The organism is Allotabrizicola aquatica (SeqCode) (assembly GCF_965194375.1).
In the GTDB taxonomy this organism is placed as follows: domain Bacteria; phylum Pseudomonadota; class Alphaproteobacteria; order Rhodobacterales; family Rhodobacteraceae; genus Tabrizicola_A; species Tabrizicola_A aquatica.
In genome coordinates, this window is record NZ_CBDAEL010000004.1 from 165,214 (window position 1) to 222,296 (window position 57,083).

Annotated in this window: 51 protein-coding genes (2 of these 51 only partly in view); 19 read left to right on the forward strand and 32 right to left on the reverse strand. The window is 61.4% G+C overall.

Going from position 1 to position 57,083, the window contains the following annotated elements; genetic code table 11:
* Positions 1-692, forward strand: the 3' portion of a protein-coding gene (locus AC72UB_RS07855; RefSeq protein ID WP_505189271.1) for a site-specific tyrosine recombinase XerD. The gene continues 238 nt to the left of window position 1, outside the view; only the last 692 of its 930 coding nucleotides appear in the window; its start codon lies beyond the left edge, outside the window; the stop codon is at positions 690-692.
* Between the two features lie 13 nt (positions 693-705).
* Positions 706-2,001, forward strand: coding sequence for an HlyC/CorC family transporter (locus AC72UB_RS07860; RefSeq protein WP_505189272.1), 1,296 nt, complete (start codon positions 706-708; stop codon positions 1,999-2,001).
* Between the two features lie 15 nt (positions 2,002-2,016).
* Here AC72UB_RS07860 and AC72UB_RS07865 read toward each other — a convergent pair whose 3' ends face one another.
* Together AC72UB_RS07865 and AC72UB_RS07870 are read right to left on the reverse strand one after the other, a co-directional pair.
* Positions 2,017-3,363 carry a CAP domain-containing protein gene (locus AC72UB_RS07865; protein WP_505189273.1) on the reverse strand — a complete coding sequence of 449 codons (1,347 nt, stop codon included), beginning with the start codon at positions 3,361-3,363 and terminating at the stop codon, positions 2,017-2,019.
* A gap of 120 nt (positions 3,364-3,483) precedes the next feature.
* Positions 3,484-5,037, reverse strand: a complete 1,554-nt coding sequence (locus AC72UB_RS07870; RefSeq protein WP_505189274.1) for a helicase HerA-like domain-containing protein — start codon at positions 5,035-5,037, stop codon at positions 3,484-3,486.
* 501 nt (positions 5,038-5,538) lie between these two features.
* Between AC72UB_RS07870 and AC72UB_RS07875 the strand changes: the two genes are divergently transcribed.
* The gene (locus AC72UB_RS07875) at positions 5,539-6,153 is read left to right on the forward strand and encodes an invasion associated locus B family protein (RefSeq protein ID WP_505189275.1); all 615 of its coding nucleotides are present in this window, start codon (positions 5,539-5,541) and stop codon (positions 6,151-6,153) included.
* A 91-nt stretch (positions 6,154-6,244) separates the two neighbouring features.
* On the opposite strand, the gene AC72UB_RS07880 is transcribed toward AC72UB_RS07875, so the two are convergent.
* From AC72UB_RS07880 to AC72UB_RS07895, 4 genes are read right to left on the reverse strand one after another with little or no spacing between them, the layout of a single operon-like run.
* Positions 6,245-7,444, reverse strand: coding sequence for a beta-ketoacyl-[acyl-carrier-protein] synthase family protein (locus AC72UB_RS07880; protein WP_505189276.1), 1,200 nt, complete (start codon positions 7,442-7,444; stop codon positions 6,245-6,247).
* Positions 7,441-7,719: an acyl carrier protein gene (locus tag AC72UB_RS07885; RefSeq protein WP_505189277.1), complete on the reverse strand. Its 279-nt coding sequence runs from the start codon at positions 7,717-7,719 to the stop codon at positions 7,441-7,443. Before AC72UB_RS07885 ends, AC72UB_RS07880 begins: the two co-directional genes overlap by 4 nt.
* Before the next feature lie 16 nt (positions 7,720-7,735).
* A complete protein-coding gene (gene lpxD / locus AC72UB_RS07890) occupies positions 7,736-8,842 on the reverse strand; it encodes a UDP-3-O-(3-hydroxymyristoyl)glucosamine N-acyltransferase (RefSeq protein WP_505189278.1) in 1,107 nt (368 codons plus the stop codon).
* Between the two features lie 30 nt (positions 8,843-8,872).
* On the reverse strand, positions 8,873-10,468 hold the full coding sequence (locus tag AC72UB_RS07895) for a L,D-transpeptidase family protein (RefSeq protein WP_505189279.1): 1,596 nt from the start codon (positions 10,466-10,468) through the stop codon (positions 8,873-8,875).
* Positions 10,469-10,881: 413 nt separating this feature from the next.
* On the opposite strand from AC72UB_RS07895, the gene mepK reads away from it, so the two are divergent.
* Positions 10,882-11,451: a peptidoglycan L,D-endopeptidase MepK gene (gene mepK, locus AC72UB_RS07900; protein WP_463288484.1), complete on the forward strand. Its 570-nt coding sequence runs from the start codon at positions 10,882-10,884 to the stop codon at positions 11,449-11,451.
* A 70-nt stretch (positions 11,452-11,521) separates the two neighbouring features.
* Here the strand turns inward: mepK and AC72UB_RS07905 are convergent, their stop codons facing one another.
* Complete coding sequence (locus AC72UB_RS07905; protein ID WP_463288485.1) at positions 11,522-12,289, reverse strand: RlmE family RNA methyltransferase; 768 nt, start codon at positions 12,287-12,289, stop codon at positions 11,522-11,524.
* On the reverse strand, positions 12,286-13,422 hold the full coding sequence (locus AC72UB_RS07910) for a Ppx/GppA phosphatase family protein (protein ID WP_463288486.1): 1,137 nt from the start codon (positions 13,420-13,422) through the stop codon (positions 12,286-12,288). The genes AC72UB_RS07905 and AC72UB_RS07910 overlap by 4 nt, the downstream gene beginning before the upstream one ends.
* Positions 13,423-13,719: 297 nt before the next feature.
* Here AC72UB_RS07910 and AC72UB_RS07915 point away from each other — a divergent pair, with 297 nt between their 5' ends.
* Genes AC72UB_RS07915 through AC72UB_RS07925 form a run of 3 tightly spaced genes read left to right on the forward strand, consistent with a single transcriptional unit; the run spans position 13,720 to position 15,980 of the window.
* Positions 13,720-14,022, forward strand: coding sequence for a virulence factor (locus tag AC72UB_RS07915; RefSeq protein WP_505189280.1), 303 nt, complete (start codon positions 13,720-13,722; stop codon positions 14,020-14,022).
* Positions 14,023-14,056: 34 nt separating this feature from the next.
* A complete protein-coding gene (locus AC72UB_RS07920) occupies positions 14,057-14,977 on the forward strand; it encodes a methylenetetrahydrofolate reductase (RefSeq protein WP_505189281.1) in 921 nt (306 codons plus the stop codon).
* Positions 14,978-14,999: 22 nt separating this feature from the next.
* A complete protein-coding gene (locus tag AC72UB_RS07925) occupies positions 15,000-15,980 on the forward strand; it encodes a methyltetrahydrofolate cobalamin methyltransferase (RefSeq protein ID WP_463288489.1) in 981 nt (326 codons plus the stop codon).
* Positions 15,981-16,051: 71 nt separating this feature from the next.
* Here the strand turns inward: AC72UB_RS07925 and AC72UB_RS07930 are convergent, their stop codons facing one another.
* From AC72UB_RS07930 to AC72UB_RS07970, 9 genes are all read right to left on the reverse strand, one after another.
* Positions 16,052-16,255, reverse strand: a complete 204-nt coding sequence (locus AC72UB_RS07930) for a hypothetical protein (protein ID WP_505189282.1) — start codon at positions 16,253-16,255, stop codon at positions 16,052-16,054.
* Between the two features lie 6 nt (positions 16,256-16,261).
* The gene (gene scpB, locus AC72UB_RS07935) at positions 16,262-16,906 is read right to left on the reverse strand and encodes an SMC-Scp complex subunit ScpB (protein ID WP_463288491.1); all 645 of its coding nucleotides are present in this window, start codon (positions 16,904-16,906) and stop codon (positions 16,262-16,264) included.
* Positions 16,903-17,703 carry a segregation and condensation protein A gene (locus AC72UB_RS07940; RefSeq protein ID WP_505189283.1) on the reverse strand — a complete coding sequence of 267 codons (801 nt, stop codon included), beginning with the start codon at positions 17,701-17,703 and terminating at the stop codon, positions 16,903-16,905. The genes scpB and AC72UB_RS07940 overlap by 4 nt, the downstream gene beginning before the upstream one ends.
* Positions 17,696-18,712, reverse strand: a complete 1,017-nt coding sequence (locus AC72UB_RS07945) for a glycoside hydrolase family 3 N-terminal domain-containing protein (protein WP_505189284.1) — start codon at positions 18,710-18,712, stop codon at positions 17,696-17,698. Before AC72UB_RS07945 ends, AC72UB_RS07940 begins: the two co-directional genes overlap by 8 nt.
* A complete protein-coding gene (locus AC72UB_RS07950; RefSeq protein WP_505189285.1) occupies positions 18,709-19,590 on the reverse strand; it encodes an SPOR domain-containing protein in 882 nt (293 codons plus the stop codon). Before AC72UB_RS07950 ends, AC72UB_RS07945 begins: the two co-directional genes overlap by 4 nt.
* 74 nt (positions 19,591-19,664) lie before the next feature.
* Positions 19,665-21,410 carry an arginine--tRNA ligase gene (gene argS, locus AC72UB_RS07955; protein ID WP_505189286.1) on the reverse strand — a complete coding sequence of 582 codons (1,746 nt, stop codon included), beginning with the start codon at positions 21,408-21,410 and terminating at the stop codon, positions 19,665-19,667.
* 57 nt (positions 21,411-21,467) lie between these two features.
* The gene (coaD, locus tag AC72UB_RS07960; protein ID WP_463288496.1) at positions 21,468-21,965 is read right to left on the reverse strand and encodes a pantetheine-phosphate adenylyltransferase; all 498 of its coding nucleotides are present in this window, start codon (positions 21,963-21,965) and stop codon (positions 21,468-21,470) included.
* A gap of 80 nt (positions 21,966-22,045) precedes the next feature.
* Positions 22,046-22,480: a CBS domain-containing protein gene (locus AC72UB_RS07965; RefSeq protein WP_463288497.1), complete on the reverse strand. Its 435-nt coding sequence runs from the start codon at positions 22,478-22,480 to the stop codon at positions 22,046-22,048.
* 107 nt (positions 22,481-22,587) lie between these two features.
* Positions 22,588-23,472 (reverse strand): LysR family transcriptional regulator, encoded by an 885-nt coding sequence (locus AC72UB_RS07970; RefSeq protein ID WP_505189287.1) that lies wholly within the window; start codon positions 23,470-23,472, stop codon positions 22,588-22,590.
* A 101-nt stretch (positions 23,473-23,573) separates the two neighbouring features.
* Here AC72UB_RS07970 and AC72UB_RS07975 point away from each other — a divergent pair, with 101 nt between their 5' ends.
* From AC72UB_RS07975 to AC72UB_RS07990, 4 genes are all read left to right on the forward strand, one after another.
* The gene (locus tag AC72UB_RS07975; RefSeq protein WP_505189288.1) at positions 23,574-25,073 is read left to right on the forward strand and encodes a CoA-acylating methylmalonate-semialdehyde dehydrogenase; all 1,500 of its coding nucleotides are present in this window, start codon (positions 23,574-23,576) and stop codon (positions 25,071-25,073) included.
* Between the two features lie 167 nt (positions 25,074-25,240).
* Positions 25,241-25,669 carry a hypothetical protein gene (locus tag AC72UB_RS07980; protein WP_505189289.1) on the forward strand — a complete coding sequence of 143 codons (429 nt, stop codon included), beginning with the start codon at positions 25,241-25,243 and terminating at the stop codon, positions 25,667-25,669.
* Entirely contained in the window at positions 25,666-26,310 is a 645-nt protein-coding gene (locus AC72UB_RS07985) for a Crp/Fnr family transcriptional regulator (RefSeq protein WP_505189290.1), read from the forward strand. Before AC72UB_RS07980 ends, AC72UB_RS07985 begins: the two co-directional genes overlap by 4 nt.
* A 118-nt stretch (positions 26,311-26,428) precedes the next feature.
* The gene (locus AC72UB_RS07990; RefSeq protein ID WP_505189291.1) at positions 26,429-26,638 is read left to right on the forward strand and encodes a YgaP family membrane protein; all 210 of its coding nucleotides are present in this window, start codon (positions 26,429-26,431) and stop codon (positions 26,636-26,638) included.
* 38 nt (positions 26,639-26,676) lie between these two features.
* Here the strand turns inward: AC72UB_RS07990 and uvrA are convergent, their stop codons facing one another.
* Complete coding sequence (uvrA, locus tag AC72UB_RS07995; RefSeq protein ID WP_505189292.1) at positions 26,677-29,535, reverse strand: excinuclease ABC subunit UvrA; 2,859 nt, start codon at positions 29,533-29,535, stop codon at positions 26,677-26,679.
* A gap of 170 nt (positions 29,536-29,705) precedes the next feature.
* Between uvrA and AC72UB_RS08000 the strand changes: the two genes are divergently transcribed.
* The gene (locus AC72UB_RS08000) at positions 29,706-30,062 is read left to right on the forward strand and encodes a rhodanese-like domain-containing protein (RefSeq protein WP_463288504.1); all 357 of its coding nucleotides are present in this window, start codon (positions 29,706-29,708) and stop codon (positions 30,060-30,062) included.
* Here AC72UB_RS08000 and AC72UB_RS08005 read toward each other — a convergent pair.
* From AC72UB_RS08005 to AC72UB_RS08030, 6 genes are all read right to left on the reverse strand, one after another.
* A complete protein-coding gene (locus AC72UB_RS08005; RefSeq protein ID WP_505189293.1) occupies positions 30,053-31,207 on the reverse strand; it encodes an MFS transporter in 1,155 nt (384 codons plus the stop codon). The two genes, AC72UB_RS08000 and AC72UB_RS08005, sit on opposite strands and share 10 nt — an antisense overlap.
* 75 nt (positions 31,208-31,282) lie before the next feature.
* On the reverse strand, positions 31,283-32,680 hold the full coding sequence (gene lpdA, locus AC72UB_RS08010) for a dihydrolipoyl dehydrogenase (RefSeq protein ID WP_505189294.1): 1,398 nt from the start codon (positions 32,678-32,680) through the stop codon (positions 31,283-31,285).
* Between the two features lie 74 nt (positions 32,681-32,754).
* On the reverse strand, positions 32,755-33,342 hold the full coding sequence (locus AC72UB_RS08015; protein WP_505189295.1) for a DUF924 family protein: 588 nt from the start codon (positions 33,340-33,342) through the stop codon (positions 32,755-32,757).
* A 54-nt stretch (positions 33,343-33,396) separates the two neighbouring features.
* Positions 33,397-34,635, reverse strand: coding sequence for an MFS transporter (locus AC72UB_RS08020; protein WP_505189296.1), 1,239 nt, complete (start codon positions 34,633-34,635; stop codon positions 33,397-33,399).
* A 175-nt stretch (positions 34,636-34,810) separates the two neighbouring features.
* On the reverse strand, positions 34,811-35,842 hold the full coding sequence (queA, locus tag AC72UB_RS08025) for a tRNA preQ1(34) S-adenosylmethionine ribosyltransferase-isomerase QueA (protein WP_505189297.1): 1,032 nt from the start codon (positions 35,840-35,842) through the stop codon (positions 34,811-34,813).
* 2 nt (positions 35,843-35,844) lie between these two features.
* The gene (locus tag AC72UB_RS08030) at positions 35,845-39,222 is read right to left on the reverse strand and encodes an AsmA-like C-terminal region-containing protein (RefSeq protein WP_505189298.1); all 3,378 of its coding nucleotides are present in this window, start codon (positions 39,220-39,222) and stop codon (positions 35,845-35,847) included.
* Between the two features lie 285 nt (positions 39,223-39,507).
* Between AC72UB_RS08030 and AC72UB_RS08035 the strand changes: the two genes are divergently transcribed.
* From AC72UB_RS08035 to AC72UB_RS08050, 4 genes are all read left to right on the forward strand, one after another.
* On the forward strand, positions 39,508-39,969 hold the full coding sequence (locus AC72UB_RS08035) for a peroxiredoxin (RefSeq protein WP_463288511.1): 462 nt from the start codon (positions 39,508-39,510) through the stop codon (positions 39,967-39,969).
* 15 nt (positions 39,970-39,984) lie between these two features.
* Positions 39,985-40,806, forward strand: coding sequence for a ferritin-like domain-containing protein (locus tag AC72UB_RS08040; protein ID WP_505189299.1), 822 nt, complete (start codon positions 39,985-39,987; stop codon positions 40,804-40,806).
* A 159-nt stretch (positions 40,807-40,965) separates the two neighbouring features.
* Positions 40,966-42,297 carry a DUF5930 domain-containing protein gene (locus AC72UB_RS08045; RefSeq protein ID WP_505189300.1) on the forward strand — a complete coding sequence of 444 codons (1,332 nt, stop codon included), beginning with the start codon at positions 40,966-40,968 and terminating at the stop codon, positions 42,295-42,297.
* Positions 42,287-42,808, forward strand: a complete 522-nt coding sequence (locus AC72UB_RS08050; RefSeq protein WP_463288514.1) for a bactofilin family protein — start codon at positions 42,287-42,289, stop codon at positions 42,806-42,808. The genes AC72UB_RS08045 and AC72UB_RS08050 overlap by 11 nt, the downstream gene beginning before the upstream one ends.
* A 53-nt stretch (positions 42,809-42,861) precedes the next feature.
* On the opposite strand, the gene AC72UB_RS08055 is transcribed toward AC72UB_RS08050, so the two are convergent.
* From AC72UB_RS08055 to AC72UB_RS08075, 5 genes are all read right to left on the reverse strand, one after another.
* The gene (locus tag AC72UB_RS08055) at positions 42,862-43,644 is read right to left on the reverse strand and encodes a DUF2189 domain-containing protein (RefSeq protein WP_505189301.1); all 783 of its coding nucleotides are present in this window, start codon (positions 43,642-43,644) and stop codon (positions 42,862-42,864) included.
* Between the two features lie 145 nt (positions 43,645-43,789).
* A complete protein-coding gene (prfB, locus tag AC72UB_RS08060) occupies positions 43,790-44,917 on the reverse strand; it encodes a peptide chain release factor 2 (RefSeq protein WP_463288516.1) in 1,128 nt (375 codons plus the stop codon).
* 80 nt (positions 44,918-44,997) lie between these two features.
* A complete protein-coding gene (locus AC72UB_RS08065) occupies positions 44,998-47,553 on the reverse strand; it encodes a penicillin-binding protein 1A (RefSeq protein ID WP_505189359.1) in 2,556 nt (851 codons plus the stop codon).
* 104 nt (positions 47,554-47,657) lie between these two features.
* Positions 47,658-48,878, reverse strand: a complete 1,221-nt coding sequence (locus AC72UB_RS08070; protein WP_505189302.1) for an N-acetylmuramoyl-L-alanine amidase — start codon at positions 48,876-48,878, stop codon at positions 47,658-47,660.
* 37 nt (positions 48,879-48,915) lie between these two features.
* Positions 48,916-50,055 carry a pyridoxal phosphate-dependent aminotransferase gene (locus AC72UB_RS08075; protein ID WP_505189303.1) on the reverse strand — a complete coding sequence of 380 codons (1,140 nt, stop codon included), beginning with the start codon at positions 50,053-50,055 and terminating at the stop codon, positions 48,916-48,918.
* An 84-nt stretch (positions 50,056-50,139) separates the two neighbouring features.
* Here AC72UB_RS08075 and AC72UB_RS08080 point away from each other — a divergent pair, with 84 nt between their 5' ends.
* Positions 50,140-50,880 carry a DsbA family protein gene (locus AC72UB_RS08080; RefSeq protein ID WP_463288520.1) on the forward strand — a complete coding sequence of 247 codons (741 nt, stop codon included), beginning with the start codon at positions 50,140-50,142 and terminating at the stop codon, positions 50,878-50,880.
* 12 nt (positions 50,881-50,892) lie between these two features.
* Here the strand turns inward: AC72UB_RS08080 and mfd are convergent, their stop codons facing one another.
* The gene (mfd, locus tag AC72UB_RS08085) at positions 50,893-54,339 is read right to left on the reverse strand and encodes a transcription-repair coupling factor (protein ID WP_505189304.1); all 3,447 of its coding nucleotides are present in this window, start codon (positions 54,337-54,339) and stop codon (positions 50,893-50,895) included.
* A gap of 3 nt (positions 54,340-54,342) precedes the next feature.
* Entirely contained in the window at positions 54,343-54,867 is a 525-nt protein-coding gene (locus AC72UB_RS08090) for a component of SufBCD complex (protein ID WP_505189305.1), read from the reverse strand.
* Positions 54,868-54,995: 128 nt separating this feature from the next.
* Here AC72UB_RS08090 and hemB point away from each other — a divergent pair, with 128 nt between their 5' ends.
* Positions 54,996-55,994, forward strand: coding sequence for a porphobilinogen synthase (gene hemB, locus AC72UB_RS08095; RefSeq protein WP_505189360.1), 999 nt, complete (start codon positions 54,996-54,998; stop codon positions 55,992-55,994).
* A gap of 115 nt (positions 55,995-56,109) precedes the next feature.
* Positions 56,110-56,676 (forward strand): lipid-binding SYLF domain-containing protein, encoded by a 567-nt coding sequence (locus AC72UB_RS08100; protein ID WP_505189306.1) that lies wholly within the window; start codon positions 56,110-56,112, stop codon positions 56,674-56,676.
* Positions 56,677-56,782: 106 nt separating this feature from the next.
* On the opposite strand, the gene AC72UB_RS08105 is transcribed toward AC72UB_RS08100, so the two are convergent.
* Positions 56,783-57,083, reverse strand: the 3' portion of a protein-coding gene (locus AC72UB_RS08105) for an NAD(P)-dependent oxidoreductase (protein ID WP_505189307.1). The gene runs 563 nt beyond the window's last position; 301 of the gene's 864 nt are visible here — the last part of the coding sequence; its start codon lies off the right edge, out of view; its stop codon occupies positions 56,783-56,785.

The window sequence follows — 57,083 nt, forward strand, 5'->3', positions numbered from 1 at the left end:
TTTTTCGCTTTGCGCATGACGAAGGCTGGCGCACCGACAACCCCGCCTTGCGCATCTCTGGCCCCGGCGCGTCGCAGCGCCTGCCCAAAACCCTTAGCCATGACGAGGTCGAGCGGCTTTTGGACGCGTCTCGCACCAAAGGCCGCACCTTGGGCGAGCGGCTGCGGAATGCGGCTTTGGTGGAACTGCTTTATGCCACAGGCATGCGGGTGTCCGAGCTTGTCGGGCTGCCAGTTTCCGCCGCACGCGGCGACCCAAAGATGATTTTGGTGCGCGGCAAAGGGGATAAGGAACGCTTGGTGCCGCTTTCCACCCCGGCCCGCGCGGCGCTTGGCGAGTGGTTGGCATGGCGCGATGCCGAAGATGTCCGGCTGCACGCGCTTGGCCACCGCCCCAGCAAAGCCCTGTTCCCCGGTGGGGGGGCAGATGGGCATTTGACGCGCCAGCATTTCTATCTGGTGATCAAGGACATCGCGGTTCTGGCGGGTGTTGATCCCACACGCGTTACCCCCCACACCCTGCGCCATGCCTTTGCCACGCATCTCTTGGCTGGTGGGGCCGATCTGCGGGTGATCCAGACACTCTTGGGCCACGCAGATGTTGCAACAACCGAAATTTACACGCATGTGCTAGATGATCAGTTGAAATCGCTGGTGCTGACCCATCATCCTTTGGCCAAACCCAAACCTTGAAGTGACCTGACCCATGCCCGAGACAAGTTTTCTGGACACTACCTTTTGGCTGACCGCCCTTGCCATCCTGTGCCTTTTGGTGATGTCGGCCTTCTTTTCGGGGTCTGAGACGGCGCTTACGGCATCGTCACGCGGCAAGCTTAAGCAATTGGCAGATAAGGGATCCTCAGGGGCAGCGGCCGCGATGAAGGTCACCGATGACAGCGAACGGATGATCGGCGCGCTGTTGCTGGGCAATAACATCGTGAACATCCTGTCGGCCTCGCTCGCGACAGCGCTGTTAACCAAAGCCTTTGGCGACAGCGGCGTTGCGGTCGCCTCGGCTGTCATGACCGTGCTGATCTTGATCTTTGGCGAAGTCATGCCGAAGACGCTGGCCATCACATTCCCCGAAGCGGTCGCACAGCGCGTGGCCCCGGTGATCCGTGTCTTGATTGTGCTGTTTTCCCCTATCGTTACTTTGGTTCGCGCTTTGGTGCGGCTTTTGCTGCGGCTGGTCGGCGTCAGGGCCGACCCTGACAGCAAAATTCTAGCGCTGCGCGAGGAAATCGTCGGGGCGATTTCGCTGGGCCATTCCGAAGGCGCGATGGAGAAAGAGGACCGTGACCGGCTTTTGGGCGCGCTCGATCTGGGCGAACGGACAGTTGACGAGATCATGAAGCACCGGCGCCAGATCGAACTGATCGATGCCGATCTGCCCCCCGATGCGCTGATCTCAGAGGTTCTGGCATCGGCCCATTCGCGCCTGCCGCTTTATCGGGGCGATGAGGAAAACATCTTGGGTGTGATCCATGCCAAAGACCTTCTGCGCGAGGTGGACCGTCTGCGCCGCGCGGGAGAAGGGCTAGACAAGCTGGATATCGTCAAGGTCGCGATGAAGCCCTACTTCATTCCCGACACCACCACGCTCGACGAACAAATGCGCGAGTTCCTAAAACGGCGCACGCATTTCGCGATTGTGGTGGATGAATACGGCGCGATTCAGGGGCTGATCACGCTTGAGGATATTCTTGAGGAAATCGTCGGCGAGATCACTGACGAATTTGACGTGGTGGCGCGCGATTCGGGGCTCAGCCGCGATGAAACCGGCGCTTGGCTGGTGGAAGGGGCGATGACCATCCGCGACCTGAACCGGGCGATTGAATGGAACCTGCCGGATGATGAGGCCAATACCGTTGCGGGCCTTGTCATTCATGAGGCGCAGATGATCCCGCTGGAAGGCCAAGCCTTCAGCTTCCACGGCTTCCGCTTTCAAGTGCTGCAGCGCCGTGAAAACCGGATCACCAAGCTGCGCATTCGGCCCCTATAGCGATGCCAAGGCCGGTTAGATCAAGATGATCTGATCGGCCAAACTGCTCAGGCTGCTGACCCCATCCAACCGGACCGAATGGCCTTGGCCGAGGTCAATCACCACATCCCCCGCGATGATGCGGGCGTGGTTGGCGACCACAGCATCGGCGTCTGTGGCTGCGCCGCCCCAAAGTTGGCGGTTGATCCGCAGCGTATCGACGGCGGTAAAGTCGGCGATGACATCATCGCCCGCGCTGAAACTGAACACGAAACTATCGGTCCCACTGCCGCCCGACAAATGATCATTGCCCGCGTCACCATAGATCGTGTCGTTCCCAGATCCGCCATAAAGCCGATCATTGCCAGTGCCGCCGCGCAAAACATCATTGCCGGTGCCACCGGACAGAAAATCGTTCCCATTGCCGCCGCTCAGCACATCGTGACCGGTATTCCCGATCAGCCGGTCATTGCCAGAGCCGCCCGAAAGCAGGTTGCGCGCGCCATTGCCCTCAAGCGTATTTGCTGACGTATTGCCCGTCGCATCAATCGCTGCCGAACCGATCAGCCGCGCGTTGTGGATACCCAAGACCAGCGTCACATCAGCCGAGGCATGGAAGGTGTTGGCGTTAAGCACATCAAGCTTGGCGTTGACCTCCTCGACCAGAATTTTCACTGAAAAGCTGCGCGTGCCAAGGGTGCCGCTGACGGTGACAAAACCACCCTCAACCGCCTCAAGCGCATATCCGCCCGCACTGGCGCTGGTGGTGCGGGCGCCAGCAGTGGAAAACACCGCGCCCCCTTGGCCTTCGCCGATCGAATAGAACAGGTTTGCGTCAAGATCGTTGTACACCACGCCAGTGACATAATAGACATCCGGCTGCGTCGAGAAGTTCTGCGTCACCATCGAAGCATTGTAGGTCACGCCATTATACCGAAACGCCCCGGCCTCTTGGGCGATGCCGATGTCGCGGTAACTGTCGTGCAGAATGTTCACCCGATGACCGGGCGATAGGAACAGGTCTGAATGCTGCTGAGCAATGGTGGCTTGCAGGTTCAAAGTCCCGGTTGTGCCGCGCCAACTGATGTTTTCACCCGCGCCCCAGCCTTCATAGCCTGCAGACTGCGCCCTTTGGCTGGGTGTGCTGGTGTTGACGCCCGTGTGTGAGAACACATCGGTGGCCAGCATCCATGTTGAATGACGGCTGGCCGCCAGTTCAAGGGCCGCATCGGGTGCCAGTGCGCCGCGCGCGGAGCTGTGCAACTGGCCGGGTGCCAGGCCTTGGTTCAAGCTGATCCCACGCCGTGCCGCCTCTCCCAAAGGGTCAAGGCGGGCGCGGTTCACAAGCTCCAGCATAAATTGTTCGGCGGCGGTTAAAGCCATCGGCAGACCTTTCGCAGACATTCCCCAACATCGACGCTAGCAGCGAACTTGGGCGCTGCCGGGGCAGAAATCGGGCATGAAGGTATAGGCGTAAACGCACCGCCAGAATGGGCCCGCGGCCTAGCGTCGGCCAAAGATCGACCCCAGAACGCCCCGCACAATGGCCTGACCGGATTTGGTGCCCAACTGGCGCGCAAAGCTTTTGGCAAAGGCAGTGCCAATCGTGTCGCTGCGCCCTGTGGTTCGGCTGGGGCTGGGGCGTCGTGGACCAGTTTCGCCCGCGCGATCGTCGGCATCATAGCGACGGGCGCGGGCAAACTCGCGCTCTTCCGCATCGGTCCGATCTTCGGCCTCTGCGGCATCACGGGCCGCCCGCTCGGCCCGCGCCCGCAGCCGTTCATGGGCCGAGTCGCGGTCAATCGCTGTGTCATACTTTGCCCCAAGCCCTGAGGCCCGCATCAGCTGCGCCCGGATCACGGGGTCAATTGGCCCAAGCTGTGAAGATGGCGGCCGCACCAGCGTACGTTCGGCCATGCCCGGAATCCCCTTTGCCTCCAGAAACGAGGTCACGGCTTCTCCCGTGCCAACATCGCGGATCGCCTCTTCAATGGCAAAGCGCGGATTGGGGCGGTAGGTTTCAGCGGCAAGTTTCAACCCCTTTTGATCCTTGGCGGTAAAGGCGCGCAGCGCGTGCTGCACGCGGTTGCCAAGCTGTCCCAGAATCATTTCGGGCACGTCAGCGGGATTTTGGGTGATGAAATACACCCCCACACCCTTTGAACGGATCAGCCGTGCGACCTGTTCCACCTTGGCGACCAACGCCTTGGGCGCGTCGTTGAACAGAAGATGCGCCTCGTCGAAGAAGAACACGAGCTTGGGTTTGTCGGGATCGCCCACTTCGGGCAGCTCCTCGAAAAGCTCAGACAGCAGCCACAGAAGGAAGGTGGCATAAAGCCGGGGGCCCGAGTTCATCAGCTTGTCGGCGGCGAGAAGGTTGACCACACCGTGCCCTTGGGCATCAACGCGCATCAGGTCCGCAAGCTCCAGTGCGGGTTCGCCAAACATTTGCGCCGCACCTTGGTTTTCCAAAACCAGCAAGCGGCGCTGAATGGCCCCGATCGAGGTGGTGGACACCAGCCCATAGCGCGCCGACACCGCGCTGTCGTTTTCCGCGATAAAGGTTAACAGCGCTTGCAGGTCTTTCAGATCGAGAAGCGGCAGTTCCTCCTCATCGGCCAGCCGGAAGGCCACGTTCAACACGCCCTCTTGCGGTTCCGTCAGTTCCAAAAGGCGGCTCAGCAGCAAGGGCCCCATCTCGGCCACTGTGGCGCGGATAGGGTGGCCCTGTTCGCCAAAAAGATCCCAGAACGCCACGGGAAAGGCCTGATAGTGCAAGTCCAACCCGATCGTCGCGGCGCGTTTCATGAAAGGCTCATGCAGCTTGTGCTCGGCCGATCCGGGTTGCGCAATTCCAGCCAGATCGCCCTTCACATCGGCCATGAACACGGGCACACCGGCGGCAGAAAATCCCTCGGCCAAGATTTGCAGGGTCACTGTCTTGCCCGTGCCCGTCGCTCCGGCGATCAGTCCATGGCGATTGCCATATTTCAGCAAAAGGGTCTGCGGTGCGCCGTACCCTTCGCCCCCCCCACCCACGAAAATCGCGTCCGACATAACCGCCCCCGATGAAATCAGCTTTGAGAAATACGCACCTGCCGCCGGCAACTCCGGGGACGGTGCGCGATCAAAATACATTCTTAACCCGACTGTGCCAGCCTGATCTTACCGGACGGCTGATTTGCGCTTCGGTTTTGACTTCCTCCCTGTCAACTGGCCGCGCCCTCATCAGGGGCGCGGTTTTTTTCTGACTCGCGCAGCCAAACCAACCAGTCCTTAGAGGGGGAATGAGGCCATGATTGTCTGTGTCACAATCTGCGCGAAATCCTGTTGACGCGCTTGTGAAACAGCAATAGCGTCTGCTCCACATAGTCGGCCAGTCCGACAGGGAGAAAAAAATAGAAGAAAAAGGGTCGGCTGTCCGGCCCTTTTTCCGTTTAATCTCCATCATTTGCGCAATATCTTGCCGAATCTGTCAGGCTCGCACCCCTTTCGCCCCTGACTTGGCCGCGCGAGCGTGCTATCTGCGCGGCGAGCCATTTGTAAGGATGTCGGACCATGTCTACGCGTAGCCTTTTTCACAGCCTGTCGCTGTCGGCCCTGCTGGCCGTTTCGGGCTTGCCCGCCCTGTCGCAAGAGACCGCTCCCGCCGACGATTTGTCGCTGGGCACTGCGGCCAATGCCGCCCCCGCTGTGTTGACGGCTGAGACCGCGCAAGTGGGCCAAGGTTATTTGGCGGCGACCTTTGAACAATGGGAGCAGCGCTGCGAAAAGACCGAGAACGGCAAGGATCCTTGCCAGCTGTTCCAGCTTTTGAAAGACGCCGATGGCAACGCCGTGTCAGAGTTTTCGATGTTCGCGCTGCCCGCTGGTGGCAAGGCGGCGGCCGGGGCCACGGTTGTGGTGCCGCTGGAAACGCTCTTGACCGCATCTCTGACCATCCAGATCGATACGGCAGAGCCGAAGCTTTACCCCTATACCTTCTGCACCCAAATCGGTTGCGTCGCCCGTGTGGGCTTTACCGCCGAAGAGGTGGAACAGTTCAAGAAGGGCGCCAAGGCCACGGTGACCGTGGTTCCAGCGGCAGCGCCGGAAGCGTCCGTCAGCCTCGACGTCTCGCTCAAGGGCTTCACTGCGGGCTATGAGGCTGTCGCGGCAACGCTTCAGGAATAACCGCGCCTCAAGCGGGTCAAAAAGACAAAGGCCCGCCGTTTTGGCGGGCCTTTTCATAAGGTGATATGCGGTGTTCCACTAAATTTGCGCCTCAGGCACGCGCCAAAGCCAGAACGGCATTCAACCCGCCAAAAGCAAAGCCATTAGACAAGACCCGATCAAACCGACCCTGCCGCGCCGTGCCTGTGACAAGATCTACTGCACAGTCAGGATCCGGGGCCAAAAATCCGGCCGTGGGGGGAATGAGCCCCTCCTGAAGGGCCAAGAGGCAGCCAATCAGTTCAACCGCGCCAGCCGCGCCAATCAGATGGCCGTGCAGTGACTTTGTCGATGTGACCGGAATTTCTGCCGCCCTAGGACCAAAAACCCGGCGCAGCGCCTCAGCCTCGCAGCGGTCATTGGCGGCGGTGGCAGTGCCATGGGCGTTGATGTGGTCAACACTCTCAGCCGTCCAACCCGCATCCGAAAGAGCGCGTTGCATGGCCCGAGACGCCCCCTCGGGGTTGGGCATCACGATATCTGAGGCGTCCGAGGTCATACCAACACCGCAGATTTCAGCCAAAACGCGCGCCCCACGGGCCAACGCGGCCTCACGGTCCTCCAGGACAAAAACCGCCGCACCTTCCCCTTGCACCATACCGTTGCGCCCCAAGGAAAACGGACGACAGGCGTCCGGCGACATGACGCGGAGCCCCTCCCACGCTTTCAGCCCGCCAAAGGAAAGCATCGCCTCAGACCCGCCTGCCAGTGCGACATCTGCGGCGCCAGCGCGGAGCATTTGAACGGCAAGCCCGATGGCATGGTTGGATGAGGCACAGGCCGAGGAGACGGAAAACGTCGGCCCCATCAGCCCCATCTCCATCGAAATGTGGCTGGCCGCAGCCGAATGCATCAACCGGGGCACGGTGAAGGGATGGACCCGAGACTTCCCCTCGGCATAGACCGCGCGATAGGCCTCGTCCGAGGTGATAAGACCGCCACCGCCCGTGCCCATAATCACCGCTGTGCGTTCTGGATCGGGGCATAGCCCGGCCTGCGCCATGGCTTGCCGCGCTGAGACCAAGGCAAACTGAACATGGCGATCGAGAAGCGAGAGGTGACCCTTCTCGAAATGGTTTTCTGGTGTCCAATCCGTGACTTGCGCCCCGATCTTTATGGAAAGCCGATCCAGATCGGGAATGTCCAACGGGCCAATGGCACAGCGCCCAGCCTTCATTGCGGCAAGGGTCTGGTCAAGGTTTTGCCCCAAAGGGTTGACCGTGCCCGCCCCAGTGATGACCACCCGCCTCATTGGGCCGCGATCACCCCTTCGACGGCCTTGACCAGCGCGCCAACAGTGGACAAATCCAACGCGCCTTGGTTTGGATCATTGGCGTTGAAGGGCACCGAGATTTCAAAGCTTTCTTCGATTGCGAAGATCACCTCGACCACGCCCAGACTGTCGAGCCCAAGATCTGATATCTTGTCGCTTAGGGCGACCTCGTCAAACCTGCGCAGGCTGTGCGAGGCGACAATTTCCCGTACCCGATCCGCAACCGTCGCTTCCGTCCAAATTGCTCCGTCCAATTTTGCCTCCATAACCTCAGTCCTCCTTCGAGGTAGACGGCGCGGATGACGGGGTGATGACAGCTTCCAGTGCGGCCACCCGTGCGCCCAGTCGCGGCAAGCGGCGCAGCGCCTTTTGGATGTCGACATGAGTTTCCATCTTCACCGCCGGATAGCCCAAGAGAACCCGACCCTTGGGCGCGTTGGTAAAGATCTTGGTGCCCCCCCCGGCGATCACGTCATCGCCGACAAAGATGTTGTCATTCACCCCCACTTGGCCCGCCAGCACCACGCGGCTGCCGATGCGCGCCGATCCAGCAATGCCGACCTGACCGCACAGAAGGGTGTCCTCGCCAATTTCGACGTTGTGGCCAATGTGGACCTGATTGTCCAACTTGGTCCCGCGGCCGATGGTGGTGTCACGGATGGTGCCGCGATCAATGGTGCAATTGGCACCGATCTCGACATCATCCCCAATCGTCACCGCGCCCAAAGAATGAATGCGCGTCCAAGTTTGCTCGCGAATTTCGCCGCGCTGTGAAAGGGTTTCCCGGATTTCCTCAACACCTGATTTTTCTGGGGTGACAAAGGAAAACCCATCCGCGCCGATCACTGCGCCAGGCTGGCAAATCACGCGGTGGCCAATTTTCACGCGCGCGCCAATCCGCGCGCCTTGGCAGATCAGTGCATCGTCACCAATCACCGCACCTTCGGCCACCGACACATGCGAAGCAATCCGCGCCCCGGCGCCAATCTGGGCGCCGGCACCGATGGTGACAAAGGGGCCAATCGCGGCCCCTGCCCCGATCTGGGCTGTCGGATCAATCACGGTCATCGGATGGATACCCAGCGCAATCTCTGGGCCGGGGTCCATCATCACGGACAACCCTGCCATCGCCAAACGCCCACGCGGGGCGAAGATCGCCGCTTGCAACCCCAGCGCCTGCCAATCGGCGCCGGGCCATAGCATTGCCGCCCGCGCCTGACCCTGTGCGAGCCCGTCGGCATAGCGCGGGTCCATCGCCAAGGCGAGATCCCCTGCCCCCGCCATCGCCGGTTCGGCCGCACGCCCCACACGCAACGACAGATCGCCCACCGCCTCAGCGCCCAATGCGGCGGCAATTTCGGCAATCGTATGGGCCATGATGTCCTCCGGTCGGTTCTGACCGTAGATTTATCCCTGTTCGCCGGTCAAGGCCACCCCGGCCTCGGACAAGGCATCGAAAAGACGTCCATCGCGGCCATAAACATCGTTGCGATAGCCGATTTGCCCCCGCGCCGTGGGCCATGCGGTGAAATAGACCAAATGCACCGGCACGCTGCTGTCCAGTGAAACCGAGGTTTCCAAGCGGCTTTCCAGTTCCGTCTGGAACACCCCCTTGGGATCTTCGCTTTGCGCCGAAAGCAAAATATGCGCGAAATCAATGGGATCACCAAGCCGGATGCAACCATGGCTGTAGGCACGCACCTCATGGGCAAACAGGTTCTTGGCCGGGGTGTCGTGTAGGTAGATGTTGTGCACGTTGGGGAACATGAACTTGACCTTCCCCAGCGCATTGCCATCCGACGGCGGCTGACGCAGCCCAAACGGGAAGCTTGAGGCCGAATAGGCCGCAAAGTTCACCGCCCCGCGCGGCACCACCCGCCCCTTGTTATCAACGACTTGCAAATGGCTGACCGCATTGCTGTTGCGCTGCAAAAGCGGCAGATATTCCTTGACGATGATCGAGCGCGGCACCCCCCAAGACGGGTTGATGACCATATATTCCATCACATCGGAAAACTCAGGACTGCGCTGATCTTCCACATCCTTGCCAATCACGGCACGGGTCTTAAAGGTTGTTCGGCCCTCATCAACGATGCGCGCCATGAATTCCGGCAGGTTTACCCAGATATGGCGCGCGCCCCGCGGCGCATCACCCAGCCAGCGCAGCCGCTCCAGCGCCACGATCACCGATTTCAGCCGCGCACTGGCGGGCAGACGCAGAGCCTCCAGCGTGGCCGTGTTGGCGACGCCATCCGCCGTCAGGCCATTATCAAGTTGAAACCGCTGGACTGCGCGGAGGAGGCTGCGGTCATAGGTGGCCGCAGCACTGGCCGTCAAATAGCCCCGCGCCACCAAATGATCGCGCAGCGCAATCACCTGTGGTCCCTGATCACCGGGCTGCAACTGCGCGGCCGCAGGAACATTGGGCCAGCCGCCTGAGGCAATCACGCCTTCAAGCCGGAGCTTCTCCTTCAAAAGCTGGGCATATTCCGGCGATGAGGGGGCAAGATCGCGCAAAAACTCATGGGGCATAGGGCTTGCGGCAATGGCTTGCAACATGGCCTGTGGATCGGGGCGCGCGATCTCTCGCACGATCCCGGCATCGACTTTGGAGGGTGTCAGCGCGCCCGAAGATAGATCGCGGGCATAGGCCAAAAAAGCCTGTGTCATGGCCGCTTCAACCTGACCCCGATCACGTTCGGTGCGGGCCGACTGGAAGGCCGCGACAAGCGCCGAAGCATCATACCGCGCAACCGGAAGTCCGTGGTCACCCGCGTGCGAAAAGGCTTGCAAGGCGGCTTGTCGGCGATCGGCATCATCCGGCCCGGTCCAAAGATCCCTGTAGCCGTTTGCCCTGTAGAACGCGGCGACCCCTTCGGTTTCGGCAACCGCGGTGGCCAAGGACCGGGCAAAGGCCGAACCGGTGGCCAGTTCAGCGCGCGCAGGTTCGCCCGTAAGACCCAGAATCAGCGCCAGACATCCCGAGACGGCCAGCCGGGGCATTTTTACAAAACTAGAAAAAAGATGTTCCAAATCAAACCCTTCACACCAGAAACGCCTGGGCCCTATATCTGGGACCTGAGTTTCAGCGAAATTCACCCAACTGTAAATCATCGATCCGTTGCGACTGGGCTCGGGCCCGTGTCTGAGCGGGCTACTTTCTGGCACCCCGCCGAAGACTGTTTCCACGCCACGAACAATCAAATTCACCTGAGTTTCTCGGGCCATTCTTGCCCACCGTCCAGGTGTGTTCAGCAAAAATTTGCCTATCGCCCTGATCCTACCTTTGATCCAGCCATTCTTTGCTTTGGTCCTGGCCCCAAATATGCAATAACAAACTCGCACTTGGGGTGAGTGGCGAAACAAAACCGCTGGAGTTAGGCGGTCAAAGACCATCGACGGGACAGGCGCAGAGAATGGCGATTATTTCTTCTAACGGCTTCACGCGGCGCGGCTTGCTCGGTGCTTTCGCAGCAACGGCACTTGTCGCAGCCCCGGCCTACACGGCCGCTGCCGGCTATCTCAAAGGCGCAGGCGATATTCGGCGGATCCGGATGTATTCGGGCCGCACGGGGGAAAGCATCGACACGATCTACTGGATCGAAGGCGAGTACATCCCCGAGGTTCTTAAGGAAATCAACCACTTCATGCGCGATTGGCGCAATGGCAAGGCCATGAAGATGGACATCCGCAATTTTGACGTGATGGCAGCGGCCCACCGTCTGATGGATGTGAATGAACCCTACACGCTGCTGTCGGGCTATCGCAGCCCTGAGACCAACGCCATGCTGCGCTCCAAGTCCAGAGGCGTTGCGAAGAACTCGTTGCACCTTAAGGGTCAAGCGGCGGATCTGCGGCTGAAGTCGCGCTCGGTCGGGCAAATGGCGCGGGCCGCCAAGGCGTGCTCGGGCGGGGGTGTTGGGGCCTATTCGCGGTCAAACTTCGTGCACATGGATTGCGGTCCGGTGCGCACTTGGGGTGGGTAAGGCCATTATCGCGTCATAACTTGCCATCGCTGGGCGCCCCTGTGGCGCCCTTTTGGTTGTCAAAGAAACGTCAGTCCTCGTCGTCATCGTGCAAATGCCCGCGCGGATCGTCCGACGGCTTGCCCCGGAACCCCATAGCAACCACGAACTTTTCGGAACTGTCCTGACGGCTGGCTGGCGGTTTAACATTGGCCACCTTGCGGAACGACCGTTTCAACACCGACTGCATCTCATTCTCGGCCCCACCGGCCAGAACCTTGGCAACGAAAGTGCCATCCTCTTCCAAGACGTCAAAGGCAAAGGCCAGTGCAGCCTCGATCAGCGCCACGATGCGCAAGTGGTCCGTGCCCTTGTGGCCCGAGGCAGAGGCCGCCATATCGCTCATCACCACATCTGCTTTGCCGCCCAGCCAAGTCTTGACCATCTCGTCGGCATTATCGTCCAGAAAATCCAGCTGATAGATATCGCAGCCCGCGATAGGTTCTACCTCTTGCAGATCGACCCCCAGAATGGTGCCGACGGGCTTTTTCGGGTTTTGACCCAGCGCGTTGACCCGCGACACGGCCACCTGACACCAGCCACCCGGCGCACAGCCAAGGTCGACCACCCGCGCACCGGGTTTCAAAAACCCATAGCGGTCATCCAACTCCATGATCTTATAAGCCGCGCGGCCGCGATAGCCCTCGCGCTTGGCGCGCTGGACGTAGGGGTCGTTCAACTGGCGTTCCAGCCACAGAGTGGACGAGAGCTTTCGCCCCTTGGCGGTTTTCACCCGCACCCGAAGCTCGCGCTGGCCCCGTCCCGAGGTATTTTTGCCGGTGGTGGGCTTGTCGGTCATAGATAAGGTCCGTCCTCGAGAATTCCGTCGGTGTTCATTTGGGCATAAAGCAGCCCCTCGCGCAGTCCGCGGTCGGCCACAGACAGCCGGTCCGTCGGCCAGATCCGCATCAGCGCCTGTAAAATGGCCGCGCCCGACATGATCAGCGTGTGCCGATCGCGCCCAATCCGCGGATCGTTGCGCCGCCCTTCGGGACCAAGCGACAGAAACTCACGGATGACCAGATCAATCTGGTCCGAGGTCATCTGCAGCCCGTCAACCTTGGCCCGATCATAACGGCGCAGGTTCAAGAAACTGGCCGCCACGGTCGTGACGGTGCCTGAGGTGCCGATGATCTGAAAGCCATCCCGCGCTTGGGCGGCGTTATAGGGGCTGAAGGAAGAGAGATTTTCTTCAAAAAACCACGACATCAGCGCAAAGCGCGCGCCATCATCCTCGACATCGTGGAACTGGTCCTTCAGCGTGGCCACCCCAAGCGGCACCGAAATCCAATCCACCACCCGCGCGCCGCCATCCGGTTGGTTGGCAAAACCCTTGTGCAGACCCATAATGGCCCGCCCCCGCTGCTCGGGGGCAACTGCCGAAAGATCCACCCAGACCAGCTCGGTTGATCCGCCGCCAATATCCACCACCAACAGCTGCTCGGTGCTCGGGTTGACCAAGGGCGCACAAGAGATCACGGCCAGCCGCGCCTCTTCCTCGGCCGGGATAATCTCCACCTGCAGCCCGGTCTCACGACGAATTTGGCGCATGAATTCGCGGCCATTGCGGGCGCGGCGGCAAGCTTCGGTCGCCACCAGCCGCATCCGCGCCACGTTGTGCTGTTCGATCTTCTTCTGACAGATCCGCAAGGCCTGCAAAGTCCGCCCCATCGAGGCATGCGACAGCCGCCCCGAAGCTTCCAGCCCCGCGCCAAGATGCACTGTCTTGGAAAAACTGTCCAAAACCTGAAACTGACTGCCCGAAGGACGGGCAATCAGCATGCGGCACGAGTTCGTGCCAAGGTCCACGGCGGCATAAAGCCCAGCCGTGGCTGTGTCAGGGGCAGACGTCACAGGCTTGCGGGAGACCCGTTTCGAGGCCTCGACTGCAGCTTTCTTCGCGTCCGCCCCTCGGGGACGCTCGGGCGTCATGTCGCCCTCCATACGTGGTTGCCCTTAAGCTATGCCCAACGGGGCAGTCATGCAAGTCCAGAACCGCCCTGCCCACCCCGCGCAGCCCGCCAAACCCAAAGCAGGACACGCCGGATGATCTGCATAAAACTGGCGACTTTACACGCGCCGACACTGGATTTCGCATGCGGGCTCGCGTAATGCGTCACTGCATCCGGGATCGGTCGCATCCGCCCTGCGGCATGTCGAAATCCGACCCTGTCTGTCGCGATCAGGCGAATAGAACACTGGGAACCACATCAAGGGGAATCAGCCAAAATGGCCGAAGTTGTCATCGTTTACTGGCGCGATATTCCGGCACAGGTGATTGTCGGCAAGGGCCGTCGCGGCGCAAAAAAGCAGCTGTCCGAGCGCTTTGAACAGGCGATCGACCGCTGTGCCATGAAAATCGGCGCCAAAGATGCCGACGCCTATCTCGCCGAATGGCGCAAGGCTGCCCCCTATGAGGTGGATGGCGAGCAAGACGAGGTGGCGGCATCGGTTGCTGCCCAGTTGGAAACAGAATTCGACACCGAGCGTCTGAAGACGCTGATTGCCAATGAAGGCTGGGCCAAAGCCTGACCTGCCCGATCTCGGCCCAATCTAGGAGAGCCACATGGCCCTGAGTTTCTTCCGCAAAGACACCAAAGACGCTGCAACCGGTGCTGAAGCCGCCGAGATGGAAGCCTTCCTGAAGGGCTATTCAATCGAAGTGATGCCGCGCACCGCTGAAAAAGTGGAAGATTTCCGCGCCATTCTTCCCAAGGGCACCCGCGTTTATATCGCGCACATCGATGGCACCCCCATCGAAGAGATGGTGGCCACCGCCAAGCGCATTGGTGCCGAGGGTTTTGATGTCATGCCGCATTTTCCCGCGCGCATCATCAAGGACCGCGCCACGTTGACCGATTGGGTGGCACGCTACAAAGATGTGGGCGTGCACCAGGGCCTTCTTCTGGCCGGCGGCGTGCCGCAGCCGGTGGGCGATTTTGCAACCTCGATGCAGCTTTTGGAAACTGGGGCCTTCACCGGCTTTGATCGCCTGCATGTGGCCGGTCATCCCGAAGGCAACAAGGACATCGACCCCGATGGGTCGGACAAAATGGTGATGGAAGCCGCGCGCTGGAAATCGGCCTTCTCGGAACGCACCGATGCGCAGATGGCAATGGCGACGCAGTTCTGCTTTGAAGCAGGCCCGGTGATCGACTGGGTCAACCGCTTGCAGGCCGAAGGCATCAAACTGCCCGTGCATATCGGTGTTGCCGGTCCGGCCAAACTGCAAACGCTTATCAAATTCGCCATTGCCTGCGGCGTCGGCGCCTCGCTGCGCGTGCTGCAAAAACGGGCAATGGATGTGACCAAGCTCCTCTTGCCCTATGAGCCGACCGAGTTTGTCGCCGATCTGGCCGCCCACAAGGCCAAGAACCCCGGCTTTGGCATCGAACAGGTCCACTTCTTCCCCTTGGGCGGCATTAAGACCAATGCCCAGTGGGTCACCGACAATGGCGGCGCCTCGGGCGTGCCCGTAAACGCCTAACGCACAAGAAAAAGGTATCAGAATGACCCGCACCGTCATTGAATCTAAAACGAAAACCGTCATCATCGGTTTTGACGAACCCTTCGCCGTGATCGGTGAGCGCATCAACCCCACCGGCCGCAAGAAACTGGCGGCCGAGCTGGAGATGGGCAACTACGACACCGTCATCAAAGACGCGCTTGAGCAGGTTGCCTGCGGGGCCACCATCCTTGATGTGAACTCGGGTGCGGTGTTCACCAACAAGATGGCGCAAGACCCGCGCTATGCCGACAACAACTTTGTCGAACCGCCGCTGATGAAAGCGCTGATCGAAATCATCCAGCAGACCGTGGACGTGCCCCTGTGCATCGACAGCTCGGTTCCCGGCGCGCTTGAGGCGGGTCTGATGGCCTGCGAGGGTCGCCCGCTGTTGAACTCGGTCACCGGCGAAGAAGAGCGGATGGAACTGGTTCTGCCGCTGGTCAAGAAATACAACGTGCCGGTCGTGGCGATTTCCAACGACGACACCGGCATTTCGCCTGATCCCGATGTCCGCTTTGCCGTGGCCAAGAAGATCGTGGAACGCGCCGCCGATTTCGGCATCCCGGCGCATGACATCGTGGTTGACCCGTTGGTCATGCCGGTGGGCGCCATGGCCTCGGCCGGTCAGCAGGTCTTTGCCTTGGTGCGTCGCCTGCGGGAAGAACTGGGCGTGAACACGACCTGTGGTGCTTCGAACATCTCGTTCGGCCTGCCGCACCGTCACGGCATCAACGCGGCCTTCCTGCCGATGGCGATTGGGGCTGGCATGACCAGCGCCATCATGAACCCGGTGCGCCAGCAGGAAATGGAGGCCATTCGCGCCGCCAACTTCCTGATGAACCACGACGCCAATGGCGGTGAATGGATCCGCTTTGCCAAGGTTCTGGAAGCCGTCGAAGGCGGGATGAGCTTTTCGGAAGCCTCGGCAGCCGCGAGCCAAGCCGCGAGCGGCCGTCGCGGCGGCCGTCGCGGCCGCGGCTAAGCCCCTCCTCGGGCGCCTTCGGCTTCTCGTCGAGGCGTTCACCCGAAGAGCGGCGCAGCCGACGATGAGGGCTAGAACAGTTTGCGAGAGGCGCGGGACATTTTCCGCGCCTTTTTTGCAAGGTCTTGCCCGGCGCGCGCCTGCTGGTGATCAGCCTCGCTGAGATCAGCCGAGCCTTTGCCGCGGGTTGCGAAAAAGCTGATGCCGGTATCCAAGGCGCGGTTCATCAATCGGCCCAACAGACGGCCGATCAGTTGCTGAAAAATCCTGTCCATAACACCTTAATCCTCAAAAAGCTCACTTTGGCCTGTTTTGGCTTCTTCCTCGTCGTCCGATGTGGTGGCACCAAAGCCCATCGGCAAGGGTCGGCTGTCCAAGAGGCCCGCCGCCCGCAATTCCTTGAGACCGGGCAAATCGCGCGCCGATTCAAGGCCGAAGTGATCGAGAAAATGCTCGGTCACAACAAAGGTTACCGGTCGCCCCGGCGTCATGCGACGACGACCAAGGCGGATCCAATCCAGTTCCATCAACAAATCCACCGTGCCGCGTGACACCGCCACACCTCGAATTTCCTCAATCTCGGCGCGCGTCACGGGCTGATGATAGGCCACAATCGCCAGCGTTTCGATCGCCGCTCGTGACAGCTTTTTCTGCTCGACATGTTCCTTTTGCATCAGGAACCCAAGGTCCCCGGCGGTGCGGAAGGCATAGGCATCGCCCACTTTCACAATATGCACCCCCCGCCCCTCATAGCGCCGGCGCAGGGTCACCAGCGCCTCGGCCGGGTCGCAGCCATGCGGCATACGGGCCACAAGTTCAGGCAAGGTCACAGGCTCGGCACTGGCGAACAAAATCGCCTCGACCATGCGTTCCTGTTCGCCCATCGGCGGAGCTTCGAACAGGGATTGCTCGACAGGTTCGGTCATGGGCCATCGGCCTTTCGGATCAGGATCGGGGCAAAGGTCTCGCCCTGTTTCAGACGGATTTGGCCACGTTTGGCCATCTCAAGCACGGCGGCGAAATGCGAAGCGGTGGCGGACCGCCTGCGTGCGGGGGATGTGTCCCAGCCATCGGGCAGGAACGAGGTGAGATCCGACCATTCCCCGGCATAGCCCAAGAGACCCCGCATCCGCTCCAGTGCCTGTTCCATGGTGTAAACGTCTTGCCGATCAAAGGCATAGGGACGGAACTCATCCTTGGTTCGGATCCGAGCATAAGCGCGCATCAGGTCCAGCAGCGTGGCCTCATAGGTGACATCGCGGTTGTGGATGATCGCCTCGGGCAGGCCGCGGGCAAAGAAATCACGGCCGAATTGATCGCGCGCCATCAGGCGGGCCGCAGCCTCGCGCATGGCTTGCAGGCGTTCCAGCTGAAAGGCCAGATGGGCAGCCAAATCCTCGGCGGATGGCCCTGCCTCGCCGGGTTCGGGGGGCAGCAAGAGGCGCGATTTCAAAAACGCCAGCCACGCCGCCATCACCAGATAATCAGCCGCCAGCTCAATGCGCAGCGCCGCCGCTTGGCGCACAAACTTCAAATACTGCTCGGCCAATTGCAGCACCGAGATCTTGCGCAGATCAACCTTCTGCGTGCGTGACAGCATCAAGAGGAGGTCCAGCGGGCCCTCAAACCCGTCGACATCGACAATCAACGCCTCGGCATCCAGCCGATCAGCCGGGGCCAGACGCTCGGTCGCGCCCCAATCATCGGTGTCGGTCTCAGCCATTTAGTGCGCCCTGTCCCATGCGGACAAGGTCAGCCTCCAGCGCCGCAATGTCAACTGGGCCGACAGGGCGGCGCAGGGCCAAGGCGGCATCGGCCCGCATCCGCGCGGCGGGGGTCAGATTCCCGGCCTCTTGGGCGACCCGAAGCATCTCGGCCATGTCGCCTTTGCAATGCAGCGCAATATCGCAGCCCGCCGCCATTGAAGCCCGCGTACGCTGGCCCAGATCGCCCGACAGCGCCTGCATGTTCAGATCGTCCGTCATCAACAGCCCCTGAAACCCGATCTCCTCGCGGATCACACGGATCATTTCGGGCGATTGGGTGGCGGGGCGGTCCGGATCATATGCGGCAAAGATGATGTGGGCAGTCATGGCCATGGGCAAATCGGCCAGCGCGCGAAACGGCGCGAAGTCATGGGCCGCCAGATCCGCCGGGTTGGCCGTGACGGTGGGCAGATTGTGGTGGGTGTCCGCTGTAGCGCGACCATGACCGGGCAAATGCTTGACCACCGGCAAAACCCCGGCCGCCAGATGTGCGTCGGCCACGCTGCGCGCGCGCTCGCACACGTGTACAGCCGTCTCGCCATAGCAGCGATTGCGCAGGAACGGGTGAGTTTCCGGCCCCGCGATATCGGCAACCGGCGCGCAATTGGCATCAATGCCCACCGCGCGGAGTTCTTCCGCGATGATCCTTGCCCGCAGGCCCAAAACACGCGCCGCATCCGCGCCCGCCGCATGGGCGGCGTCCAAGGGCGGCGACCAATCGCGCCAATGTGGTGCCCGCATCCGCTGCACGCGGCCACCTTCCTGATCGATCAAGATCGGCGCATCGCGACCCACTGCGTCACGCAGTTGAGACGTCAGACGCACAACCTGATCGGGATTTTCGATGTTACGCGCAAAAAGAATAAAGCCGAACGGGTCGCAATCGCGGAAAAAGGCGAGCTCATCAGGCGACAGCGCCAGCGCCTCACAGCCGAAAATCGCGGCCAAGCGGCCGGCGTTGCTCATCGTTGGACGACCGGGATGCAGGTCGCGTTCTCGGCCAGCATCGCGGTGCAGAACCGGCGCGTGTCATCGTCCGTTGCAAAGCCATGGGCGCGCAGCCGGAAGAAGGTCTTGCCCCCGCTTTGCGCCGGTTGGATGACCAGCGACTTGCCACCCATCAGATCGGTAAAGGTGCCCGTAAGGCGCAGCCACTCTTGCCGCGCCTCATCCTGATTGTCGAAGGCGCCAAGTTGCACCAGCAATGTGCCAGATGCCAGCGTCGCAGGGTCAATCTCTGCTCCGGGTGCGGCCATCGCCACCGTGGCGGGGGCCTCAACCACAGGCTCGGCCAACATAGCATCGGGGCTTTCCAGCCCCAGCGCCTCGGCCAGAGCGGCAGCAACTGCGTCTTCCTGAGTTGCGGGCAGTGCCTCAACCGCAGCGACGGTGCTGTCCGCCGCATCAGATTGGGTCGTCAAAGGCTCAACCGGGGCCAGTGCGGGGGCCATGGCGACCACATCAGCACCGCCGACGGGCTCCAACGGCTCCAGCCCGGCCTGATCTTCCTCGGCGAGCTCCATCGGCCGTGGAGCCAGGGTCAGCGTTTCGGGCAGCGGCAAAGCCGTGCCTGCGGCGGCCACGGCGTTCACCGACAGCCCCTGATGCAGGGTTTGCGATCCGCCGGGGTTTGACGGCGCCAGCCGCATCGGATCCACCACCGCGCGGATCACCGGCACACCGGCCACATCGCGCACCGCAAGCTGGTAGGCCCAGACCGCGCCGCTGATCACCAAGGCGACAGACAGCGCCGCGCCGCCCAAATGGGCAAACCGCCCGAACCGATGCCCAGACGCGGCAGCCGGATAGCCGCCGTCAAAGTGATCATAATCCAGTTCCGCCATGCCCTTGCCTCGCCTGCCCCGCGATACGTGCCGCCGGGACTATTTCGTTGCCTGCTCGCACCCCGCAAAGATGTCTACCGCATCTCCTCGACCGGGGTGACACCCAAGATACCCAAACCGCAGCCGATCACAACGCCCGCCGCCCGCGCCAATGCGATTTTTGCCGCAGATGTTGCCGCATTGCCCGTCTGGAAGAATCGAAGGGATGGGTCGTCATTGCCACGGTTCCACAATCCATGGAGTTCGGACGCCAGTTCATAGAGATAAAACGCCACGCGATGCGGCTCGTTTCCGCGCGCCGCGATCTCAACCAGACGGGGCCATTCCGCGATCTTTTTGGCCAATGCGATCTCGGCCTCATGGGTCATGCCCGAGAGGTCGAGCGTCGACAAAGTGGCGTCATCACAGACGATCCCCGCCTCGCGCGCCTTGCGCATGACCGAGTTGATGCGGGCATTGGCGTATTGCACGTAGAACACCGGATTGTCCTTCGACTGCTCCAGCACCTTGGCAAAGTCAAAGTCCAAGGCGACGTCATTCTTGCGCGTCAGCATGATGAACCGGGTGACATCCGCACCGGCCTCTTCCACCACATCGCGCAGGGTCACGAAGGTCCCAGCCCGTTTCGACATCTTGAAGGGCTCGCCGTTCTTGTACAGCTTTACAAGTTGGATGAGCTTGATATCCAAGGGAACTTTGCCATCCGACAGCGCCGAAACGGCTGCCTTCATCCGCTTGACATAGCCGCCATGGTCGGCACCGAAGATGTCGATCAGTGCATCAAACCCGCGCCGGACCTTGTTGTAATGGTATGCAATATCGGGCGCGAAATAGGTCCAGGACCCGTCCGACTTTTTCACTGGACGATCGACGTCATCGCCATGCGCGGTCGAGCGGAACAGCGTTTGCACGCGGGGTTCCCAATCATCGGGCTCTTTGCCCTTCGGCGGCTCCAGCACGCCCTCATAGATGAGGTCCATGCCGCGCAGCGTTTCAATCGCCGCCTCGATCTCTCCGGTGCCATACAGCGCCTTTTCGGATGAAAAGACGTCCATCTCAACGCCCAAGACGCGCAGATCGGACCGGATTTCTTCCATCATCAACTCGGTGGCAAAGCTGCGCACATCCTGCAGCCAAACCTCTTCGGGCTGATCCAAAAGGCTGGCCCCGTATTTCGCCTTCAGCGCCTCACCGACGGGAATCAGGTAATCGCCCGGATAAAGCCCTTCGCGAATCTCCGGCTCCAGCCCATTGGCCTCGCGGTAGCGCTCGTAAGCAGACCGCGCCAGCACATCGACCTGCGCACCGCCGTCGTTGATGTAATACTCGCGCGTCACATTCCAGCCGGCAAAGGCCAGAAGATTGGACAGGGCATCGCCCACAACCGCGCCGCGCACATGGCCCACATGCATGGGACCCGTCGGGTTGGCCGAGACAAACTCAACGTTCACCCGCTGCCCCTGCCCCAACGCAGATTTCCCATAGGATTGGCCCGCTTGCAGCGCGTCCTTCACCACGCGCTGCCACAAAGACGTGGCCAGCCGTAGGTTCAAAAAGCCCGGCCCCGCCACCTCGGCCGAGGTGATGCGCGCATCTTTCGCCAGATGTGCCGCGAGTGCATCGGCAATCGCGCGGGGCTGCATCCCGGCAGGCTTTGCCAGCACCATCGCGGCATTGGTCGCCATGTCGCCATGGGCCGGATCGCGCGGCGGTTCAACCGCGACGGCCGAAAGATCAAGGCCCGCGGGCAAGCTGCCCTCGGCTGCCATCTGGGCCAGAGTGTCGACGACGAGCGTGCGGATTTCGGCGAAGAGGTTCATGTGATCAAATCCCTTATCTGGCTCAGGCGAATGCCAGAGGCCACGGGATTGGTCAAGCTAGCCGCGCGGAAGCCGCGCCTTCAGCGCCGCCTCCACCGCCGGCGGGACGAATTTCGACACATCGCCGCCAAGCCGCGCGATTTCCTTCACCAGCTTGGACGCAATGGCCTGACGGCGCGCATCGGCCATCAAGAACACCGTCTCAATGCTGGAATCCATCGCGCGGTTCATGCCGACCATCTGGAATTCATATTCGAAATCGGCCACCGCACGCAGACCGCGAATGATAACACCGGCGCCCACATCGCGCGCGCAGTCAATCAGCAGGTTCTCAAAGGGGTGCACCACAATCTCACCGCCGAACTTGGCCGTGATGGGCGCGCATTCGGCCTGCACCATCGCCACGCGCTCTTCCAGGCTGAACATCGGCCCTTTATCACGGTTGATTGCCACCCCAATGACCAGACGATCCACCAAGGCCAGCGCCCGCTGGATGATGTCAGTATGGCCAAGGGTGATCGGATCGAATGTTCCGGGGTATAGACCGATGCGCATGACGTCTCCCAAAGCCTTGCGCGCACACGCAACAATATTGCGCCCGCCCGCGCAAGCCCTTAATCGCGGCGCCCCTTCGGTCAGAAGCCCTTGATCATGCCTTCCAGCGCGTCTTTTTCCATGGCGAGTTCCGACAACCGCGCCTTGACCACATCACCGATAGAGATCAACCCGATCAGTTGGGTGCCCTCGACCACCGGAATATGGCGAAACCGGCCGTCGGTCATTTTCTGCAAAACTGCATCGGTCTGATCGGTTAAGGCACAGGTGACCACCCGCGCAGTCATGATGCTGTCCACGGTGTCATTGAGGCAGGCCGACCCGCGCCGACCAATCTCGCGCACGATATCGCGCTCGGACACGATACCGCCCAGCGTCTTGCCATCTTTGGAAATGACCAGCGCGCCGATCTTGCGGGACGACAGGATTTCGGCCGCCTGCGCCACCGAAACACCCGGCGGCGTGGTGACGACCCCTTCAGACCCTTTCGATTTTAGGATGTGGCTGACAAGCATAGGTACCTCCCTAGTTGTCCGTCACAGCGTTGCGCTGTCCCCGGATTCTGTCAAGGTATTCATGCGCCCCGAAGGCCACAGCGGCTATACTTCAAGGCTGGGTACGGTCACACGGCCTCAAGCCGCGCCATCTCAGCCCGGCACAGGCGCACCAGATCTTCGGCAAAGCGGGTCAGCCTTGGCACGCGGGCATCATCAGCGTGGCGGATCAGCCAGAAGGACCGGGTCAGGCTGATGTCATCCGGCAAAATTCGCTGCAAATCGGGCGCGGCGGGCAGTGCAAAGTCGTGTACCACCCCGACCCCTGCCCCGGCGCGCAAGAAATTCAACTGCACCGACACCGAATTTGACGCCAAAGGCGGCGCGGCAAGACCAAGCTCGGCCAGATAGTCCAACTCTTTGTCAAAGATCATGTCAGGGATATAGCCCACCAGCCGATGCGCCCTTAGATCACCCCGGCTGGCAATCGGGGGATGGGCGGCCAGATAGTGGCGGCTGGCCGCAAGGTGCAGCCGGTAATCGGTAAGTTTTTGCACCACCAGCCGCCCCGCCTCGGGACGTGAGACGCCAATCGCCATGTCGGCTTCGCGCTTGGACAGGTTGAACACCCGCGGCAAGGCGACCAATTGCACCTCAAGCCCCGGATGGCGGTCGCACATCTGTGCAAGGACCTGCGGCAAGAGATAATTGGCACAGCCGTCAGGCGCGCCCAACCGGATCTGCCCTGTCAGCCCCTCGGGCGTCTCGGCCGCCTCGTCCAAGCCGCGCAACGCGGCCTCGGCCGCCTCGGCCCGCGGCACCAAACGTGCGCCCGTTTCCGTCAGCGCATAGCCTTGCGGGCTTTTTACAAACAGCCGCGCCGCCAGACTGTCTTCAAGCCGCGAAATGCGACGGCCGACCGTGGCCGGATCGATCCGCAAAGCCTTGCCCGCCGCCGACAGGCTTTCGCGGCGCGCGACCGCCAGAAAGACGCGCAGATCGTCCCAATCCATCCGCCCCATCCTGCAATAATGCAAAACACATTTGCCACCTTGCCGCTTTTCACAGCATTTTCGCAAGACTATTGTGGCGCAAAGCATCAGGAGGAAATCCCATGAAAGAGATCGGTCACTGGATCAACGGCAAGCTGGTTGCAGGCACATCGGGCCGCTTTGCCGATATCATGAACCCCGCCACCGGCGAAGTTCAGGCGCGCGTGGCACTGGCCACGGTGGCCGAGTTGAACTCTGCCATTGCCGACGCCGCCAAGGCACAAATCGGCTGGGCCGCGACCAACCCGCAGCGCCGCGCCCGCGTGATGATGGCCTTTGGGGCGCTTATCAATCAGCACATGGAAAAGCTGGCCGAGCTGGTGTCGCGCGAACACGGCAAGACCCTGCCCGATGCGCGCGGCGACGTGCAGCGCGGTCTTGAGGTGATCGAGGTCTGCATGGGTGCCCCGGCGTTCCTGAAGGGCGAGATGACCGACAACGCGGGTCCCGGCATTGACATCTACGCCATGCGTCAGGCCTTGGGCGTTGTGGCGGGCATCACGCCCTTCAACTTCCCCGCCATGATCCCCTTGTGGAAAATGGGCCCGGCACTGGCCAGCGGCAACGCCATGATCCTGAAGCCGTCCGAGCGGGTGCCTTCGACCTCGCTCTTCCTCGCCGAGCTTCTGAAAGAAGCCGGGCTGCCGGATGGCGTGTTGCAGGTGGTGAACGGCGACAAGGAAATCGTCGACGGGATCTTGGACAACGAGACCATTCAAGGCGTGGGCTTTGTCGGTTCCACCCCGATCGCGCAGTATATCTATGGCCGTGCGGCCGCGAACGGCAAGCGCGCGCAGTGCTTTGGCGGTGCCAAGAACCACATGATCATCATGCCCGACGCCGACCTTGATAAGGCCGCTGACGCGCTGGTGGGCGCGGGCTTTGGCGCGGCAGGCGAACGCTGCATGGCGATTTCTGTCGCGGTGCCGGTGGGCGAGAAGACTGCCGACAAGCTGATCGAAAAGCTGATCCCGCGGATCGAAAAGCTGAAGGTTGGCCCCTACACAGCGGGCGAAGACGTGGACTTTGGCCCGGTGATCACCGCGCAGGCGCGCGACCGGATCAACGGGCTGATCGGTTCGGGCGTGGATCAGGGCGCGAAGCTGGTCATCGATGGCCGGGGGATCAAAATCCAAGGTTATGAGAACGGCTTCTTCGTGGGCCCGTCGCTTTTTGACAACGTCACGCCCGACATGGAGATCTATAAGCAAGAGATCTTCGGCCCGGTGCTGTCGACCGTCCGCAAAGCCACCTATGAAGACGCGTTGAAACTGGTGATCGACAACGAATACGGCAATGGGACGGCGATCTTCACCGCCGACGGCGACACAGCGCGCGATTTCGCATCCCGCGTCAATGTGGGCATGGTGGGCATCAACTTCCCCATCCCGGTGCCGCTGTCTTATTACTCCTTCGGCGGCTGGAAGAAGTCGGCCTTTGGCGATTTGAACCAGTATGGTCCCGACGCCTTCCGCTTCTACACCAAGACCAAGACCGTCACCGCGCGCTGGTTCTCGGGCATCAAGGAAGGTGCCAGCCTGAACTTCAAAGCGATGGACTAAGCACGACTTAACCTAAGGCGGGCATAAGCCCAACTTGTCGCGCGCCGGAGCTTTCCGGCGCGCGTTTTCATGTCGACCAGACGCCAAGCCGCACAGATTTGCACCGAAGCACATTAGACGCTCAAGACATCTTGCCAAACTTTGGATATTCATATTATCTTTTGAGTATGTCGATATCCTTTCAGATACTCCATGACCGAGGTGTCGTCCTGGCCAAGCTTACCGGCCGGGTGCTGATGCAGGATTGCTTGAGTGCTGCCGCAGCCTATGCCCGCCACCCCGAAGCGCGCCCGACGCAACCTTTGCTGATCGACCTGTCCGCAGTCACCGGTCACGAGACGGATTACGTGAAGATTTTGCAGGCCATGGCGCGCTTGCCCGATTACCTGTGGCACCGAGGAACGGAGCGTCTGGTGGTCTGCCTCGCGCCCCATGCGCTGTCTCGGCAGATCAGCGCTGCCGCAGCGCGGGCGATTTTGGAGATTCCGGAGGGCATTGCCCGCATCGCTCAGACCGAGGCTGATGCGCTTGAAATTCTTGGCCTTCCAGAGCGGCGGTTGTGTGATTTGAGCCAGGGCTCTGCGCGCAACAGATGAGCTGGATTGACGCGATCGACCCGATCTCGGCGCCCGTGCGCCGGCGTTTGCTGTCCCTTACCGAACAAACCGTCGCAAAAGGTGCCGTCTTGTTTCGCCCCGGCGATGCCGCTCAGGGCTTTGTGATGGTCCTCTCAGGCCGGATTGAGGTGCATCTGACCGGCCCATCAGGGCGCGAGATCCTGCTTTATGCGGTCGAACCGGGGCAATCTTGCGTGCAAACCACCTTGGGGCTGATGGCGGGCGAGCCCTATTCTGGCGAGGCGCTGGCGGCAACAGACGCGCGGGTGGTGATGATCCCGCGCGCAATGTTCTTGCAGCTGATTGACAGCGAACCCGGCTTTCGCAGCTTTGTGATGACCGCCCTTGGGCGGCGCATGCAAGATGTCACGCGGCTTTTGGAACAAGTGGCCTTTGCCAGTATTGAAAGCCGCTTGGCCGCCGCCCTTCTTGACATGTCCGAGGGCAATTTGGTGCACGCAACGCAGGCCGAATTGGCTGCACGCATCGGATCGGCGCGGGAAGTGGTCACGCGCCGACTGGACGCCTTTCAGCGCGCGGGCTGGGTGGCAACCGACCGGGGCACTGTGCGGCTTTTGGACTTGGGCGCGCTGAAGCGGGCGGCAAGCCTTGCGCCATGAGGGGTGATTTTCTGATCTCTTGTCAAACCTGTGACCAGATCACAGACCGAATGCACAGAATCAGGTAGTTTTGATGCATGACCGGACGAGATCCGGCCTGACCAATCAGGAGAGTGTTATGTTCAAGACCAACGAAGGAACCGTCGACCGCGCGTTGCGAGTTATTGTGGGGCTTGGCCTATTGCTGTGGTTCTTCATGGGCCAAGGCGAAGGCTTTTGGCACTATGCCAAGCTGATCGGCATCGTGCCCTTGGCCACGGGCCTTATGGGGTCATGCCCAGTCTATTCAGTTTTGGGCATCAACACCTGCCCAATGAAGAAAGCCTGAGTTTTTGGTGAAGGATCGGGGGCGGCACGCGGCCGCCCCTATTCCGCTGCTTGCCGGCGCGGGCGCAGCATGTCCTTCAGATAGCGTCCTGTGTGACTTGCCTCGACCTTGGCCACATCCTCGGGTGTGCCGGTGGCGACGATCTCCCCACCGCCATCGCCGCCCTCAGGGCCGATGTCGATGATCCAGTCGGCGGTCTTGATGACATCGAGATTGTGCTCGATCACCACAACCGTATTGCCCTGATCGACCAAGGAATGCAGCACCTCCAGCAGCTTGCGCACATCCTCGAAATGCAGGCCTGTCGTAGGCTCATCCAGAATGTAAAGCGTCCGCCCCGTCGCCCGGCGCGACAATTCTTTTGACAGCTTCACCCGTTGCGCTTCACCACCCGACAGCGTGGTGGCCTGTTGGCCGACCTTGATGTAACCAAGCCCAACCTCGCACAGCGCATCCATCTTCTCACGGATGCTGGGGACGGCTTGGAAAAACTCGCGGGCATCTTCGCACGTCATGTCAAGAACATCAGCAATGCTCTTGTTTTTGAATTTAATTTCCAAAGTTTCGCGGTTGTAGCGCTGGCCCTTGCAGGTCTCGCAGGTGACATAAACATCCGGCAGGAAGTGCATCTCGATCTTGATGACACCGTCGCCCTGACAGGCTTCACAGCGCCCGCCTTTGACGTTGAACGAGAACCGCCCGGCCTGATAGCCGCGCGCCTTGGCTTCGGGCAGGCCCGAAAACCAATCCCGGATCGGGGTGAAGGCCCCGGTGTAGGTCGCCGGGTTTGACCGCGGCGTGCGCCCGATGGCGCGCTGGTCAATGTCGATCACCTTATCCAGATGCTCAAACCCCTTGATCGTCTCGCAAGGTGAGGGCGTTTCATGCGCGCCGTTCAGCTTGGTCGCGGCGGTTTTGAACAGGGTTTCAATCGTCAGGGTCGATTTGCCGCCACCCGAAACGCCCGTGACGCAGACAAACTTGCCCAAGGGAAATTCAGCCGTGACGTTTTTCAAGTTGTTGCCAGTGGCACCCACCACCGTCAGCTTTTTGCCGTTCCCCTTGCGGCGGACCTTGGGCACCGCAATTTCGCGACTGCCCGACAGGTACTGCCCCGTCAGGCTGGCTGGGTCCTTGGCGACCTCATCCGGCGTGCCATGCGACACGACCATCCCGCCATGTACCCCAGCCCCCGGACCCATGTCAAAGACATAATCCGCCTCGCGGATCGCGTCCTCGTCATGCTCCACCACCAGAACCGTATTGCCTTGATCGCGCAGGTTTTTCAGCGTGGTCAGCAAGCGGTCATTGTCGCGTTGGTGCAACCCGATCGAGGGTTCATCCAACACATAAAGCACCCCGGTCAGCCCGCTGCCGATCTGGCTGGCGAGCCGGATGCGCTGGCTTTCCCCACCCGACAGCGTGCCGGCGTTGCGGCTCAGCGTCAGGTAGTTCAGGCCCACATTCACCAAGAACCCCAAACGTTCGCGGATTTCCTTCAGAATGGCCCGGGCGATTTCGTTTTTCTGGTTGGACAGGCTGGCCGGCACCGTCGCAATCCAGTCAAACGCCTCTTGGATCGACATCTTGACCACCTGCCCCACATGCAGGTCTGCAATCTTCACCGCCAGCGCTTCAGGACGCAGGCGATAGCCCGAACAGGCCCCGCAAGGCCGGTTGTTCTGGAACCGCTCCATCTCCTCGCGGCTCCAAGCGCTGTCGGTCTCGCGGTAGCGCCGCTCCATGTTGGGGATCACCCCTTCAAACACGCGGGACACCTGATAGATGCGGCCCCCCTCGTCATAGCGGAACGCGATCTCCTCACCGCCAGACCCATGCAGGAAAAGATCCTTCACCTTCTCTGGCAGGTCCTTCCATTTGGCTTTCTTGTCAAAGCCATAGTGCTTGGACATGGCGTCGATGGTCTGGGTGAAATAGGGGCTTTTCGATTTGGCCCAAGGCGCGATGGCGCCTTGCATCAAGGTCAGGCCCTGATCGGGAACCACAAGGCGCTCGTCGAAAAACAACTCCATCCCCAAGCCATCGCAGACCGGGCAGGCACCAAAGGGGGCGTTGAACGAAAACAGGCGCGGCTCAATCTCGGCGATGGTAAATCCCGACACCGGGCAGGCGAATTTCTCGGAATAGGTGGTGCGGAGCCCCTCGCCTTCGCTTGGCGCGGTTTCAATCACCGCGATCCCATCGGCAAGGTTCAAGGCGGTGCGGAAGCTGTCCGCCAGCCGCGTCTCTAGCCCTTCACGCACCACGATGCGGTCAACCACTACGTCGATGTTGTGACGAAACTTCTTGTCCAGAACCGGCGGTTCTTCCAATTCGTAGAACTGGCCGTTCACCTTCACCCGCTGAAAGCCCTGCTTGCGCAGATCAAGGAACTCTTTCTTGTACTCGCCCTTCCGATCCCGAACGATGGGCGCCAGCAGATAGGCGCGCGTCCCCTCTTCCATCGCCATCACCGCATCGACCATGTCCTGCACCTGCATGGCGGTGATGGGCAGGCCAGTCGCGGGCGAATAGGGCGTGCCAACGCGGGCAAAGAGCAGGCGCAGATAGTCATAAATCTCGGTGACCGTGCCGACGGTCGAGCGCGGATTCTTCGAGGTGGTTTTCTGTTCGATGGAAATGGCTGGCGACAGTCCCGAGATGTGGTCCACATCCGGTTTTCCCATCATATCAAGGAATTGCCGGGCATAGGCCGACAGGCTTTCGACATAGCGGCGCTGGCCCTCGGCATAGATGGTGTCAAAGGCGAGGCTGGATTTGCCCGACCCGGACAGCCCGGTGATCACCACCAGCTGGTCGCGCGGAATCTTGACATCCACACCTTTGAGGTTGTGCTCGCGCGCGCCGCGCACCTCAATGAACTTCTGTTCGGCCATGAACCACCTCTGCTCTGAGCGCTAGAGTTAGGCCGGAATCACTTGGTTTCCAACCGGAAAATGTGAACATTAAGTGAACATAGGCTCCTAAGCAGGAATTCTCTTCACAGGGGCTTTACAAATTCCATACATTGAATATATATCAACCAAATCCACGGAAAGGATACATCATGTTCAATCTCTTCGGCGGCTCGTCCGCCAAACGCCTGACCGCCACCGACGCCGTTGCCATGGCCGCCAAGGGCGAGGTCACGCTTTTGGATGTGCGCGAGGCGGGCGAAGTCGCCGCCTCTGGCACGGCCAAAGGGGGCGTTCACATTCCGCTGTCGATGGTGCCGCTGAAGGCCAACCCGCAAGGCCCCGACCACGACAAGCGGCTGGACCCGGCCAAGCCCGTCGCAGTGTTCTGCGCCGTGGGCGGGCGCGCCGGTCAAGCGGCGCAGGTGTTGGAGCGGCTGGGATACAGCGTGCACAACATCGGCGGTTTTGGCGATTGGGTCAGCGCCGGAGGCGCGGTTCAGCGCTGAATTCGCCTCTGCGACTGCAGCCTGTGAAGGGCGATCCCCAGCGCCGAGAACCCGATGAGAAACAGGGCAAGGCCGCTTTGACCGGCCTTTTCCATGGCCCAGACCAGCATCGGCGTGCCGGTGGTGGTGCCAAGATTGCCCAGTTGAGCGATGGCCCCAGCCGCCTTTGCACGGTCCTCGGGGCTTGGGTTCAACTCTGCCAATGCCGCAAAGCTTGCCCCTTGCACGATGCCCAGAGCGGCAGCGACCGCCAAAGCGAATAGAACGGCGGTCGGTTGGGCCCAAAATGCCCAAAGCCCCACTGCAGCGATCATCGCTGCAACAAATCCCGCTTCCACCAATGCCACGGCCTGCATATGGCCCAAGAGCCAGACCCCCAGCGTCAAGGAAACCGCAATGGACACAAGCGGCATGGCAACACCGATGAACCCGCCCAGTTCCCCCATTTGCGCAGGCAAAAGCGTCAAAACCGCGACATAGGTGACCGCATAGCACGCAAAACCCATGGCCGGGGCAGCAAGGAAGGGTGACGCGTAAATCGCCCGATGCTCTGCCAAAAGCGAAGGTCGCTGAGCCACAACCTCAACACCTGGGTCAGCGGGCATCAAAAGCCACAAAATTGCCGCCAAAGCCGCCATCCAGCCCGCGTGCAAGCCGAACAGATACCCCGGCCCCTGTGCGTCCAAAATCTGCGGCCCGATCCAGAACAGGACCGCATAGGCCACCCCAAAAAAGGATGACCATAGCGTCATCGCCGCCCCCTGCCCGCGCCCGCCTGCAAGCCCAGCAATCGCCGTTGGCCCGACCACCACAATGGCCAGATGTGACAAGCCTTCCAAAACGCGGCTGGCCAACATCAGTGGATAGGGCGGAAAACTCATCTGCACGGCGCTGACCACAGCCCCGAGCAAAAGCGCCGCCACCATGGCGCGCCGCGGCCCGATCCGCGCCACCCACAGGCCCGACGTGGTGCCAAGGATCAGCCCGACTGTGCCAACGATGGACAGCATGACCCCAATGCCAATCCCGGCCTGAGCGGCGTAAACCTGTTCCAGCGCAGGATAGGCCACCGACATCTTGCCAAACTGCGCGGCCGCCCCGAGACCCGCCGCCCAGATCGCGAAAATCGTCAGAGCGGCGCGCATTGGCAGATCCTTTGGCGAGAAATTGAAACGGGGGGCGGTCAGCCCCCCGATTTGTGCCACAAAAGTCGATGCCGACTAGATATGCAAGGCCCGACCATAGGCGTCGAGCACCGCCTCATGCATCATCTCGGACATGGTCGGATGCGGGAAGACGGTGTTCATCAGGTCTTCCTCGGTGGTCTCAAGGCTGCGTCCAATAACATAGCCTTGGATCATCTCGGTCACCTCGGCGCCCACCATATGGGCGCCCAAAAGCTCACCCGTTTTGGCATCAAACACGGTTTTCACCATGCCCTCGGTCTCGCCCATCGCGATTGCCTTGCCGTTGCCGATAAAGGGGAAACGGCCAACCTTCACCTGATGGCCAGCCTCAATGGCCTTTGCTTCGGTCATGCCGACCGACGCCACTTGCGGATGGCAATAGGTGCAGCCCGCGATCGAGCCGGGCTTGATCGGGTGCGGATGGCCGCCCGCGATCAACTCGGCCACCATCACGCCCTCATGGCTGGCTTTGTGAGCCAACCATGGCGCACCCGCGATATCGCCGATGGCATAAAGGCCGGGAACCCCGGTGCGGCAGAATTCATCGGTCACAACATGGGTACGGTCAATCTTGACACCAAGCGCCTCCAGCCCCAGCTCTTCGACATTGCCGACAATGCCGACCGCCGAGATAACCGTGTCAAATTCCGCCGTGACAGTGCCTGTCACATCTTCCAGATGCGCAGTCACACCCACACCCGGCTTGCGGTCGAGCTTCTTGACCGTGGTCTTTTCCAAGATCTTCATGCCCTGTTTGACAAAGGCCTTCTTGGCGAATGCGCTGATCTCGGCGTCCTCCACCGGCAAAACACGGTCCATCACCTCACACACTGTGACATCCGCGCCCAAGGTGTTGAAGAAGCTGGCAAACTCGATCCCAATCGCGCCCGATCCGATCACCAGAAGCTTTTTCGGCATCCGCTTGGGTTGCAGCGCATGGCGATAGGTCCAAACCAGATCTCCATCCGCCTCCAGCCCCGGCAATTCGCGCGCCCGCGCGCCGGTGGCAAGAATGATCGCCTTGGCGGTCAACTCCTCAACGCCCTTATCGGTTTTCACCGAAACAACCCCCGCCTTCGGCAGCGTGGCCGCCCCCATGAACACGGTGATTTTGTTTTTCTTCATCAGATGGCCAATGCCGCCCGACAATTGCTTGGCCACCGCGCGCGAGCGGGCCACGACAGCATCCAAGTCGTAGGACACAACTTGCACGGACAGCCCGAATTCCTTGGCGCGGTGCATCAGGTGGAACACCTCGGCCGAGCGCAACAGGGCCTTGGTCGGGATGCAGCCCCAGTTCAGGCAGATGCCGCCCAAATTCTCGCGCTCGATGATCGCCACCTTCTGGCCGAGCTGCGACGCGCGAATGGCCGCCACATAGCCCCCCGGTCCCGCCCCAATCACCACAACATCAAAGCTTTGGCCTGCCATCTTTCCCTCCCCAGAAAAGTAGTTTGCCATTAAACTATCTCATTCAGCCAAGCAACAATCCTACCGCCCACCCTCTATGCATCAGATGCATGGCTCGCGCGCAACCGGGCCACTTCCGCGGCATAGCCCCCGGACGCCATAAACTCCGCCTCTGCAGGCGTTGTATCACGCCCAAGCGCCGCGTTGCGAAAGGGAAACCGACCAAACCGCGCGATGATGGCCTGATGCGCACGGGCATGCAGCGCCATATCGGGGTCAGACGCCATACGCTCCGTCAAAAGCCGCACAGCAAGCTCTTGATCTGCCGGGTTTTCAGAATGTTCAAAGGGCATATAGAAAAACTGCCGCTCAGGCTCGGGCGCGCCCATGTCCCAACCGGCCTCAACCGCTTGCCGCGCCGCCGACAAAGCGCAAGCATCCGTGGCAAAGGCCAAGTCGGTGCCACGGTGCATGTTGCGCGCCAATTGATCGCAGATCACCAAATAGGCAAGCGTGCCAACGGTGCCATCGACCCAGTGTTCCAGCCCGCCCTCATGCGCGGCCTGCCACAGATCCAAGAAGCGCGCGCGGCACTCGTCATCCAGCGCCTCGCCCCCGGCATACCAGCCCTCCGGGCCCACCTCGCCCAGCCAAAACTCCAGCACTTCAATCGGGTCAGACATCGGCAGCACTCCCTCGGGTCAGCCTGACAGGCCCGGGCGCGGCTTGCAACCGCTTCACGACCGCCCTGAGCCCTCTTGCCCGCGCTCAAGAACCGCCGTTGCTGCCACCGACGAAGCGGTTGGCGACATCCCGCGATAGGCACCCGCCACCGCAGGCGCGGCACGGCGCGACATGCGCCAGACAATGTAACCGGAATGCAGCGCATAAAGGAGACCGATGAACAAAAAGAACCCCATCGGCCCGACAACGCCCATCAACCATCCCGTCACCAAGGGCCCGAAAATCGCGCCGAACCCGTTGAGAAAGATCAACCCGGCCGAGGCCGCAGCCATCTGCTCTTTCTGCAGATAGTCATTGGTATAGGCGATGATCAGCGAATACATCGGATAGGTGATGCCGCCCAAGATCGCCGCCACGACCAGCAGCGCCACGAACGGAAGGTTGACAAAAGCCGCCACCGCCATCACCAGCGTCGCCGCGACCGACATCCACAGCATGATCGTGCGCCGATCCATGCGGTCTGACAGCCAGCCAACCGGGTATTGAAAGATCAACCCGCCGACATAAAGCGCGGTGGTGAACATCGCGATCTGCTGAAAGCTCATCAAGGAAAGCGTGCCATAGACCGAGGCCATGCCGAACATCGCCGAGAACACGCCGCCCGAAATCAGCATGCCCACAAAGCCCACCGGTGAGATCTTGAACAACTCCCGAAACCCCAGACGGGCCGATTCATCAAAGGTTGGCGCGGGGCTGGTGGCCAGAAGGATCGGCATAAAGGCCAGAGACACCAAGATGGACGGGATCAAGAACAGCTCATACCCAAACGGATCGCCAAAGCCCAAAAGCGCCTGACTGGCGACAATCCCCAGCATCTGCACGATCATATAGGCCGACAGCGCCTGCCCCCGCGTCTCATTCGTCACGGTGTTGTTCAGCCAGCTTTCCGCCGTGATATAGATGCCCGCAAAGCCAAAGCCGATGACCACGCGCATGATGGCCCAAACTTGCCATTCGACCAGCATCGGATAAAGCACCAAGACCGCCGAGATCAAAGATCCAAGCGCTGCGAACACCCGCACATGGCCAACATTGCGGATCATCGCCGGCGCAAGCCGCGAGCCGATCAGGAAGCCCAGAAAATAGGCCGACATCACGATCGACATCTCAAAGGTGGAAAAGGACTCCAGCGTGCCGCGGATGCCCAAGAGCGTGCCCTGCACCCCGTTGCCAACCATCAACAGCATGACCCCCACCATCAAGGGCCAGGTCTGGGCCAGAACTTTCAGCATTGCGGGCTTCCCTATGTGTCTGCTGGCACTTACCACGCAGGCGCGCGCCGATCACGCGACTTTTGCGACCATCGGCCTATGGCTGCCGCCCCCAAAGGTCTTGCGCCTTGCGAAATACTCCACGGGAGGTCCGGAGGGTGTGAAACCCTCCGGGGTCGGGCATCGGGCATCCCGGTCAGGGGATCAACAGCGAGGCATCGCCATAGGAAAAGAACCGATACCCCGTCGAAATGGCATGGGCATAAATTCGATCAATCCGCTCTTTGCCCATAAGCGCCGAGACCAGCATCATCAGCGTGGATTTCGGCAGATGGAAGTTTGTCATCAAGGCATCGGCCACTTGGAACGGAAAGCCGGGATAGATGAAGATATCCGTCGGCCCACGCCACGGCGTGATCTGGCCCGAGACGCCCGCACTTTCGATCAGGCGCAGCGCGGTTGTGCCCACGGGAATGACCCGCCGACCTTGGGCCTTGGCGGCGGCAATCCGGGCTGCGGCCGCCTCGGTCACCTCGCCCCATTCGGCGTGCATCCGGTGGGTGGTGACATCTTCCACCTTCACCGGCAGAAACGTCCCCGCCCCCACGTGCAGCGTCACCTCAACAAACTCGACCCCGCGCGCGTGCAGGGCCTCCAGCAAGGGCGCGTCAAAATGCAGGCTGGCGGTCGGTGCCGCCACGGCCCCAGCGTGGCGGGCAAAGACGGTTTGGTAATCATCGTTGTCGGCCGCATCTGCCGCGCGCTTGGCCGCGATATAGGGCGGCAAGGGCATTTGCCCGGCCGCCGCCAAAGCCACGTCAAAGTCATCGCCCGTCAGGTTGAAGCTCAGTTCCAGATCGGTTTCGGTCTTGGCCAGAACCCGGGCCGAAAGCTGATCGGAAAACACGATCTCTTCCCCCGCCAGCACCTTGCGCAAGGGCTTGGCAAGGGCGCGCCAGCCCTTTGGCGTGGCCTCCAACAGCGTGATCTCGACCTTGGCCACCGCATCGCCCCGGCGCCGCGTGCCGCTGAGGCGCGCGGGAATGACCTTGGTGTTGTTCAACACCAAAACATCGCCCGGCTGGAAAATCTCGACCAAATCGCGCACATGATGGTCGCTGATCTGGTCCCCCTTGGCCAGCAAAAGCCGGGCCGAACTGCGCGGGCGCGCGGGGCGGGTCGCAATCAACGCCTCGGGCAAATCAAAGTCAAAATCCGAAAGTTTCACGTTCAGTCCCTGCCTTGTTGCGGTCTTGGTCGGGGTCTTTGTGCCGGCGCGCTGTCCGGCGCAGGCGTGGCTTCAGGCATGGCTTCAGGCGCAGCCGAGCGGCCACCGCGAAACAGCCCACGCAACATGCCCGGCGTCAGGATCGAAAGGGGGTTTACCCCGACCTCCAACGCCTCGGCCGTGCCTTGCAGCGTGTAGTTAAAGCCAAACACACCTTCGCCCCGCTTCGTCAGCACGGCCCCGACCCCGTTTAAAAGATAAACCGGCGAGATCACACCTTCCATCGCCAGTCGTTTCGATCCGGTCTGATAGACCCCGGTCAGCGAGACGCCAAGGCTGGCCCCAGTCGCCGATCCCCGGCGCAGGTCGATCAACTGCGGCGTCAGCAGAAACTCGCCTTCGACCGTGTTGAAGACCAGCCCTTGGCCGTTCAATTGCTCCAAAAGCCCAACCACCGAGATCGCGTTCAAGAGTTCCGCCAGCACCGAGGCATTGCGCACGCGCACATCGCGGATCGTCAACCGACCGTCATAGTGGCCGCGCTGCTCACGCGGGGTCAACGTCATATCCATGCGCCCGCCGCGCCCCGCCATGAACACGCCAGCAGCGGCAAAGGTCTCACCCGCCGTGTCTGAGCGCAAGCGAACCGCGGTCCCATGGCGGCTCGGCACCACGGTGCCAGTCACTTCAGGACCGTCATTCATCAAAGCCGTGAACGCCCCATTAAAGCCGCCAAGGAGGCTGAAATCGCCGCGCAGCCGGGTCAGAGCGATGTCTTGACTGACGATCAGCCGGTCCAGATCCAACCGCAAGGCCCCCCCGCTTTTGCCGCTTGCGCTGGTACCACGCGCCTCGGGCTCTGGCATGCGGCGCAAGTCTACAGTTCCACCGGTCAGGGCAATCGCCAGCGGTTTGCCCGCCCCCTGCCCCGTCAACTCGACACCGGCATCCAACCATTCGTCCAGCGTTACCCGTAGGAAACGCGCAGTCTCAAGCCCACCGCCGGGGCGCAGGAAAATCGCTCCATCAGCCTTTAACCCTGCCGCATTCAATGCCAGCCGGTCGACGCGCGGCACCTCACCCAAGGTCACATCGGCCTCAAGAACGCCCTTTGAGCCGCGGCCTTTGGTCCATGCCAGCTCGGGCAAGGTCAATCCAATGCCGTCCAGATCCGAGCGCAGGCGCAACCGTCCCGGCGCGCCGCGCTGCAGATCAATCTCAACCGTCGCCCGCCCGTCGCCCGAGACCATGCCCGCAGGCAGGCCCAGCCCAAATTCCTCTGCCACCTTTTGCGACAGTGTGGCGGTGCCCCGGATAGAGGAGCGACCTTTCTGATCGGGTCCAAACCCCTGCGCATAGGTGACATCAAAATCGACCTCGCCCAGACGGCCAGGCCCGGTGATTTCAATCCCAGCCGGGCTTGCCGTCACAGCCAGCCGATCGGCGGTGATCCGGCGCTTTAGCACCAACTTGTCCGAGGCAAAGTCAAACACCGTGCCCGAGACCTGATACTGGATATCCGCCAACCCAACGCGTCCCTGCAGCGGCAGGGTCAGTCGCGTTAAAATCTCAGCCCGCCCCTCGCCCAGATCGACCAGCCTGTCCGCCTTGGTCATGAAATTGAAGGGCGGAAGGTTCAAGAGCGACAAGGCCGCCGTCAGGCTGGACCGGGTTGACAGCCGGATCTCCGCCATCGCCGGTTTGGCCGAGACATCGGGCACGGCAAAAACCGATCCGGCCATGTCAATCTGCCCGCCTTGGGGGGCGGTGACCTGTCCTTCGGTCATGACCATTGTGTAGGTCAGCCCCTCAATGGTGGAATATCCCTTGCCGCCTTCGATCGGCGGCAGGCTGCGCAGAAACCGCACATCGGCCCCATCAAACGCGTAAGAGAGGTGCAGCCGAGGCTCTTGCCCCGGACTAAGCCGCAAGGCGGCTCGAATGTCGCGCAGATTGCCATCCAGAAGGTTGCGCCCGACCCAGTCGCGGGTTCGGCCCAAAATCGACTTTGGCCAAAGCGCCACAAGCCTGTCATTCGAAATTTCGTTCAACGTCACGTCCAGCGCCGTTGTCCACCCCGCCGCATCCGCCCCGATGCGCCCGGTCATCACAAGCCTGCGCTGGTCCTCGGCAAGCGCGAACTGGCCGATCTCGACGGCAAAAGGTTCCAACCCCAGCCGAAACTCCAGCGCACCTGTTGAAAAGCGCACAGGCTCGGCAAAGACCCCGGCGGGGTCGATCATCACATCCTGAAGCTGAATTTGGGTGACAAAGGCCGCCGGAACTGCGCCGCCGAGCGGCCCCATCAACCGCGCACCACCGGCGTCGACAAGATAGGTCTGCCCCGAGGCTTGCGCCCGCAGGGTCGGGCTTTCCACCTCGATCCGCGACAGGGTCACAAGGCCAGTATCTGCCGCATAGGCCAATGAAAACGCCGCCCGATCAAAGGGCACGGCCACAGCCGCAGGGGTCGGGCGCAAGGCACCTTTGCCGATGTCCAGCTGGCCATCGAGTGCAGTGACACCGGAATCCCCCAATTCGGCCGCCAATCGGCCTGAAATTGCGGCATCCAAGCTGGCCAAGGGGGCCAAGAGCGGCGCTTGGGCGGCCAAGTCTGCGGCGCTGATATCGTTGAATTCAGCCGTGATCCGGGCAACAGAACGCGCCTTTTCGGTGACGAGCTGCACCACAGCCCGCCCCGGCGTCCGTGCCTGTCCTTGCAACGACACCGACAATTCTGCGGCAAGCGCGCCCGCACGGTTGTCCACCGTCAAGCGCCCGTCGCCCAACTCATAAACCCGACCGCTGCGCAGATCGTTCACCGCGACAGACAGGCCCTCCGCCTCGATCCGCGAAAGATGCTCCAACCCCGGCAGGGCCAGAACCCGGTCAATCTGGTCAAAGAGATCACCAAAGCCGGTGAGCGCCGGTGCAGCGCCCAGCGTCGCCGCCTCGCCCACAGCGACATCAAAACGGCCCGTTGTGTCGCGCTTGACCACTAGCCGCGCCCCGATGATGCGCAGGGACGACAGCCGCGCCTCGCCCGACAACAACGCCCGCCCTTGCAGGGAAATCCGCACCTCGGGCAAGGCTAGAAGCGTCGTGCCATCCCGCTTCAGAAGCCGCAGATCTTGCAGCAAAAGCCGGGGGATGAAATCCTCATCCAGCGTCAGATCGACCATGCCAAGCGCCAACGCCACATCGGGCGCCGCCGCGGACAGATCGCGGTTCAGCCGAGCTTCCACCTCGGCCACCATCCAAATCGGCAGTGGGATGGTGCGCCCCACCACGCCAAAGACACCCAAAACCAGCGCCAGCGCGAGTGCGACGGTGGCAAGCCGCCAGCGAAGGCCGGTCCGGCGCATCTTGCGCTGTGACATGGCGGGTTGCGGTGCGGGTGCAGCCGATGGTTCCGACACGGCAGTCAGCGGCCCAACGGGCGCGGACGGGGGTTCATCCCCCGACCCGGCCATCTGTTGCCCCTGCTCTGTCATCGCCCTTGGCCCATCCCTGCCTGACACCGCCTCATGCTCTCGCCAATGATCTGGCCCTTGATTTGCCTGCGGCCAGGCACTTTGTCGATCCTTTGCGCGGGCTTGCCTTTATCTTTGACGAAAGGCAACTAGATCGCCAAGGACCCGCCTCACAAAAGCAAGGAGCCGCCCATGTTGACCGTCGCAGACACCGCCCCCGATTTCACCCTGCCCCGTGATGGCGGCGGCACCGTGACCCTGTCCGGCTTTCGCCCCGGAAAAGTGGTCTTGTATTTCTACCCCAAAGACGACACCCCCGGCTGCACGCTGGAAGCGCAGGATTTCACCGCCCGCGCCGCCGACTTTGCCGCCGCTGGCACCACGGTGATTGGCGTGTCCAAAGACAGCGTCAAAGCCCATGACAAGTTTTGCAAGAAACACGGCCTGCAAATCATCCTCGCCTCGGATGAGGGCGGGACGACCTGTGAGGACTACGGCGTCTGGGTTGAGAAAAGCATGTATGGCAAGACCTATATGGGCATCGAACGCAGCACGGTTCTGATCGACGGCGCAGGGCGCGTCGCGCGGATCTGGCCGAAAGTCTCGGTCAAGGGCCATGCCGATGAGGTTCTGGCCGCAGCACAAGCGCTGTAAGGCGGAGACGCGGGCATGAAATCGCTTGCCGAAATGGCGGTCGAGGTGCTGAGCTGCGCCGACGGTCGCGCCAAGACTGCGCTGTCGCATGCCCATGCGGCAGCGTGGTTTGCCGCGCGCAACGCCGGGCAGCCGCTGCCGATTGGCACCGCCGCGCCCCCAGATTTTCCTGCCCGCCCAGACCGCCCCGAACTGCTCGACCCCCGCGACGTGCCGCGCCGCCGCCCCGGCAGCCCGGCGGGACGCCTCGCGCTGTTGCATGCGGTGGCCCATATCGAGCTGAACGCTGTCGATCTGCACTGGGACATCATCGCACGCTTTGCCCATCAGCCGATGCCACTTGGTTATTATGACGATTGGGTCAAAGCGGCAGATGAAGAATCCAAACACTTCAATCTGGTCTCAGACCGGCTTGAAGCACTTGGAAGCCACTACGGCGCCCTGCCCGCCCATGCCGGCATGTGGCGCGCAGCCGCTGACACCGCGCAAGATTTCATGGGGCGGTTGGCCGTGGTGCCGATGGTGCTGGAAGCCCGTGGCCTGGATGTGACGCCGGGCATGATCGAGCTCTTTGAGCGCGCCAGTGACCCCGACACCCGCGCGGCCCTTGAGGTGATCTATGCCGAAGAGGTCGGCCATGTCGCCTATGGCTCTAAATGGTTCAACTGGCTCTGCGGCCGCGAGGGATTCGATCCGAAAGACAAATTCCACGAGCTGGTGCGCACTTATTTTCCCGGCACATTGAAACCGCCCTTCAATGAAGAAAAGCGCGCTGAGGCCGGACTGCCGCCCGACTTTTATTGGCCCTTGGCCGAGACTGTCCCAAACCGCACCTGAAGGTACTTCGGCAGAAACTCGCCGATATGACCCCGCCCAAAGGACCGATCCGCCCCCTGCCGCGCAAAGCTGTTGCGAGGTCACCAAGCCGCCGCTAATCAGAAGTGGCCGCGCCAAGGGCGGGCTTGCATCTGTCCTTTAGTCCCGGAAACGCCCCACGTGTTGATGCGCTTTGCCTATCGGATCCACCAGACGATTGAGCGGTACTTTCCCGAACAACGCCTGTTCTTGAAGTCTGATACTGAAACCCGGTTCATTCGTCTGCGCCCGGGCACGCAGGCCACTGCGGTCGTGGTGGGCGGGCTTGCGCTGGCTTGGACCATTCTGGCCACCGCAATTTTGATCTTTGACTCGATCTCGGCCGGGTCCTCGCGGGAACAGGTCCTGCGCCAACAGGTGCTGTACGAAGAGCGGATGAACACGCTCTCGATCGACCGCGATCTGCGCGCCGAAGAGGCTGCCTCGGCGCAAGAGCGGTTCAATCTTGCGTTGGAACAGGTCGCAACCATGCAGGCCCGGCTTCTTGCCTCGGAAGACCGGCGGCGCGAACTTGAAACCGGGATTGATGTGATCCAAAACACGCTGCGCCGCACGATTTTGGAACGCGACGAGGCGCGTGCAGAACTTGACCGCGCGGCCTTGGCGGCGGCACCCGGTGGCGCCAACACCGAAGCTGGCCGCGCGCAAGACACCAAGGATACGCTGGAGTTTCTGGCAAGCAGCCTCGATGGTACCGCGCGCGAACGTGACCGCATTCAAGGCTTGGCCGACAAAGCCGCCGAACAGATCGCCCAAAATACCGCGGAACGGCGCGAGATTGAACTGCGCAACGACGCCATCTTTATACGCCTAGAAGAGGCGCTGACCGTCTCGGTTGAGCCTTTGGAGAAAATGTTCAACGCCGCCGGCATGGACCCCGACGATCTTCTTGAGACGGTCCGCAAGGGCTATGACGGGCAAGGCGGGCCTCTGGCCCCCCTGTCGCTCTCGACCAAAGGCGTGCCGTCCATAGAAGAAACCCGCGCCAATGCCATTCTGGCCGGGCTTGACCGGATGAATCTCTACCGTCTTGCCGCGTTCAAAGCGCCCTTCGACAACCCCGTCAAAGGCCGTTACCGCTTCACCTCGGGCTTTGGCGCGCGCCAAGATCCCAAGGGCTGGGGCACCCGCATGCATGCCGGCACCGATTTTGCCGCCGCCTACGGCACGCCGATCCATGCCACCGCCGATGGGGTGGTGACCTTTGTCGGTTGGTCCTCGGGCTATGGTCGGTTGATCAAGGTCCAGCACGCCTTTGGCATCGAAACCCGCTACGCGCATTTGGCGCAAATGCGCGTCTCGGTCGGACAAAAAGTGTCGCGCGGCGAGCGGATCGGTGATATGGGCAATTCAGGCCGATCCACCGGCACACACCTTCACTACGAGGTCAGGATTGGTGGCAATGCCGTCAACCCGATGACGTTCATAAAGGCAGCGACCAATGTTTTCTAAAAGCCGCATCAACGAACCCGGCCCGGCAAAAGCGGGCGAGTCTGACAAGCCGAAAGCCCCGGAGACCCCTGTGACCAAACCCTCGATGGATTTCACCCCGACCGCGCCCAAGGGCAAAGTTGCGGCTTCTGTACTGTCGTCCGACTTGACCGTCGTTGGCAATCTGCGCACCACGGGTGACATTCAGGTTGAAGGCACCGTCGAAGGTGACATCCGCGCCCATCTTCTGACCGTTGGCGAAACCGCCACCATCCGGGGTGAGATCGTTGCAGACGATATCGTGGTGAATGGCCGCGTCATTGGCCGCGTACGCGGCCTGAAGGTGCGTCTCACCTCGACCGCCAAGGTTGAAGGCGACATCATTCACAAGACCATCGCCATCGAATCGGGAGCGCATTTCGAAGGCTCCGTGCAGCGGCAGGACGACCCCTTGGCCACTGGCCGCGCGCCAATCCCGCAGGCCCGTGCCGCGGCCCCTGCGGCTGAGGCGCAGGACGACGTGCAAGGCTAAGAGCCGATCTACAAGATCACACAGGGCACCCGGCCAAGCCGTGGTGCCCTTTTTCATGGGCCTTCGCGCTCCCATGCGATTGCGCGACGGTACAAATGCCAAGTTGCATGGCCAAAGACGGGCAAGACCACAAAAAGCCCCGCGAACCCCGGCAGCATGGCCACAAACAAGCTGCCCCCAATCAATGCGCCCCAGCCCAGCATGACCAAGGGGCTTTCGGTCACGACCCCCAGCGAAGTCAGCATGGCGGTGACGAAATCCACCTCGCGGTCCAACAGCATCGGAAGACTGACCACCGTCAGCGCGAACAAAAGCGTGGCAAAAATCGCCCCCACAACCGTGCCCACGGCCAACATCGCCACGCCTTCGGGCGTCAAGAACACTTCAGCCGATGTTGTGATATTGGTCAGCGTTGCTTTGCCCAGAAACAGCGCAAAAATCATATGCGCCAAGAAATTCCAAAACAGAAAGAACACCACGATCACCGCCGCCATCGACGGGATCTGCCGATCCATTTGCCGGAACACCACACCAAGCACCTGCCCCCAGATCAAAGGTTCACCCGCTTCGCGCCGCCGTGACACCTCATACAACCCGCAGGCCACGAACGGACCCAAGATCGGAAACCCGGCGCTGGCCGGCAGGCTCCACCACAGTTGACCTTTGGCGGTCAGGGAAAAGACGATCAGCCAGCCGCCCAGCACATAAATCCCAGCGAAAAAGAGACCAAACAACGGCTGCGCACGAAAATCACGCCAACCGGCGGTCAGGGCCTGTGTCAGATCGCTTAGGTCAACATGCAGGACTTCGGGCTTATCTGCGGGCGTTGGGGTCATTGCAGTCTCCATGGTGGGAAACCCTACGCACAGGACATTGTATTACCAAAGATGTATTTTATGCATCGAATTCAACGCGCTCGGCGCAGCCTTCGGCCATGTACCGGGGCTCACAGCGCGGTGCACCAATCAACTCGGGCGCGCCTCAATCTTCGGAATTCGCCTCGGCCCGACCCATGCCCGCCACGCCAAGCGCCAAGGTCGCCGCCATGAACTTATCCAGATCACCGTCCAGCACACCGCCCGTGTCACTGGTTTCCACGCTGGTCCGAAGATCTTTGACCATCTGATAGGGCTGCAAGACATAGGACCGGATCTGGTTGCCCCAGCCCGCATCGCCCTTGTTCTCATGCGCCTCGTTGATGGCCGCGTTGCGCTTGTCCAACTCCAACTGGTAAAGCCGCGACTTCAGCGCCTGCATGGCGATGTCACGGTTCTGGTGCTGCGATTTCAGCGACGAGGTCACCACGATATTGGTTGGAAAGTGCGTAATCCGCACGGCCGAGTCGGTCTTGTTCACGTGCTGCCCACCCGCGCCCGAGGACCGATAGGTGTCGATGCGAATGTCCTTGTCCTGAATCTCGATCTCGATGTTGTCATCGACCACCGGATAGACCCAGACCGAGGAAAACGAGGTATGCCGCCGCGCCGCTGAATCGAAGGGCGAAATGCGGACCAAGCGGTGGACCCCGGATTCCGACTTTAGCCAGCCATAGGCGTTCTTCCCGGAAATCTTGTAGCTGACCGACCGGATGCCCGCCTCTTCGCCCGCCGTTTCCGACTGCATTTCAACGGTATAGCCCTTCTTCTCGGCCCAGCGAACATACATCCGCGCCAGAATAGACGCCCAGTCGCAGCTTTCGGTGCCACCCGCGCCTGCGTTGATTTCCAGATAGGTGTCGTTGCCGTCCGCCTCGCCGTCCAACAGCGCCTCAAGCTCGCGTTGAGCGGCATCGGCGACCAGCGCCTTCAGCGCGGCTTCCGCCTCGGTCACAACCTCGGCGTCGCCCTCGGCCTCGCCCAATTCGATCAGCTCGACATTGTCGCGCAGACCACCGTCGATTAGCTTATAGGCCGCAATGGCATCCATCAGCGCCTGACGCTCTTTCATCAGCTTTTGCGCCTTGGCCGGATCGTTCCACAGATTGGGATCTTCGATCAGCGCGTCGAATTCTTCCAACCGATGCGGCGCGGTTTCCCAGTCCAGACGCTGCGCCAAAAGCTTCAGCGACTTCTCGATCTGATCGATATGGTTCTGGGTCTCGGCGCGCATCGTGTCATCCTTGATCTTCGCGCCGCGTGATAGCCTGTGGCGCAAGGCGGGGCAAGCGGCACGCCTGCCCGCTTTGGCCGCTAGTAAAGCCCGCCCGAGCTGAGTGTGCCGAAATTGGCCTTTTTCGGAACCGACTTCTGCTGCCCGTCCGAGGTGGTGACCGTGTCCACAAGATCGGCCTCGGTCTCACCCGCCGCGAACAAGGGCAGATCCGACCCCATCGCAAAGCCGCCATCCACAAGGGCATCAAGCCCGAAGAGCACCTCTTCACCCTCGCGGAAGTATTCCGAAATCACATTGTCTCCGGTGGCATCTGCAGGCAGTTTTGCCCCGGTGAAGCGGTCGATCTTCTGGAAATAACCACCCGGCGGCACGGCAAACTCGGTGCCGCCATAGGTGGCAACTGCCTCTTTCATGAACTCTTGAAAGATCGGCACGCAGAGTGTGCCGCCAAAAGCACCTTCGCCCAAAGACCGCGGCTGGTCAAAGCCCATATAGCAGCCCGCCACCACCTCAGAGCTATAGCCAATGAACCAGACATCCTTGGCATCATTGGTGGTGCCAGTCTTGCCTGCCACCGGAACCGGCAGCCTCACCCGCGAGCCCGAGCCCCGGATCACCACGCCCTCCATCATCGAGGTCAGCTGATAGGCGGTGATGGCATCCATCACCCGCTCCCGGTCAGACTTGATGGTGACGCCCTGCCCTTTAGGCAAGGTCGGCAAGGCGCAATCGACGCATTGGCGCTGATCATGGCGATAGATCGTCTTGCCAAAGCGGTCTTGCACCCGATCGACCAGCGTCGGCTCCACCCGCTCGCCACCGTTGGCGAACATGGCATAGGCCGCCACCATCTTGAACAGGGTGGATTCCTGCGCCCCGAGCGCATTGGCCAAGAACGGGTTCATGTTGGTGTAAACGCCGAATTTCTCGGCATAGCTCGCCACAAGATCCATGCCGATTTCTTGCCCAATCCGAATGGTCATTAGGTTTCGGCTTTGCTCAATCCCGGTCCGCAACGGTGTGGGGCCGTAAAACTTGTTCGAGGCGTTCTTCGGCGTCCAAAGCCCCTCGGGCGTTTCAATCTCAATCGGCGCGTCCACGACGATGGTGGCCGGGGTGAACCCCGAATCCAAAGCGGCGGCATACACGAAGGGCTTAAAGCTTGACCCCGGCTGCCGCGTCGCTTGTGTGGCGCGGTTGAAGACCGAAGCCTGATAGCTGAACCCGCCCTGCATGGCGATCACGCGGCCCGTTTCAACGTCCATCGCCATCAAGCCGCCCTGCACCTCGGGCACCTGCCGCAAGGACCAGTGCTGAAAGCTGCCATCCTCTTCGCTGGTGACGGCGCGCACCATGACCACATCACCGACCGATACCAGATCACCCGGCACCTTAGCCTTTTTCGCCAGCTTCCCATCCTGCAGGAGCTTGCGCGCCCAGGTCACATCCTCGGCCGGGATGGTCGGCTCTTGGCCTTGAAGATCGCCCTCCATGCCAAAACGGGCGAAATCCTCGCCCAGTTCAAGGATCACCGCCGCCTGCCAGCCCTCAACATCGCGCGGCAGGTCCGGCACTTCCGCCAAAGCCGCGCGCCAATCGGCTTCGACCGCCAGCTTGTCAGCCGCAATCGTCTTGCCCGTGCCGCGCCAGATACCCTGACCGCGGTCATATTTCTCCAACCCGCGCCGCAGCGCCCGGGCAGCCACCGCCTGCAGTTCCGGCTCGACCGTGGCGCGGATCGACAGGCCGCCCCCGAAGAACTCTTCTTCCCCAAAAGTGCCCGACAACTGACGCCGAATCTCATCGGTGAAATAGCTGCGCGGCGGCAGCGCCTCGCGGAAGGCCGGATAATCGCCGTTCTGCACCGAGCGCAGCGGCTGCTTGCGCTCACTCAGATAGGCGGCCTCGTTGATATAGCCGTTTTGCCACATCTCGCGCAGCACATAGTCCCGCCGCTCTAGCAGACGGTCTTTGCCGCGCACGGGGTGAAACTCACCGGGGGCCTTTGGCAAAGAGGCCAACATCGCCGCTTCATGCGGGGCAAGAGCGGTCAGCGGCTTGTTGAAATAGGTCTGGGCGGCGGCTGCCACACCATAGCTGTTTTGACCGAGGAAGATCTCGTTCAGATAGAGCTCAAGGATCTTGTCCTTCGACAGCGTCTCTTCCAGCCTTGTGGCCAGAATGATCTCTTTGATCTTGCGCTCAACACTGCGCGAGCCATCAAGAAGAAAGTTCTTCATCACCTGCTGGGTAATCGTCGACGCCCCGCGCAGATTTGCGCCCCGGCTGACAACCGCATCGCGAAAGGCCGAGATCATGCCCGTCACGTCATAGCCCTTGTGGGTGTAGAAATGCTTGTCCTCGGCTGACACGAAGGCCTGCTTCACCAGCTCGGGTATATCCTCAGAGGCCACAAACAACCGCCGCTCTTGGGCGAATTCGTCGATGATCCTGCCTTCGCCCGAATAAATCCGGCTGATGGTGGGCGGGGTATACTGGGCAAGGCTTTCGTGGCTCGGCAGGTCTGACGAGTAGATATAGAAAATGCCACCAATCGACAGGGCCCCAAAGAGAAGCCCCATGGTTACCATGGTAAAGATGGCCCCGAAGAACGAGCCAATGAACCTGATCACGCCGGCAATCCCCACCGCAACGACATACGCCAATTTGGCCCTCTATAGGCGCGCCGCGACCAAAGGTCAAAACACGATCCGGGCGCGCGGCACATCATCTGCGGTCAGTCGCCGGCGGGGGCCGCTCGGGGCGCCAATCGGCTGATCGCTGCCTCCGCCTCGGCCCACGCCACAATGCCTGTGCGCAGCGCCTCAGCCATGCTGGCACGCCAGCCCGGATCGTTCAGCCGTTTAAGATCCGAGGCCGAGGACATGAACCCCAGCTCAATGAGCAATGACGGAATATCGGGCGATTTCAGCACAGAAAACCCGGCCTTCTGATGCGGCCTGCGGTGCATAGGCAGCCCCGCCTTTGTGATGGCACCTGCCAAGGTCGTGGCCAGCCGGTCGATCTTGGGTCCGGTTTCAGTGCGGGCCATGTCCATCAAGACGGTGGCCACCAAATCATCCTGCGCGGTCAAATCCACGCCAGCCAAGAGATCATCGCGGTCATGACGTTCGGCCAAGGCGGCGGACGCAGCATCGCTGGCCTCCTCGGACAGCGAATAGAGCGTCACCCCCACCGCCTCGCCTTCACTCAAAGCATCGGCATGCAGCGACAGCATCAGATCCGCCGCCGCCGCGCGGGCGATGGAAATTCGCGCCTCAAGAGGCACGAAATGGTCACTGTCACGCGTCATCACCACCTGAAACCGACCGTCGCGCAGCAAGATTTCCTTAAACTCCCGTGCGAACTGCAAGACCAGATCGGCCTCGGTCTGGCCATCCCGCTCGGCACCCGGATCAATGCCGCCATGGCCGGGGTCCAGAACCACAATCCACCGCCCCTGCACGCGCGCTGGCGGCTTGGCCAGATCGGTGACATTGGGCATCCCCCAGCCGGGCAATTCGGGCTGGGCTGCGGCCGCCGCAAAGGCCTCAGCCGAAGTCGGGTCCAGCCGCAGCGCAAGCTTTGTGTCATTTTGCGTCGACATCTCAGCCAGCGAAAGCGCCATTGGCCCCGACAGCTCCAACACCAGCCGCGACCAACCCGGCCGAAACACCCCCGCCCGCACGGCCCTCACATGGTCAGAGGTCTGCAGAACCCCCTCAACCCCCGTCCAGTCCACCTCGCGCACATCCAACACCAAACGCGGCGGATCGGCGCGGAACCGCACGCGCCACGGCACCGGTTGCGACAGCGAAAAGCGGATCTCAGCCCCTTGGCCCGCATCTCGGATATAGGATTGCGCGGGCTCGATCCGGGCCAAAGCAGAAAGTTCCTGCGCCCGCGCCGCAACGGGCAGGCACAGCGCCACCAACAAAATCGCGACCAACCATTTCATCTTGGCAAAAATACTCAAAATCCGACCCATCGGCAAATCACCGACCTGTCATGAACTGTCGCAGCCTAGCGAGCCCCTCGGCAATATCTGACGTGGCCCGCGCATAAGAAAACCGCAGCGTGGTCCGGCCCCGAACAGGGTCAAAATCCAGTCCCGGCGTGACGGCAACCCCTGCCCCGTGCAGGATGTCGCGCGCCAGCTGCAAACTGTCTGACGTCAGGTCCGACACATCCGCATAAATGTAAAACGCCCCATCCGGCGGCGCGATGCGGTGGAAGCCTGCTTTCGGCAGCCCCTCCAGCATCAACCGGCGGTTCTCGGCATAGACGGCGCGATTGGCCTCCAACTCATCGACACAGTCCAAGGCGGCAAGCGCCGCCACTTGGCTGACATGCGGCGGGCAGATGAACATGTTTTGCGCCAAGCGTTCGCAGGTGCGGATGTGATCCTCAGGCACCACCATCCAGCCAAGCCGCCAACCGGTCATGCTGAAATACTTGGAAAAACTGTTGATGACATAGGCCTCGTCGCTAATCTCCAGCGCCGACACGGCACGATCCCCATAATGCAGCCCGTGGTAAATCTCGTCCGACACAAAGGAAATCCCACGTCCAGCCGCATGATCCATCAGCGCCGTCAGCGCATTCCGCGACAGCATAGTGCCCGATGGATTGCCGGGCGAGGCGACGATCAGGCCCTTCAGATCCACCCCTTCCAGATCGGCGGGAACAGGCTGCAACCGGTTTTCCTCGCGCGTGGGGATTCCAACAGGCGTCAGGCTCAGCGCCCGCAGGATCTGGCGATAGCTCGGATAGCCGGGTTCGCCCAAGCCCACGCGGTCCCCCGCATCAAACAGCGCCGAAAACGCCAAGAGAAAGGCCGAGGAGGACCCCGACGTCACAATCACCCGGTCGGGGTTCAGATCCACGCCATACCAGCGTTGATAAAGGGACGCGATCCCCCGGCGCAGCTCGGGCAGACCCAAGGCGACCGTATAGCCCAAGGGCTGCTCCAGCGCCGCTGCCACCGCCGCCCGGGCGGCCAAGGGCGCAGGCGTGCCGGGCTGGCCCACCTCCATATGGATGATGTGTCGCCCCGACGCCTCCAGCGCGCGGGCCTCCTCCATCACATCCATCACAATAAAGGGATCGACCTGCCCGCGTCTTGATCTTTGCATCCGCTGCCCCTTAAGCTCTCGGGCCATAGACCCTATGGCGGGCCAGATGGTCAAGCCCGCCGTCCCAAGATCAAAGGAAGCCTGATGCGCCGTTTTGTCCTTGCCCTGTCTGCCTGCCTGTTGGGCACCACCGCATTCGCCGGGGGTCTGGGCGAAATGACCGACGCTGAACGCGCCGCCTTTGGCGAAGAGGTGCGCAGCTATCTTCTAGAAAATCCGGAAGTACTGGTCGAGGTGATGGATGTTCTCCAAGGCCGCGAAGAAGCCAACGCAGCCAACCGCGATCTTGAAATGCTGGCCACACACAAAGACGCCATCTTCAACGATCCGGCCTCATGGGTGGGTGGCAACCCTGAGGGGGACATCACGCTGGTCGAATTCGTCGACTACCGCTGCGGTTATTGCAAAAGGGCCCATGACGAGGTGGCCGAACTGGTGAAAACCGACGGCAATATCCGCTTTGTTCTGAAAGAATTCCCCATTCTTGGGGAAGACTCGTTGAAGTCTTCGCAGTTTGCCATCTCGGTTTTGCAACTGCACGGACCCGAGGCCTATAAAGCGGCGCATGACGCGCTGATCGCACTGCGCGGCAACCCGGATGAGGCCACTCTCAGCGGGATGGCAACCGATCTGGGGCTTGACCCTGCTCCGATCCTTGCGCGCATGTCCACGCCCGAGGTGATGTCGGTGATCGAGGCGAACCATGCGCTTGCCACCACGATGGAAATTCAGGGCACGCCGACCTTCGTCATCGATCAGACCATGGTGCGCGGCTATGTGCCCTTGGATGGCATGCGCCAGATTGTGGCCGGGCAGCGTGGCTAACCGCCTGTCGGTTCAGGCCTTCTTGGCCTGAACCACCTTTTCGGCCAGGGCCTTGGCAATCGCAAAGGCGCCTTTGATCCGGTCGCCCTCCGACTTCATCTCGCCCATCAGAACCACCTTGTTGCCCTGCACCTTGGCCGCCGGTCCCTGTTCACGCAGGAACTCGACCAGCCCGGCCGGATTGGCGAATTTGTCGTTGTGGAACTGCAAGGTCGCGCCCTTTGGCCCCGCATCAATGCGCGAAATCCCTGCGCGTTTGCACATCGCCTTGATCCGCACGATCAGCATCAGGGTGTTGACCTCTTTCGGGATCGCACCAAAGCGGTCAATCAACTCAGCGGCAAAGCCCTCAAGCTCCACCTTGGTGGCAAGGCTGGACAGCCTGCGATAGAGGCCCAGCCGGATGTCCAGATCCGGCACATAGGCGTCGGGGATCATCACCGCGACCCCCAGATTGATCTGCGGCGACCAGCCGTCATCGACCTGCGCCAGCCCCTGCAACTCACCCGATTTGATCTTGGCGATCGTCTCTTCCAGCATCTGCTGATAGAGCTCGTAGCCGACTTCCTTGATGTGGCCGGACTGTTCTTCGCCCAAAAGGTTCCCGGCCCCGCGCAGATCAAGGTCATGCGACGCCAAGTTGAACCCCGCGCCCAGACTGTCAAGGCTGGCCAAAAGTTTCAGCCGCTTCATCGCCTGCGGCGTCAGCGGGCTGCGGGGTTTTGTGGTGAGATAACAATAGGCTCGGGTCTTCGCGCGGCCAACCCGGCCCCGTATTTGGTACAACTGTCCAAGACCGAACATGTCGGCCCGGTGCACGATCATCGTGTTGGCGGTGGGAATATCCAGCCCCGATTCCACAATCGTCGTGGCCAACAGCACGTCATATTTGCCGTCATAGAACTGGTTCATCCGATCATCCAGATCGCCCGCCGCCAATTGGCCATGGGCGGTGATGAAGGTGACCTCGGGCACATTGGATTTCAGCCAATCCTCGATCTCGGGCAGATCAGAAATCCGGGGCACGACCCAGAAGCTTTGCCCACCGCGGTAGTGTTCCCGCAACAGCGCCTCTCGCAGCGTCACGCCATCAAATTCCGAGACATAGGTGCGGATCGCCAGACGGTCGACCGGGGGCGTCGCGATGATCGACAGATCGCGCACCCCGGTCAGCGAAAGTTGCAGCGTGCGCGGAATGGGCGTGGCGGTTAGCGTCAGCACATGGATGTCGGACCGCAGCTCTTTCAGCCGTTCCTTGTGCGTCACACCAAAGTGCTGCTCTTCGTCGATGACCAGAAGGCCAAGGTTCTTGAACTTCACGGCCTTCGCCAAAAGCGCATGGGTGCCCACGACGATATCCACCGTCCCTGCCCCCATCATCTCCCGCGTCAGGTTGGCCTCTTTGGCGCTGACAAAACGAGACAGCGGTCGAACCGAAATCGGAAATCCCCGGAAGCGTTCGGCAAAGCTGCGGTAATGCTGGCGGGCCAAAAGCGTGGTCGGGCAGATCACTGCCACCTGCATGCCCGACAAGGCCGCCACAAAGGCCGCGCGCATCGCAACCTCGGTCTTACCAAAGCCGACATCGCCGACGACCAAACGGTCCATCGGGCTGCCCTTTTCAAGGTCTGCCACCACATCGGCAATCGCCGTCAACTGGTCATCGGTTTCCTGATAGGGGAAGCGCGCGGCAAAGGCCTCCCACAAGGAATGTGGCGCCTCCAAGATCGGCGCGTGGCGCAAAGCACGCTCCGCCGCGATCCGCATCAAGCGGTCGGCAATTTCCTTGATCCGCTCTTTCAGCTTGGCCTTCTTGGCCTGCCAAGCCCCACCGCCCAGCCGGTCCAACAGACCTTCTTCGTGGCCATAACGGCTAAGAAGTTCAATGTTTTCAACGGGTAGATACAGCTTCGCCCCTTCAGCATATTCAAGGCTGACACAAGCATGCGGTGCGCCCAAGGCGGTGATCGTCTCCAACCCCAGATAGCGCCCGACCCCATGTTCGACATGCACCACCAGATCGCCGGGGCTGAGACTTTCGGCATCACGCAGGAAATTCTCGGCCTTACGCTTGCGCTTGGGCTTGGAGGCGAGACGGTCGCCCAGCACGTCTTGTTCGGAAATGACCGCCAGTCCCGGCGCGACAAAACCGGCCTCCAAGGCCCAGATCATCAAGAAAAGCCCGCCCTTGCCCTCGGGCAAGTCGCGCAGATCCTTGATCGGCTGCGCCCCGGGGACGCCCTGATCTTGCAAAAGCCCCGCCAGCCGCTCTCGCGCACCTTCCGACCATGAGGCGATCACCACATGGCCCTCTTGACGCAGAGCGTTAATATGGTCCGCCAAGGCACCGAAAAGACTGATGCTTTCTTGCTGCCGCTCTGGCGCAAAACTGCGGCCGATCCGGGCGCCGGCATCCAGAACACCCGGGCCGGGCGATTGGGCCAAGGGGGAAAGCTGGATCAGCCGATGGTCGGCCACCGCAGCCTCCCAGGCGGAATCGTCCAGATACAAAAGCCCCGGCGCGATGGGCTTGTAGACCGTCTCCATCCGCCCCTTTTGCGCCATGGCGTCGCGGCGGGCGTCAAACTGATCGTCGATCCCCTCCCAGCGTGCCAAACGCGACGGTGTGACCTGATCGTCCAGCACCACAGAGGCCTCGGGCAGATAGTCAAAGATCGTCTCAAGCCGGGCGTGGAAAAACGGCAGCCAATGCTCCATCCCGGCGTGTTTGCGCCCCGCACTCACCGCCTCATAAAGCGGATCGTCGGACCCTGCCGCGCCGAACTCTATCCGGTAGCTTTGCCGAAACCGCGTGATGGCGGCATCGTCTAGAATGACCTCGGACATCGGTGCCAGATCAATGGCGGTCAGCTTTTCGGTGGTGCGCTGGGTGACAGCGTCAAAACGGCGCAAACCGTCCAAGGTGTCGCCAAAGAAATCCAGCCGGACAGGGCCAGAGTTGCCCGGTGGCCAGATGTCAACGATGCCGCCGCGAATGGCATAATCGCCGGGTTCAGCCACGGTGGAGACAGGCGAAAACCCCATGCGGGCGAGAAACCCCTTCAGATGCCCCTCATCCACCCGCGTGCCAACACGCGCCGAAAAGGACGCCCCCCGGATCACATCACGCGCGGGAATTCGTTGGGTGACCGCGGTCATGGTGGTCAGCAACACCAGTGGGCCGGCAAGACCATGCGACAGCATCGCCAGCGTGGCCATGCGCCGCGCCGCGATTTCGGGATTGGGCGAGATGCGGTCATAGGGCAGACAGTCCCAAGCTGGGAACTCCAGCACCAACAACCCCGGCGCCATGACGCTAAGGGCGGCCCGCATCGCCTCCATGCGTTTGTCATCGCGCGCGACATGGACAACGGCGACGCCCCGCTCGGCCTCTCGCGCCAGAAGGCGCGCGTCAAAACCCTCGGGCGCGCCGCCAAGAATGATCCGCGACGACGCCATGCCTTACCCCAAAACCCCGATTTGCATGTTTTGATACATGCCGAAGAGCGAGGTCACGAAGATTGAGATCATGCCCAAGATTTGCGTCGAGAGCCGGTGGCGATGCAGGCAACGATGCAAAGCCTCACCCTGCCCTTCACCTGCCTCAATCCTCAACGAGGTGCGCAGCGACAAAAGCATCAGCACTGAGAAGGGCACATAAAGAAACAGCACGGCCTGCGCGAATTCGATATCATAGGCGAAGCCCAGCAAGACCAGCATGGTCAGCATAAAGGCCCAAAACGCCACCAACCAAGACCCTGTCGTCCGCACGATATACAGCATCCGACCGGTGTTGATCCGCACCATGGTTTCCAGATCATCCTGCGCCGCGCCACCTTGGCGTTTGGCGCGGCTGATCATGTCAAAGGGAACGCCAAGCACCCAATGGCTGGCGGTGGACCACAAGACCGCGAGCACGATCCAGTACCACAGGTTCGAAAACGACCGCATGTCGATCAGTTCGAAAATGACGTTGTACCAGTCCACCGAAGCTCAGCCCGTCTGCAAACCGCGTTGAAATCTCACCTTGAGGCGCTGGCATTTCCATGGCAGGCAAGACGGGCAATCGCAAGCCCTTTCCGCCCGCAGCCATGCCCCAGCCGAACGAGACCGCCATGACCCCAGTCGCCTCGCCCAGCCACCGCTTTCGCCGCCTGAAGCGCAGCCCTGCGCTGCGTGCGATGGTGCAGGAAAACAGCCTGTCTTTGGGCGATCTGATCTGGCCCGTGTTTCTGTGCGACGGGGTCAACACGCGCCAGCCCATCGGCTCCATGCCGGGGGTCGAACGGTTGAGCCTTGATCTGGTGGTCAAGGCCGCTGAAGAGGCGGCAGCCTTGGGCATTCCGGCGATTTGCTTGTTTCCCTATACCAACCCTTCGGTGAAAACCGTGGGCTGTGAAGAAGCCTGGAACCCCGAGAACCTGACCAACCGCGCGATTCGCGCCATCAAGGCGGCGGTGCCCGACATTGCCGTGATGACGGATGTGGCGCTTGATCCCTATAACGCGCTCGGCCATGACGGGCTGGTGGTAGATGGTGTCATCCTGAACGACGAGACGGTCGAGGCGCTGGTCAAGATGGCCTTGGTGCAGGCCGAGGCGGGGGCCGATATTCTAGGACCGTCAGATATGATGGATGGCCGGATCGGCGCCATGCGCAGCGCGCTGGAGGGCGCGGGGCATCAGGGTGTCGCGATCCTGTCCTATGCCGCGAAATATGCGAGCGCCTTTTATGGCCCGTTCCGCGATGCGGTGGGAGCGACGGGTGCGCTGAAGGGCGACAAGAAAACCTATCAGATGAACCCCGCCAACAGCGATGAAGCGCTCCGTTTGGTTGAGCGTGACCTGCGCGAAGGCGCGGATATGGTGATGGTCAAGCCCGGCATGCCCTATCTCGACATTTGCCGCCGGGTGAAAGACGCGTTTGGCGCGCCGACCTTTGCCTATCAGGTGTCGGGCGAGTATGCGATGATCATGGCCGCTGCGCAGAACGGCTGGATCGATTGCGACAAGGCGATGGTGGAAAGCCTGATGGCGTTCAAGCGCGCGGGCTGTGATGGCGTGCTGACCTATTTCGCCCCTCGGGTTGCAAAGTTGATCCGCGCGGGCTTGTAAGGGCGCAAGCGGGAAGCCGCGAGTGTTCATCTGTGCTGGTGACAGGGCGGGGTTTGCCCGTTAAGCTGCATGACAACGGGGGAAACACCCCGAAAACCGAGGCGGAGCACAGAACATGACCCAGATTTCACGACGGACAGTATTGGCCCTCGGCGGCGCCAGCTTGTTGGCGGCCTGCAATGGGGCGATCTTGGGCAACGGCGTAGGCTCGAACGGGGCCGCGCAGATTGATGCCCGGGTTCAGGCGACCAAATCCTACCTGTTCCAAACCTATCCCGGCACCCGCGATCTTGAACAAAAGGCGCTTGGCGTTTTGTACATGCCGCTGGTCACCGAAGCCGGCTTTGGCATTGGCGGCAGCTATGGCCGTGGTGCCTTGCAGGTTGGCGGGGCGACGGTGGATTACTATGCCGCGACGCGCGCATCGATCGGCTTGCAGATCGGCGCGCAGCAATATGCCCATGCCCTCTTCTTCATGACCGATGCCGCGTTGCAAGACTTCCGCCGCGCCAACGGCTGGGCAGCTTCGGCCGACATTCGCTATGCCATCCCGAAAGAAGGCGCTTCAATCGGCAAGGAAACCACCGAGATGGATCCGGTGGTGGGGCTGATCTTTGGCCAGCAGGGGCTGATTGCCGGGGCGTCTTTGGCGGGCGTAAAGTATACGCGCATCATTCCCTGAGACGCAGCCATAAGGTGAAAGCGGGGGCGCGTGGCCCCCACTTTTGCTTTTATCCCTGTCCGAAAAGATGAGTATTTTAAAAGGCGCAAGCCCTTGTGCGGCGGTCTTAACGGAGGCGCCGGATCAGGCTTGAGGTGTCATTGCGCCCTCCGCCCATCAGTTGGACATCCTTGTAGAACTGATCGACCAGTGCGGTCACCGGCAGTGCCGCGCCAATCTGGTCGGCGGTCTCAAGGCAGATTTTCAGATCCTTGCGCATCCAATCCACTGCAAAGCCGAAATCGAAGGTGTCGGCGAGCATGGTCTTGTGGCGGTTCACCATTTGCCAGCTGCCCGCAGCCCCTTGGCTGATCACCTCGACCACCGCCGCACCATCCAGCCCGGCTTTTTGACCAAAGGCCAAAGCC

Coding starts and splice junctions, on each gene's coding strand:
- AC72UB_RS07860 (WP_505189272.1), top strand. CDS start 706: ATGCCCGAGACAAGTTTTCTGGACACTACCTTTTGGCTGACCGCCCTT.
- AC72UB_RS07865 (WP_505189273.1), bottom strand. CDS start 3,363: ATGGCTTTAACCGCCGCCGAACAATTTATGCTGGAGCTTGTGAACCGC.
- AC72UB_RS07870 (WP_505189274.1), bottom strand. CDS start 5,037: ATGTCGGACGCGATTTTCGTGGGTGGGGGGGGCGAAGGGTACGGCGCA.
- AC72UB_RS07875 (WP_505189275.1), top strand. CDS start 5,539: ATGTCTACGCGTAGCCTTTTTCACAGCCTGTCGCTGTCGGCCCTGCTG.
- AC72UB_RS07880 (WP_505189276.1), bottom strand. CDS start 7,444: ATGAGGCGGGTGGTCATCACTGGGGCGGGCACGGTCAACCCTTTGGGG.
- lpxD (WP_505189278.1), bottom strand. CDS start 8,842: ATGGCCCATACGATTGCCGAAATTGCCGCCGCATTGGGCGCTGAGGCG.
- AC72UB_RS07895 (WP_505189279.1), bottom strand. CDS start 10,468: ATGCCCCGGCTGGCCGTCTCGGGATGTCTGGCGCTGATTCTGGGTCTT.
- mepK (WP_463288484.1), top strand. CDS start 10,882: ATGGCGATTATTTCTTCTAACGGCTTCACGCGGCGCGGCTTGCTCGGT.
- AC72UB_RS07905 (WP_463288485.1), bottom strand. CDS start 12,289: ATGACCGACAAGCCCACCACCGGCAAAAATACCTCGGGACGGGGCCAG.
- AC72UB_RS07910 (WP_463288486.1), bottom strand. CDS start 13,422: ATGACGCCCGAGCGTCCCCGAGGGGCGGACGCGAAGAAAGCTGCAGTC.
- AC72UB_RS07915 (WP_505189280.1), top strand. CDS start 13,720: ATGGCCGAAGTTGTCATCGTTTACTGGCGCGATATTCCGGCACAGGTG.
- AC72UB_RS07920 (WP_505189281.1), top strand. CDS start 14,057: ATGGCCCTGAGTTTCTTCCGCAAAGACACCAAAGACGCTGCAACCGGT.
- AC72UB_RS07925 (WP_463288489.1), top strand. CDS start 15,000: ATGACCCGCACCGTCATTGAATCTAAAACGAAAACCGTCATCATCGGT.
- AC72UB_RS07930 (WP_505189282.1), bottom strand. CDS start 16,255: ATGGACAGGATTTTTCAGCAACTGATCGGCCGTCTGTTGGGCCGATTG.
- scpB (WP_463288491.1), bottom strand. CDS start 16,906: ATGACCGAACCTGTCGAGCAATCCCTGTTCGAAGCTCCGCCGATGGGC.
- AC72UB_RS07940 (WP_505189283.1), bottom strand. CDS start 17,703: ATGGCTGAGACCGACACCGATGATTGGGGCGCGACCGAGCGTCTGGCC.
- AC72UB_RS07945 (WP_505189284.1), bottom strand. CDS start 18,712: ATGAGCAACGCCGGCCGCTTGGCCGCGATTTTCGGCTGTGAGGCGCTG.
- AC72UB_RS07950 (WP_505189285.1), bottom strand. CDS start 19,590: ATGGCGGAACTGGATTATGATCACTTTGACGGCGGCTATCCGGCTGCC.
- argS (WP_505189286.1), bottom strand. CDS start 21,410: ATGAACCTCTTCGCCGAAATCCGCACGCTCGTCGTCGACACTCTGGCC.
- coaD (WP_463288496.1), bottom strand. CDS start 21,965: ATGCGCATCGGTCTATACCCCGGAACATTCGATCCGATCACCCTTGGC.
- AC72UB_RS07965 (WP_463288497.1), bottom strand. CDS start 22,480: ATGCTTGTCAGCCACATCCTAAAATCGAAAGGGTCTGAAGGGGTCGTC.
- AC72UB_RS07970 (WP_505189287.1), bottom strand. CDS start 23,472: ATGGATTGGGACGATCTGCGCGTCTTTCTGGCGGTCGCGCGCCGCGAA.
- AC72UB_RS07975 (WP_505189288.1), top strand. CDS start 23,574: ATGAAAGAGATCGGTCACTGGATCAACGGCAAGCTGGTTGCAGGCACA.
- AC72UB_RS07980 (WP_505189289.1), top strand. CDS start 25,241: ATGTCGATATCCTTTCAGATACTCCATGACCGAGGTGTCGTCCTGGCC.
- AC72UB_RS07985 (WP_505189290.1), top strand. CDS start 25,666: ATGAGCTGGATTGACGCGATCGACCCGATCTCGGCGCCCGTGCGCCGG.
- AC72UB_RS07990 (WP_505189291.1), top strand. CDS start 26,429: ATGTTCAAGACCAACGAAGGAACCGTCGACCGCGCGTTGCGAGTTATT.
- uvrA (WP_505189292.1), bottom strand. CDS start 29,535: ATGGCCGAACAGAAGTTCATTGAGGTGCGCGGCGCGCGCGAGCACAAC.
- AC72UB_RS08000 (WP_463288504.1), top strand. CDS start 29,706: ATGTTCAATCTCTTCGGCGGCTCGTCCGCCAAACGCCTGACCGCCACC.
- AC72UB_RS08005 (WP_505189293.1), bottom strand. CDS start 31,207: ATGCGCGCCGCTCTGACGATTTTCGCGATCTGGGCGGCGGGTCTCGGG.
- lpdA (WP_505189294.1), bottom strand. CDS start 32,680: ATGGCAGGCCAAAGCTTTGATGTTGTGGTGATTGGGGCGGGACCGGGG.
- AC72UB_RS08015 (WP_505189295.1), bottom strand. CDS start 33,342: ATGTCTGACCCGATTGAAGTGCTGGAGTTTTGGCTGGGCGAGGTGGGC.
- AC72UB_RS08020 (WP_505189296.1), bottom strand. CDS start 34,635: ATGCTGAAAGTTCTGGCCCAGACCTGGCCCTTGATGGTGGGGGTCATG.
- AC72UB_RS08030 (WP_505189298.1), bottom strand. CDS start 39,222: ATGTCACAGCGCAAGATGCGCCGGACCGGCCTTCGCTGGCGGCTTGCC.
- AC72UB_RS08035 (WP_463288511.1), top strand. CDS start 39,508: ATGTTGACCGTCGCAGACACCGCCCCCGATTTCACCCTGCCCCGTGAT.
- AC72UB_RS08040 (WP_505189299.1), top strand. CDS start 39,985: ATGAAATCGCTTGCCGAAATGGCGGTCGAGGTGCTGAGCTGCGCCGAC.
- AC72UB_RS08050 (WP_463288514.1), top strand. CDS start 42,287: ATGTTTTCTAAAAGCCGCATCAACGAACCCGGCCCGGCAAAAGCGGGC.
- AC72UB_RS08055 (WP_505189301.1), bottom strand. CDS start 43,644: ATGACCCCAACGCCCGCAGATAAGCCCGAAGTCCTGCATGTTGACCTA.
- prfB (WP_463288516.1), bottom strand. CDS start 44,917: ATGCGCGCCGAGACCCAGAACCATATCGATCAGATCGAGAAGTCGCTG.
- AC72UB_RS08070 (WP_505189302.1), bottom strand. CDS start 48,878: ATGAAATGGTTGGTCGCGATTTTGTTGGTGGCGCTGTGCCTGCCCGTT.
- AC72UB_RS08075 (WP_505189303.1), bottom strand. CDS start 50,055: ATGCAAAGATCAAGACGCGGGCAGGTCGATCCCTTTATTGTGATGGAT.
- AC72UB_RS08080 (WP_463288520.1), top strand. CDS start 50,140: ATGCGCCGTTTTGTCCTTGCCCTGTCTGCCTGCCTGTTGGGCACCACC.
- mfd (WP_505189304.1), bottom strand. CDS start 54,339: ATGGCGTCGTCGCGGATCATTCTTGGCGGCGCGCCCGAGGGTTTTGAC.
- hemB (WP_505189360.1), top strand. CDS start 54,996: ATGACCCCAGTCGCCTCGCCCAGCCACCGCTTTCGCCGCCTGAAGCGC.
- AC72UB_RS08100 (WP_505189306.1), top strand. CDS start 56,110: ATGACCCAGATTTCACGACGGACAGTATTGGCCCTCGGCGGCGCCAGC.